This window comes from Shewanella sp. 10N.286.54.B9, assembly GCF_041468565.1.
Classification (GTDB): Bacteria; Pseudomonadota; Gammaproteobacteria; order Enterobacterales; family Shewanellaceae; genus Shewanella.
The window spans coordinates 32073-89743 of sequence record NZ_JBFRIY010000005.1 but is presented as its reverse complement, the minus strand read 5'-3'; the positions used below and the strand labels follow the sequence as shown (position 1 = coordinate 89743).

At 44.9% G+C, this 57671-nt stretch carries 42 protein-coding genes (1 of these 42 only partly in view); 18 read left to right on the top strand and 24 right to left on the bottom strand.

Going from position 1 to position 57671, the window contains the following annotated elements; genetic code table 11:
- The 8 genes from AB4135_RS01930 to AB4135_RS01895 all read right to left on the bottom strand — a co-directional run.
- Positions 1-991, bottom strand: the 5' portion of a protein-coding gene (locus AB4135_RS01930; protein ID WP_371989848.1) for a DUF342 domain-containing protein. 680 nt of this gene lie to the left of the window's left edge; the window shows 991 of its 1671 coding nt (coding positions 1-991); the start codon lies at positions 989-991; the stop codon falls past the left edge of the window.
- Positions 992-1175: 184 nt separating this feature from the next.
- A complete protein-coding gene (locus AB4135_RS01925; protein WP_371989846.1) occupies positions 1176-2204 on the bottom strand; it encodes a methyltransferase in 1029 nt (342 codons plus the stop codon).
- A gap of 137 nt (positions 2205-2341) precedes the next feature.
- A complete protein-coding gene (locus AB4135_RS01920; RefSeq protein ID WP_371989844.1) occupies positions 2342-3646 on the bottom strand; it encodes an alkaline phosphatase in 1305 nt (434 codons plus the stop codon).
- Between the two features lie 18 nt (positions 3647-3664).
- Complete coding sequence (gene gshB / locus AB4135_RS01915) at positions 3665-4612, bottom strand: glutathione synthase (RefSeq protein ID WP_371989842.1); 948 nt, start codon at positions 4610-4612, stop codon at positions 3665-3667.
- 120 nt (positions 4613-4732) lie between these two features.
- Positions 4733-5464 carry a 16S rRNA (uracil(1498)-N(3))-methyltransferase gene (gene rsmE, locus AB4135_RS01910; RefSeq protein ID WP_371989840.1) on the bottom strand — a complete coding sequence of 244 codons (732 nt, stop codon included), beginning with the start codon at positions 5462-5464 and terminating at the stop codon, positions 4733-4735.
- Positions 5465-5478: 14 nt separating this feature from the next.
- On the bottom strand, positions 5479-6186 hold the full coding sequence (locus AB4135_RS01905) for an endonuclease (protein WP_371989885.1): 708 nt from the start codon (positions 6184-6186) through the stop codon (positions 5479-5481).
- Positions 6187-6320: 134 nt separating this feature from the next.
- Entirely contained in the window at positions 6321-6887 is a 567-nt protein-coding gene (locus tag AB4135_RS01900; protein ID WP_371989839.1) for a SprT family zinc-dependent metalloprotease, read from the bottom strand.
- 79 nt (positions 6888-6966) lie between these two features.
- A complete protein-coding gene (locus tag AB4135_RS01895; RefSeq protein WP_371989837.1) occupies positions 6967-8127 on the bottom strand; it encodes a hypothetical protein in 1161 nt (386 codons plus the stop codon).
- A gap of 251 nt (positions 8128-8378) precedes the next feature.
- Between AB4135_RS01895 and blaOXA the strand changes: the two genes are divergently transcribed.
- On the top strand, positions 8379-9203 hold the full coding sequence (gene blaOXA / locus AB4135_RS01890; RefSeq protein WP_371989835.1) for a class D beta-lactamase: 825 nt from the start codon (positions 8379-8381) through the stop codon (positions 9201-9203).
- Positions 9204-9213: 10 nt separating this feature from the next.
- On the opposite strand, the gene AB4135_RS01885 is transcribed toward blaOXA, so the two are convergent.
- Entirely contained in the window at positions 9214-10125 is a 912-nt protein-coding gene (locus AB4135_RS01885; RefSeq protein WP_020914446.1) for a LysR family transcriptional regulator, read from the bottom strand.
- A 122-nt stretch (positions 10126-10247) separates the two neighbouring features.
- Between AB4135_RS01885 and AB4135_RS01880 the strand changes: the two genes are divergently transcribed.
- Both AB4135_RS01880 and AB4135_RS01875 read left to right on the top strand, forming a co-directional pair.
- Positions 10248-14801, top strand: coding sequence for a biotin carboxylase N-terminal domain-containing protein (locus AB4135_RS01880; RefSeq protein WP_371989833.1), 4554 nt, complete (start codon positions 10248-10250; stop codon positions 14799-14801).
- A 235-nt stretch (positions 14802-15036) separates the two neighbouring features.
- Positions 15037-16020, top strand: a complete 984-nt coding sequence (locus AB4135_RS01875; RefSeq protein ID WP_371989831.1) for a diguanylate cyclase domain-containing protein — start codon at positions 15037-15039, stop codon at positions 16018-16020.
- Between the two features lie 18 nt (positions 16021-16038).
- Here AB4135_RS01875 and AB4135_RS01870 read toward each other — a convergent pair whose 3' ends face one another.
- On the bottom strand, positions 16039-16563 hold the full coding sequence (locus AB4135_RS01870) for a hypothetical protein (protein WP_371989829.1): 525 nt from the start codon (positions 16561-16563) through the stop codon (positions 16039-16041).
- A 203-nt stretch (positions 16564-16766) separates the two neighbouring features.
- The gene (locus AB4135_RS01865; protein ID WP_371989828.1) at positions 16767-17654 is read right to left on the bottom strand and encodes a LysR family transcriptional regulator; all 888 of its coding nucleotides are present in this window, start codon (positions 17652-17654) and stop codon (positions 16767-16769) included.
- A 114-nt stretch (positions 17655-17768) separates the two neighbouring features.
- On the opposite strand from AB4135_RS01865, the gene AB4135_RS01860 reads away from it, so the two are divergent.
- Entirely contained in the window at positions 17769-17903 is a 135-nt protein-coding gene (locus tag AB4135_RS01860) for a hypothetical protein (protein WP_371989826.1), read from the top strand.
- Between the two features lie 55 nt (positions 17904-17958).
- Here the strand turns inward: AB4135_RS01860 and AB4135_RS01855 are convergent, their stop codons facing one another.
- From AB4135_RS01855 to AB4135_RS01845, 3 genes are all read right to left on the bottom strand, one after another.
- On the bottom strand, positions 17959-18174 hold the full coding sequence (locus AB4135_RS01855) for a TIGR02450 family Trp-rich protein (protein ID WP_371989824.1): 216 nt from the start codon (positions 18172-18174) through the stop codon (positions 17959-17961).
- A gap of 127 nt (positions 18175-18301) precedes the next feature.
- Positions 18302-18562 (bottom strand): DUF5062 family protein, encoded by a 261-nt coding sequence (locus AB4135_RS01850; protein ID WP_220735713.1) that lies wholly within the window; start codon positions 18560-18562, stop codon positions 18302-18304.
- A gap of 113 nt (positions 18563-18675) precedes the next feature.
- Positions 18676-19872, bottom strand: a complete 1197-nt coding sequence (locus tag AB4135_RS01845; RefSeq protein WP_371989822.1) for a cation:proton antiporter — start codon at positions 19870-19872, stop codon at positions 18676-18678.
- Positions 19873-19994: 122 nt separating this feature from the next.
- Here AB4135_RS01845 and AB4135_RS01840 point away from each other — a divergent pair, with 122 nt between their 5' ends.
- The gene (locus AB4135_RS01840; protein WP_371989820.1) at positions 19995-20861 is read left to right on the top strand and encodes a universal stress protein; all 867 of its coding nucleotides are present in this window, start codon (positions 19995-19997) and stop codon (positions 20859-20861) included.
- Positions 20862-21156: 295 nt separating this feature from the next.
- Here the strand turns inward: AB4135_RS01840 and AB4135_RS01835 are convergent, their stop codons facing one another.
- The 8 genes from AB4135_RS01835 to AB4135_RS01800 form a co-directional block, all read right to left on the bottom strand.
- Entirely contained in the window at positions 21157-21579 is a 423-nt protein-coding gene (locus AB4135_RS01835; RefSeq protein ID WP_371989818.1) for a nitrate reductase cytochrome c-type subunit, read from the bottom strand.
- Complete coding sequence (napH, locus tag AB4135_RS01830; RefSeq protein ID WP_371989816.1) at positions 21576-22457, bottom strand: quinol dehydrogenase ferredoxin subunit NapH; 882 nt, start codon at positions 22455-22457, stop codon at positions 21576-21578. The genes AB4135_RS01835 and napH overlap by 4 nt, the downstream gene beginning before the upstream one ends.
- The gene (gene napG, locus AB4135_RS01825) at positions 22454-23188 is read right to left on the bottom strand and encodes a ferredoxin-type protein NapG (protein WP_248972780.1); all 735 of its coding nucleotides are present in this window, start codon (positions 23186-23188) and stop codon (positions 22454-22456) included. The genes napH and napG overlap by 4 nt, the downstream gene beginning before the upstream one ends.
- Before the next feature lie 61 nt (positions 23189-23249).
- On the bottom strand, positions 23250-25733 hold the full coding sequence (gene napA, locus AB4135_RS01820; protein WP_371989814.1) for a nitrate reductase catalytic subunit NapA: 2484 nt from the start codon (positions 25731-25733) through the stop codon (positions 23250-23252).
- Positions 25723-25998, bottom strand: a complete 276-nt coding sequence (locus AB4135_RS01815; protein ID WP_220735722.1) for a chaperone NapD — start codon at positions 25996-25998, stop codon at positions 25723-25725. Before AB4135_RS01815 ends, napA begins: the two co-directional genes overlap by 11 nt.
- 346 nt (positions 25999-26344) lie before the next feature.
- Positions 26345-27451, bottom strand: coding sequence for a lipocalin-like domain-containing protein (locus AB4135_RS01810; protein WP_371989811.1), 1107 nt, complete (start codon positions 27449-27451; stop codon positions 26345-26347).
- Positions 27448-29970 carry an FtsX-like permease family protein gene (locus AB4135_RS01805; protein WP_371989809.1) on the bottom strand — a complete coding sequence of 841 codons (2523 nt, stop codon included), beginning with the start codon at positions 29968-29970 and terminating at the stop codon, positions 27448-27450. Before AB4135_RS01805 ends, AB4135_RS01810 begins: the two co-directional genes overlap by 4 nt.
- Positions 29963-30631, bottom strand: a complete 669-nt coding sequence (locus tag AB4135_RS01800; RefSeq protein WP_371989808.1) for an ABC transporter ATP-binding protein — start codon at positions 30629-30631, stop codon at positions 29963-29965. Before AB4135_RS01800 ends, AB4135_RS01805 begins: the two co-directional genes overlap by 8 nt.
- A 556-nt stretch (positions 30632-31187) precedes the next feature.
- Between AB4135_RS01800 and AB4135_RS01795 the strand changes: the two genes are divergently transcribed.
- A complete protein-coding gene (locus AB4135_RS01795) occupies positions 31188-36476 on the top strand; it encodes a PAS domain S-box protein (protein ID WP_371989883.1) in 5289 nt (1762 codons plus the stop codon).
- Between the two features lie 142 nt (positions 36477-36618).
- On the top strand, positions 36619-37635 hold the full coding sequence (locus AB4135_RS01790) for an HD domain-containing phosphohydrolase (protein ID WP_371989806.1): 1017 nt from the start codon (positions 36619-36621) through the stop codon (positions 37633-37635).
- Between the two features lie 53 nt (positions 37636-37688).
- On the opposite strand, the gene ygfZ is transcribed toward AB4135_RS01790, so the two are convergent.
- Both ygfZ and serA read right to left on the bottom strand, forming a co-directional pair.
- Positions 37689-38660: a tRNA-modifying protein YgfZ gene (gene ygfZ / locus AB4135_RS01785; RefSeq protein WP_371989805.1), complete on the bottom strand. Its 972-nt coding sequence runs from the start codon at positions 38658-38660 to the stop codon at positions 37689-37691.
- 162 nt (positions 38661-38822) lie between these two features.
- Positions 38823-40052, bottom strand: coding sequence for a phosphoglycerate dehydrogenase (gene serA, locus AB4135_RS01780; protein ID WP_371989803.1), 1230 nt, complete (start codon positions 40050-40052; stop codon positions 38823-38825).
- Between the two features lie 463 nt (positions 40053-40515).
- Between serA and AB4135_RS01775 the strand changes: the two genes are divergently transcribed.
- The 11 genes from AB4135_RS01775 (at position 40516) to katB (ending at position 57536) form a co-directional block, all read left to right on the top strand.
- Positions 40516-41133 (top strand): DUF2238 domain-containing protein, encoded by a 618-nt coding sequence (locus tag AB4135_RS01775; RefSeq protein WP_371989801.1) that lies wholly within the window; start codon positions 40516-40518, stop codon positions 41131-41133.
- A 203-nt stretch (positions 41134-41336) separates the two neighbouring features.
- Complete coding sequence (locus AB4135_RS01770; RefSeq protein ID WP_371989799.1) at positions 41337-42005, top strand: response regulator transcription factor; 669 nt, start codon at positions 41337-41339, stop codon at positions 42003-42005.
- Between the two features lie 858 nt (positions 42006-42863).
- Complete coding sequence (locus AB4135_RS01765) at positions 42864-43916, top strand: porin (protein WP_371989798.1); 1053 nt, start codon at positions 42864-42866, stop codon at positions 43914-43916.
- A 34-nt stretch (positions 43917-43950) separates the two neighbouring features.
- The gene (locus AB4135_RS01760) at positions 43951-47214 is read left to right on the top strand and encodes an ExeM/NucH family extracellular endonuclease (protein WP_371989796.1); all 3264 of its coding nucleotides are present in this window, start codon (positions 43951-43953) and stop codon (positions 47212-47214) included.
- A gap of 75 nt (positions 47215-47289) precedes the next feature.
- Positions 47290-49878: an endonuclease gene (locus tag AB4135_RS01755; protein WP_371989794.1), complete on the top strand. Its 2589-nt coding sequence runs from the start codon at positions 47290-47292 to the stop codon at positions 49876-49878.
- 168 nt (positions 49879-50046) lie between these two features.
- On the top strand, positions 50047-51789 hold the full coding sequence (ushA, locus tag AB4135_RS01750) for a bifunctional UDP-sugar hydrolase/5'-nucleotidase UshA (protein ID WP_371989792.1): 1743 nt from the start codon (positions 50047-50049) through the stop codon (positions 51787-51789).
- A gap of 638 nt (positions 51790-52427) precedes the next feature.
- Positions 52428-53654 (top strand): NupC/NupG family nucleoside CNT transporter, encoded by a 1227-nt coding sequence (locus AB4135_RS01745; RefSeq protein ID WP_371989791.1) that lies wholly within the window; start codon positions 52428-52430, stop codon positions 53652-53654.
- An 88-nt stretch (positions 53655-53742) separates the two neighbouring features.
- Positions 53743-54453 carry a purine-nucleoside phosphorylase gene (deoD, locus tag AB4135_RS01740; protein WP_371989790.1) on the top strand — a complete coding sequence of 237 codons (711 nt, stop codon included), beginning with the start codon at positions 53743-53745 and terminating at the stop codon, positions 54451-54453.
- A gap of 279 nt (positions 54454-54732) precedes the next feature.
- Entirely contained in the window at positions 54733-55170 is a 438-nt protein-coding gene (locus AB4135_RS01735) for a PaaI family thioesterase (RefSeq protein WP_220735737.1), read from the top strand.
- 119 nt (positions 55171-55289) lie between these two features.
- Positions 55290-55544, top strand: a complete 255-nt coding sequence (locus tag AB4135_RS01730) for a hypothetical protein (protein WP_371989788.1) — start codon at positions 55290-55292, stop codon at positions 55542-55544.
- A gap of 528 nt (positions 55545-56072) precedes the next feature.
- A complete protein-coding gene (katB, locus tag AB4135_RS01725) occupies positions 56073-57536 on the top strand; it encodes a catalase KatB (protein WP_371989786.1) in 1464 nt (487 codons plus the stop codon).
- Positions 57537-57671: the final 135 nt, after the last annotated feature.

Here is a 57671-nt window from a genome sequence, read left to right as displayed (position 1 = left end):
TAACACCTTTGCTGACAGTGATATCGCCTTGAGCAATTAAGGTTGCTGAGTCGACAAAGCCCATAACAGTGATATCACCGCTGCTTTTAACTACCATGCCTTCGCCAACATCACCGGTAATTAATATGCTGCCTTTAAAGTCGACATGACCATAACCGACGTTGACATCTTTTATCTGTAGTACGTCATCAACTTGCATGCCGTTTTTGGTTTCTACCGGCTGGCCAGCAACACTGGCTATAAGCAGGTTAGGGTTGTCGGCGCAAAACTCAGTGCCCTCTCCAGCAAGTAGTTTTATATCTTTGCCTGGCTTAGCAAGCAGTTTATCGCCAAATACGTTGTAGCCATCAACTCCTGCTGTAGCAGGGTGCTTCATAATAAGTGCATTACCGACTTTTACCATGATAACCGAGCCGAGGTTACGCATATCGACGCTGCCGTCGCTATTCTCTTGAGGCTGCAATAGTCTTTCTCGCGCTAACATCACTTTGCGCTCAATAGTCGCGGCTTTGCCATGCACGGGCGAACGTCCACTGGCGATGATATTACAACATTCATCACCAGGTAACAGGTTGGCTAATTGGGTTAATGACAGCTCAATTTTGGGTTTACTTAAACCAAGTTTTATATGCTGAGATTTTAAGTGTTGCAGGATATCTTTTAAGGTAATCGTTTGACCGCCGTATGCCGCGGTTAATGTCATTGATGCTTGCATTTTATCATCGGAGAATTCAAAACTGATTGCGGCATCGCGACATTCAGCGATCTCAAAGCGTTGTTCAAACCGGCCGTCATCAGTACCTGATAATTGGTTTATTTGAATAACAGCTTTGCTAATCACCTCTTTAAGTGGATATAGGGCGCTAAAATCGGGGAACGCCAATAGCTCGACAATGTCCTTTTCAGTTAAAGGACCGTGAGTATTGGGAATGAGCGTTAATACGGCTTTTTTGCCGTCAACACCTAACTCTATAAGCTCCGGATGCAGCATGAAAATCCCTACGGTTTATTCGTTATTATTAGAGGTATTACCTTGGATTATAAGCACATAATATCCGTTTACGGAATTATAATGTATAAAATCTTTGACCAATATATCAGTTAAAATGTAACACTATATTGGTTGCAGAATAATCAACTAGTAGGGTTTTTATAGCATACTTTTATGCTTTGTTTCAGTTCTTTATATTGGAGTATATTTTGTAGCGATTATTTTCGGCACTCACGTTTACGTTGCCGAAATTTTCAGCGATACAATCCGAGTATGGCAGATGGCGATTGGCGACGATATGGAACAATCCCCCTCGCACTAAATTGGCTGCACTGGCTTTGACAAAATCTGTTGCAATATTGGTGGTACTGGCTAAACCGTCATGAAAAGGCGGGTTGGAGATAATGCCATTGTATTGGCGATTGGTTTGCGCCATGCCGTCAGATGCAAACACATTAGCGCTGAGTCCATTGGCTTGCATTGTTAGCTCGCAAGAAGCTAATGCCATTGCATTGATATCAACACAATCTAGCTTTAATGTGGGTTGTGCGGTGAGTAACGCTGCGGCTATCACTCCGGCACCACAGCCAAAGTCGAGCACATTTCCTTGCATTTTTGGTAGATTGTCGAGCAATAATTTAGTGCCTTCATCGAGTTTTTTCTCGCTAAACACACCAACCAAATTACAGATGGTGATTTCGCCCTGTGGGGTTTGCAGTTGATACTTGCTGTACCAATCTTGCAGTTTTACCGCAGGCGCCTGTCGATTCAGTTCGCTGGTAAATACAATACAGTGGCGAGCATTATCTGCTTTGAATGCCTTATCGAAGTAATCTGGTAGCTGTTTAGGTAGCGACTTAATACCACCTTTATTCTCACCTACCACAATCAATTGCCCTTGTGGTTTAAGATGTTTAGCTGCGAGATTAAACAGGTAAGGTGCGAGTGCTTTTGCTTTAGGGAAATAGACAATGACGCTGTCAAAGCACTCTTGGTTTGGCAGTTGATGACCAAAATACAGCTGCAGGTTTTTGGCTGCATAGGGCTGCATAATAAGGTGATGATGAAAATCCAGTGCTAGGGCACTTACGCTCGACGCACTCTCTAACAGCGTTTTAGGGAGTGTATCACCTTCATAGTTGAGTACTAATACAGTTTGGTCTTTGACTAAATCACTATTTCTAAGAAGGACTTGCGAAGCGTTGGTTAGCATGAGTTTTCAAGGTCGAATGTTAAGTGGCAGTAATTATACCCCATTGACCTAAATATGCACTTTTAACTGGTGACAAAAATGCCAGCTAATCATAGGTAATAGCTGGCATTTTATTCTTATAACTCGTTGGTATTTGATTAATCTATCTTTGGCAGCAGACTCATCATCTTTTCCGCTATCTGGGTGTTGTCTTGATTGCCTTTAAACAGATCGGCAGCTGGGCCAACGGCAAATACTTGCACGTCGCCACCTGTGTGGCCACTGGTCGTCCAGCCGGTATTACTGCGGATATCGATAAGCTTTTTCAGGGCTGTTTGCAGTGCTTCATTGCCCTGCATACGTGCATTGCTCAACTGTTGTAATTCTTCGGCTGTTAATTCAAAACCAAGACTTTTGCTTACTCCTGTTTGCCACTCATCACTGGCAATGGCTGCAACGCTAATGTTCGATGGGCTAGCACTAATTCCTTTTAAAAGTTTGGTGTCCCAAGCATATTCACCATTAGCACCAATAGAGAGTCCACCGGTATTATGATCTGCGGTGGCGACGAGTAAGGTATCCGGGTGTTGGCGCACATACTGCTCGACGACTTCCATTGCATTGGCAAAGCTGTGCATCTCCCCCATGGTGGTGGCGATGTCATTATTGTGTCCAGCCCAATCGATTAAGCTACCTTCGACTAATAGCACAAAACCTTTGTCGTTTTGCGATAGTAATTCTAAGGACTTTTGAGTCAAACGGCTTAAGGTATTCGCGTCTGTTTCGTTAATGACCCATGGCAGCTGCACCTCGGCAAACAGACCAATGACTTTGGGTTTGGTAATGGATTCAAGCTGTGCCAAGTCATCGATATGTTGGTAGCCTTTGGCCTTAAACTGGCTTAATAGAGCTTCAGAGAAGTATTTCTGCCCACCACCTAAAATCACATCAGCATCAGACTGCAACATATCGGTGGCAATCGCTTCATAGTTGCGGCGGCTTTCGTTATGCACCAAAAAGGCTGCAGGGGTTGCATGGTTTACTTGTGAGGTAACAGCCACACCCGTTGACATGCCACGGGATTTTGCCATCTGCATGATGGTGGTCAATGGGCGTTTATTAGTATCAACTGAGATTGCACCATTGTAACTTTTGAAGCCAGTGGCAAGCGCAGTAGCTGATGCCGCTGAATCTGTTACATAGCCGCTCTCTCTCGCAGGGTAAGTGGATGCCATACCCACTAACAAACGATCAAACACCGTTTGTTCAATCTCTTCAGTGTCGGGGTTGTCCTGAAAGTAACGATAGGCGCTGGTATAAGCGGGACCCATGCCGTCGCCGACCATGATTATCATATTCTTAGGTCGTGATGGTGCATCTGTAATATCGATATTGGCTGCAGCATACAGTGGCAATATGGCAAGGGCACTAAGGACCCAAGTAAAGGTGTTTCTAAAAGTCATACCGGGTCCTTGGACTGGTTATTTGTTGATTCTAGCTTCGATGGCATCCATTAACATACCGCTAATATCGACATCAAAAGCAGCTTCAATCTCTTTTATGCAAGTTGGGCTAGTAACGTTAATTTCAGTCAGCTTGTCGCCAATAACATCGAGTCCAACAAAGATTAGCCCGCGTTTTTTGAGTTCAGGGCCTATGGTGCGGGCGATATGCCAGTCAGATTCTGACAGAGGTTGAGCTACTCCGCGTCCACCGGCAGCTAAGTTGCCACGAGTCTCGCCTTTTTGCGGAATACGCGCCAAGGAGTAGGGGACGGGTTCACCGTCGACAACCAAAATACGTTTATCGCCAGAGGTGATATCCGGAATAAAGGCTTGTGCCATCGCATATTGCTGGCCTTCATTGGTTAAGGTCTCGATAATCACGCCAAGGTTTGGGTCGTCTTTTTTGACTCTGAAAATAGAGCTGCCACCCATACCATCTAATGGTTTAAGAATGATATCGCCTTTTGCTTTGTGGAAAGCACGAATGCGTTGCTCGTCACGAGTAACAACAGTCTCTGGAGTAAACTCAGAGAACCAAGCGGTAAACAGTTTCTCGTTAGCATCACGCAGGCTTTGCGGCTTATTGACGATTAACACACCTTGCTCTTCGGCTCGCTCAAGCATATATGTTGAGTACACGAATTCGGTGTCAAAAGGTGGGTCTTTGCGCATTAAAATAACATCGAGATCGGCCAGCGGAGTGTCGACAGCTTCTTCAAGCTGGTACCAATCAAGTGGATCTTGTTTGACTGTTAATGCGCGCATGGTAGCCATCGCTTGGCCATTCACCATGGCTAAATCATTCATCTCCATGTAAAACAGCTGGTAACCGCGAGCTTGTGCGGCCATTAACATGGCAAAGCTTGAATCTTTCTTAATATTAATGTCGCTGATGGGATCCATCACGATACCGAGTTTTATCATGGAGCGTATTCCTTATTTTATATTCATATCAAGGCTAAATATGGGGGCGACTAAGCCGGTTTTCTAGCATCGAACTGATATTATTATCACTGGCACAGCTAATTCACTGCGACGTTAAGTTTAACCAATATCACCAAATTTTAGCTGCAGAGCGCTAATGGTTGTCAGCGCGGCCGTTTCAGTGCGTAGTACTCTTGGGCCAAGCAGTACATCGGTAAATTTATGGGTTTCGGTCATGGTGATTTCAGTTGCTGATAAGCCCCCTTCAGGACCAATAACCAAGCGTACGCGGTTGTTAGGTAAACTGAGGCCATTAACGCCGTGAGAGGCTCTTGGGTGCAAGTTCAGCTTCAGCGAGTTTGTCTCTTCTGCGCACCAGTCACTCAGTTGCATGGCGGGACGTATTACGGGCACCACGCTACGGCCTGATTGTTCACAAGCACTTACCACTATCTTCTGCCATTGCTGGATCTTTTTCTCTAAGCGCTCACCGCTTAATTTGACCCCGCAGCGCTCAGAGAAAAGCGGTGTAATAGTGTTAACCCCCAGCTCGACAGACTTTTGAATGGTAAAGTCCATTCGGTCTCCACGGGAGATCACTTGGCCTAAATGCAGGTGCAGCGGTGACTCGCTGTCATTGCTCTCACAGGATAAGACCTTCACTGCGACATTTTTCTTACTGGCGCTGACAATTTCAGCGAGGTAATCATGACCATCTCCATTAAATAAACAGACTTGCTCACCAGCAGCCATTCTTAGTACGCGGCCTACATGACCTGCAGCTTCCTCATGTAGTGATACGGTTTCATCAATAGCCAACGAAGAGGCTTGGTATATTCTTGGGACTCTCATGGTACAGGTTTGCCTTATTCTGCGGTGTTCGATGCTGAGATTAGCTGCTGACATTGAGTCTGCACATAACGATTGTGGTTACCTTGCACTTTTGCAATCGCTTGATCTCGCTTGCACTCAATAGTATCAACTGGATAGCTTTTATCCCATGCTTTAAATAACTTTAATTGGCTACTGGATATTTGCAATGCATAGGCGCTTTGCATATAAAGATAAATTCGTGCGATTTGCCCCCGAGTATAGCTAGGTGGCTGGACTTTTCTTGCCTTAAAGTCAACGCTCATTGTGCATTGGCCATATTGTACTGGCTTAGCATTCCATTGGCTAAAGCGGTAGTTACTGCGATCGCCGTTCACTTCGCCAATAGCAGGCACTAGATTGTGTAGATCTGACTCCATCTTTTTAAATAACTTATCTGTTTTACCGCAGTTTTTACGACCACCTTGCTGCCAGCATTGGCGCTGGTGGCCAAACTCCCAAGCCGGGACGATATGTTCCCACTCTATTCTTGCTGCTCTTTTTGGCTGTTTGCGTACTTGATAACCACAGTGCTCAAAGTCTGTTCGCCATTTTTTGCCTTCTATTTTTATGTCACAGCCGCAATAGAAGCTATTGATGGGTAAGGACTGAATGTAGATCTCTTTGGCTAATCGTTTTGCTTGACTGAAACTGCTTGGGTGTTTTGCTTGAGCAAAGCTCTGCAGGGGTGTGATCCATATAATACTAAGCGCTAATAAAAGTGTTTTAAATCCAATGCTGTTCAATCTTAATCCCCATATTAACCAATCGTAGGCTCGTTTGCGGCGATTGTAAGGGAGCTGAGGGGGTGGGGCAATATATGAAGCGAATGAAAGCGTTAACTAGGCTTTGAATTTTGTAAATTGTGGCCGCACTTGCGGCAACGGTATTGGCTGTCGCCACGTACAACTTTATTGTGACGCCTAACGCTTAAATTGATTGAGCCGCAGTTGCAGAAATATTCAAAGGTTTTTCCCTCTACGGATTGAGTATTAAAGCTATGGGTAGTGCGTGGTTGACGTTGGTAAAGTTGGCGCATTAAACGTTGCCATTCCATACCGTGGGGCTTGACTCTGCCATAGAGTTGGAAAGCTAATAGGTGGCAGATCTCATGTGGTACGACATCATCGATAAAAGCTTGTGGATTATCTTTTAATAGCATTGGGTTAAAGCGCAGTTTATTGAGTTGCAAATGGGCTGTGCCGGCACTTTTTCCGCGTAATTTAAAGTTAACTTCTGGTCGTGGAAATGACTTGGACAGTGCTGATTCCGCCATTTGATAACAACGCTCAATTTGCTCGACAATCGACTGTTGCAACGGGTCGTTAAACGTCGCTTTGGGGTGGTTAACTAAAGAGGCGGTTGTTAATAACTTGGACTTGAAAGGGTTAAGCGCTTTAAACATTGGCTCTATGAACTCATGGTTGATGAACCCGCAAAAGGCGAGTTCATCAATGTTACCTGAGTCTAAACCATCACGCTAGTTAGAGAGTTGTTGCCGCCACCTCTACCATAGCTTTCACTTGTTCAACAATATCGTGTTCTACTTGAACGTCGTATGCTGCAATACGCGGTGTGTGAATATGGCCAACAGCAATACTGCTATTAAACTGCTTTTGTAGCAAAATTGCGCGGTAAGATATTTCATTGGAGAGATAGCCGCCGCCAGAACCTTCTACTGAGATTGCATTTTGCAGTTGCGCTAACGATTTTGCTTGAAACTCGCCTTGCGCTAGTGTCGACACCGTATGGTTGTCATTCACTTTCCAAGGGCCTTGCACGGTTTGCATTGCTGCGATGGGTAGAGAAAATTCAACAAACTCAGGTCCATTAAGTGTGCCACCATTAAACAAAGGTGCGATAGGGGCTTGTTTGTTAGCACCGGTTAGCACGTTTAGGTTATCTGGTGCTGCTGCGCTGCGGTTGCGTCCAGGGAAACGTTCAATATCAAATTCATCGCGCCCCATACTGACAGTGAAAATCATATCCACGCTGTTGTCGCGATAGATGGGTGTCAATATAGACTCAATGAGTCCGTCATCAAAATCGGCAAACCGTACTGGGATCATTGCGGTTTCAATTTGAGCTTGTTTGCCATCCACCTTGAAGCGATAGCCATCAAGCGCCAATGCGACTAAACCTGACGGATTACTCTGGTCGATATGTCTATCGAGGAAGAAAGGATCGAAGCCTGTGATGAGAATTTTAATCTCTGCATCATCTTTAAAATTAATGTCACTTAACCCGCGAGAAGACTTCTCAACTGCCTCAATAAGAATATCTCGTTGCCATGCGGCAATATTAAAATCAGGCTTTTGCGTCTTCAATAGTTCTCGCATCGCCAGGCGATTCCAGTATAAAGAGCGATCGTCCAAGTGGCCTGATTGGACATCTCTTACCGCTTGTTGCCATAGGCGCAAACCTTGGTGGGCAACCATTTGAGTGATTTTAAGTTCATCAGAGTGCTGAGCGTATTTGTCGGCAAGGTTAGTGACGAATGCTTGATATCGATTGACGACCTCAGGTATAGCCTCTGTTGCAGTTGGTAATCTAGCCTCTTCAACGTCGAGTTTTGCGAAAGCAGCGGTTGAGGTTGTGCCAGCAAAAAGTGCAGTGGCGATAAGTGCCATGCTAAATGATTTCATTACTACGTCCTTGGTTATTATTCTCAGTTTCACAACGTGCAGTGAACGTTAAAAACTGTTCTCTCAGGCTATTAGTTCATTTTCATCAGTATGCCTTAGCGATGAAAGCATTGAAAGCGACGAATAATTATTCAGCTTGGGGATCGACTATTGCCATTATTTCGCCACAATTGCTCCTCTTATTGCCACTTTTTAAAAGTTATTAAGCGTTATCATTAACGATAGAAAGTTCGGTGTAAAAGAGATGACAAATGACAAAATTGATATCGCTGATGCTGTTCAGCATTTTGGCCGCTGTGGCACTCATTGTTGACGCCAATGATTATGATGACCATAGCGTGCAGTTGGCAGAACTCAGATTGACTCCGCAATTAACAACCGACTGGGACTTAGTTTTCCAGCAGCATCAAGTTGAAGGAGTGCTAGTGCTTTTTGATCCCCAGCAACAGACCTTGACCACTAATGATCTGAATCGAGCCAATACAGGCTACATTCCAGCATCAACCTTTAAGATTGCTAACGGACTAATAGGCTTGGAATTAGAAGTAGTGGCAGGTACTGAACAAGCCTATCCGTGGGATAAGCAACAGCGTGCTTTTAAAGCTTGGAACCAAGATCACACCTTTAAAAGCGCATTCAAGTATTCAGTGGTACCAATATTTCAGCAAATTGCTGGAGATATAGGTAAACAACGGATGGCTAATATGTTGGCAAGTCTGGAGTACGGCAACCAGAAGGTGGGGCCAGAGCTGGATAGTTTTTGGCTTGATGGTGATATACGGATTAGCGCCATTGAGCAGCTACAGTTTTTGCAAAAGCTACATGATCAAAGCTTACCTGTGAGTCAACGTACACAAGAGATCATCCAACAGGTGATGTTGACTGAATCCACCGACGACTATGCCATCTACGCTAAAACAGGGTTTGGCCATCATGGCGATAAATACATTGGCTGGTGGGTTGGCTGGTTAGAAACCGATGAGCAAACCATTTATTTTGCGCTGAATCTTGATCTTGATGATATGCAACAAGCACACTTACGCCAAGAAATAGTGAAACAGATCCTGCCATTATGAGGTAAGGGTTTCACACCATCAAAGACTGCAGCGACTCCTGGCTGGTGAAGCGTTTATGGAAAAAGTCGAGGAACACACTAATGTTGGTCGCCAGTTGGCGGCGACTCGAATAGACGCCATAAACCTTAAAGGCTTCCATAGGCCACTCTTGTAAAATAGGTACGAGGGAGCCACTTGCCAGCTCATTTTTACAGACAGAGTTGGATAACATGGCAATACCAAAGTCATCCATCACCAGCTGTTTAACCATCACTGCGCTATTTACCCTCACTTTACGCTTGAAGTTAACCATGGTTTTTCTGGTGCCTTTACCTAATGGCCAGATAGGCGCTGAGCGAGATGTTCCTAATAATATACCACTATGAGTTGCCAGCTCTTGTGGGTTGGCTGGGGTGCCATGGGTTTTCAAATAACTAGGGCTTGCCACTAATATCGGTTGGCGCTCGAATAATAACCTTGCCACTAAATCACTTGATTGCAGTGGACCATACTTAATCGCGATGTCGTAACCTTCACCGACCAGTCCAACGTCATTGTCGGTAAATTGCACGTCGAGTTCTACATTTGGGTACAGTCGCATAAAGCCGCTGCAAAGGTTGGCGATAAGCTCTTGGCTAAAAGAGACCGGTATAGCAACTCGCAACGAGCCGGAGACATCATTGTGGGTGTTTTCGATAGTCGCTTTGGCAGCTTCTATTTCATCGCTTATACTGGTGCAATGCTGGAAAAAAAGCGCGCCAACCTGAGTTAAGCTCAGATTACGGGTATCTCGCTGTAAAAGCCGAACCCCTAGCTGCTCTTCAAGCTGGGCAACCTTGCGACTAATGGTTGATTTTGGCATGCCTGTTTCGCGGGCGGCTTGAGAGAAACCCTGGGCTCTAACAACCGCTGCAAACAGCATCATACCGTTTAAATCTGGCATGTTATCTTCACTGTCTCAAAAATGGAACAAAGCGTCTAGTGCAGTTTAATAGCAATTGACGGGATAACAAAGTTATATTTACGGGCTAAAAATTTCAGAGGCTAAAAGCAGAGGATCTTTCGATGACCAGCAAAAATCAGCCCGCTAACATGACTCAAGCGCAAACTGCCGATCCGCTTTTCTTAAAAGCAGAGCATTTGGCTAAAGACTTTTCGCTGTTTCCTGAGCACAGTAAACAGACACTATCTGAGGAGATCAAAGGTCTTCTTGGTGATGACGAAATCCAAGCAAATCTAAAAGACCTTGCTGGATTGGATGTTGATGGTTATGTCACTAAGGTGATCCAACCGACACAAGACAAGAACCGCCCCGGTGCAAAACGTATCATTGCGGATCTTAAAGGTAAGCTTGTTACCGAAACCCACATCGGCCCTTTTTATAGTGCAGAGATTGAACTGAATTTTGGATCTCGTACTCGCCGTATTGGTTTTGTTGCACAAGAGCGTACGACAGCTAACGGTGCGTGGATGCCTGAGCATCACTTAGCCTGCTGTAAAGCGATTCGTCACTTCGCCGAATTGTCTATGCCTATTATCTACCTTATCGACACCCCTGGTGCCGATGCAGGTGAAATTGCAAACAGCCAAAACCAAGCTCACACAATCTCTAAGGCGATTGCAGAGAGTGCCAACGTTGACGTACCAACAGTTGGTATTGTAATTGGTGCTGGTTACTCTGGTGGTGCTATTCCGCTGGCTGCAGCTAACATCTTATTGTCACTGCGTGATGGTATTTTCAACACTATTCAGCCACAAGGCTTGCAAAGTATTGCACGTAAGTACAACTTGTCTTGGCAAGAATGTGCTAAATCTGTTGGTGTTTCTCCTGAAGAGCTATACACCTCTGGCTGTATTGATGGCATTGTCGATTTCTCGCCGTCAGACAAAGATGAACGTCAACATAACTTACGTCGTGCCATTATTAGTAGTGTTGAAGCTGTTGAGAAAGCGGCGGTACAGTTTGTACGTGAATCATCGGATTTACGTGAGCATTATGACCGCAGTCTAGAACGCTTCTTAGCACCGTCTAAAAACTTAGCAGCACTAGAAGTGAATGCTGAGTTAGCAGTGGCTAATAACCCAACCATGCACTTAAACCTGTTTGGCAGCACCTACCGTTACTTGCGTTACCTCACGCTTCGTAGCCGTATCCACTCTATCTCGCAAGAGCAGTATGGTCGTCTATCTAAGGTCAGCGTACCTGAAGGTGATTTGCTAGCTCGTATTCAGCAAGAGCAAGATCGTGTGTTCCAGTCTTGGTTATCAAGCCCTGATAAATTGGTTTATGACGAAGAGTTGAACAAGCTATGGGGTAACTTCACCTCTAAGCGTGATGATGTTTCAACTGAGCGTAACATGCTGACACGTTTGATTTTGGGTGAACCAAAAGAGAACTATAAGAAAGCCCGTAAAGCGCTTATCTTTAATATCAGTTGGTCGCTATACCACCGCTGGAAAGGTAATGCAGAGAATAACTTCAAAGGGCTAATTAGCTACCTTGAAACATTGCCTTCAGAGGTGACTCAAGCTGACTGGCCTGAGCTGAACCAACTTACTGTACTCGATGTTATTGTGCATGATGAGCTACGTGAAGATTTCATCTGGCAGTGTCATAACATTTTGGTATTCAACGCGCTGTACGACAACGTAGTGGGTAACCTTGCTTCAATCGCTAAAGAAGCGATGATGTCTAAGAGCCTATCTCGTAGTTCAGTTGATAACCTATTACATGATTCAATCGACAGAGCACTATCGACTCAAGATGTTGCCAACGACAAGAACAAATTCTACAAATGGCTGAAGTACTTTATGTCTCAGTCAAACCGCGCAGAACTGCTGACTCGTACTGAGCAGTGGAAGAGTGTTGGTTTCCCACAGTTAAACGACAGTCTATTTGTTATTTTGACTTACTTCTTCGAACGTCTACTGCCTGAGTATTTTGACAGTGAAGAAGAGAGCAGCGAATACACTGGCGCGATTAACCCGGTACGTATCGGTCGTCGTAAAGACTTCTGGAACCGTTTGACCATGGGTTATCAAGATCTACTGATCCAGAAAGTCCTTCGCGACGAAAAGCGCGCAGGAAAAATGGGTTGGGATGCGATCGTTGGTAAATTCTTCTCTGATTTTGAAGAGATTAATGGCGATAAGATGTCAGCTAACCTGCTGAACTTCCCAGGCTTCCGTCTTTCTATTGAAGATGCTATCGATAAAGGTATCCGTCCTTGTGGTTTAATCACTGGTGTGGCTGACTTTGAAAGCGATGGTAAGCCAATGCGCGTTGGTGTTGCAGTTTCAAACACAGCATTCCAAGCGGGTGCATTTGATATGGCCGCGGCAGAGAAATTTAGTGCGCTATTGATTGAATGTGCTAAGCGTAAACTGCCGGTTATTTGCTTTATCAGCTCAGGTGGTATGCAGACCAAAGAGGGCGCTGCAGCACTATTCTCAATGGCTGTAGTGAATGACCGTATTACTCGCTTCATTCGTGATAACGAATTGCCAGTATTAATGTTCGGTTACGGTGACTGTACTGGTGGTGCTCAGGCGAGCTTCGTGACGCATCCTTTGGTACAAACTTACTATCTATCGGGTACAAACATGCCGTTTGCTGGTCAAATGGTTGTGCCTGCATACTTGCCATCAACGTCAACCTTATCTAACTACTTGTCTAAAGTGCCTGGCGCAATGAATGGTTTAGTCGAAAACCCATTCAGCACCACTTTGGATGACCAGTTAAGCAGCATTGATCCATTGATGCCAAAACCTACTGGCAAAATTGAAACTATCATCAGCAACGCGTTGTCGACGCTGGTTCCTGAAGCGGAAGCGGAAGAGGAAGAGATCGTTCAAGATGATCCTCGCACATTGATGAAGCCAATCAACAAAGTCTTGGTGCATGCTCGCGGTTGTACTGCGGTTAAGCTTATTCGTAAGGCACACGATAATAATATCGATGTGGTGCTAGTGGCTTCTGATCCAGATATGACATCAGTACCTGCTGACATGCTTAAAGCAAACGACAAGCTGGTTTGTATCGGTGGTAACACCTCTGATGAAAGTTACCTCAATGCATATTCAGTGTTGAAAGTTGCTGAATACGAAAACGTTGACGCACTGCATCCAGGTATTGGCTTCTTATCTGAAAGCCCACAATTTGCTGCACTTTGTGTGAATAATGGCGTTAACTTTGTTGGTCCAAGTGTCCACAGTATGACGACCATGGGTAACAAGTCGAATGCGATTAAAACTTCGCAAGACCAAAACGTACCTGTAGTGCCTGGTAGTCATGGTATTTTGACCAATGCAGAGCAAGCGGTAAACGTAGCAACTGAGATTGGTTACCCTGTACTGCTTAAAGCGGTACAAGGTGGTGGCGGTAAAGGTATTCAGGTTGTAGAACGTCCTGAAGATATGATTGAGCTGTTCCAAAAGACCTCGACAGAAGCCGCAGCAGCATTTGGTAACGGCGATCTTTACCTAGAGAAATATGTCACTTCATTACGTCATATCGAAGTACAGTTACTGCGTGACCAATTTGGTAATACTAAGGTACTGGGTTTACGTGACTGTTCAGTGCAACGTAACAACCAAAAAGTGGTTGAAGAGTCGGGTTCAACCATGTTGCCTGACGAGCTTAAGCAGCAAGTGATGGAATATACCCGTGCACTAGGTGATGCGACTGATTACATGGGCGCTGGTACCGTAGAATTTATCTATAACTTAGACGCTAACGAAGTCTACTTTATGGAGATGAATACCCGTCTACAGGTAGAGCATCCAGTAACTGAAGCGACATCTTGCATCGATATCGTAAGCGCAGGTTTTGACATTGCAGCAGGTCGTTCAATTGCAGACCTTGAGCCACAAGACAAAGGCTATGCGATGGAAGTACGTGTCACTGCTGAGAAAGCGGCACTTGATAGCAATGGTGTCTTACAGTTGTTACCAAATCCAGGTCTTATCACTGAATACAAGATGCCAGAGCGTGATGATATTGAAATCATCTCTATTGCTGGTGAAGGTAAAGAAGTATCGCCTTACTACGATAGCTTGATTGCGCAAATTATTTGTCGCGGTGAAAGTCGTGAAGATGTCATCAACAAGTTGCACGACTACTTAGCCAATGAAGTGGTTATTAAAGGTATCGCGTCTAACATTCCACTGTTAACACGCATCCTTAAAGATGGCACTTTCAATGAAGGCGTTTACGATACTAACTACCTACCACGCTTTATGGCTGAGCTTGATATTCCAGAGCTTATTGCTGAGATGGAAGCTGCAGCAGAAACTGTGGGCGTTGATACTGAGTCACTGCGTGTTGGCGAAAGTAATGAGCTTAAAGTGATGGCACAGGGCGCTGGTATTTTCTATACCTCTCCTGCACCAGGTGAAGCTGATTTCGTTAAAGAGGGTGATATTGTTACCGTGGATCAGACTTTGGCGCTAACTGAAGCGATGAAGATGTTCTCACAAGTGACACTAGCAGGCTTTAACCGTAAGAACGCTGTACTGTACCCTGAAGATCAGCAGTACCGCATAGAGCGTATTCTTAATAGTAATGGCCAGCAGGTTTCACAAGGTGAATTACTGTTTGTGGTATCGCCAGTAGCGTAATCATTGAGTGTAAAGCAGCGTTGAGTTTCGGGGCGCTGCTTTAGCCTTTATGGATATTTGAAGTACCCACCTATCGGTGGGTATTTTTTTGCCTAAAATTTTAGGCAAGTCAGTCGATAGTTTTATACCAATTGCATTTAACAACTGATGGCAGTAGTTTTAGCTCAATTGCTATAACAAGAACATAGAGGTTTATTGATGAGAGGCTGTGGTTAGCTCATCAGCATATTGATAAATGGATTCATTAAAGGTTGAAATTGCTCAATTGAAGTTAATGTTGAGTGCTGTAGAGCAAGAGAATCGCTTGCTCAAGACTGATAATACTGAACTGCGACAGCAAAAATTAGTGTTAGAAGAAAAGCTTAATGCCGCACTCGATGGCACGGGTTTATGCTTATGGGAGCAACATATCCCTTCAGGTAACCTCACTATGTTCAATATGGAGTGGGGCTCATTACTCGGCTACACCATTGATGAACTAGCTGCACATATTGATAGCTGGAAAGGCAATCTACACCCTGAAGATCGGAGCTGGGTGATCCAGAACTTTGACGATCATGTCAGCGGCAAAACAGATTCCTACCAAGTAACCCATAGAATGCTGCATAAAGATGGAAGTGTGAGTTGGGTTTCAGATCGCGGTCGAGTCATAGAGTTTGATGATAACGGTCAGCCACTGCGAATAATGGGCACCCATATCGATATAACGCAAGAGAAGCGCTATGAGCTTGGTTTAGCTGAACTTGCGAATAAAGACCCTCTAACAGGTTTATTGAACCGTAAGGCGCTCATAGAGGCCTTTGAGCTATCAAAACAGTTAACTTCCACTGGTGCACTGCTATTTATTGATCTTGATGACTTTAAAGCCAATAACGACCATTACGGGCACAAATTTGGCGATAGCGTACTCATCGCAATTGCTAACAAGTTAACCTTATATCTACAAGAAACAGCTGATATCGCGCGTTTAGGTGGTGATGAGTTTGTTGTGCTTTATCCTGCCGAAGATAGAGCGCTACTAACCGAAGTTGCCACTGAATTATTGCGACTGTTTGCAGCGCCGCTAGAGGTTGAAGGTCGCCGTATTAGCATTGGCTTGAGCATTGGTATCGCTGTCTATCAAACTGATGAGCAATTTAGCACTGTCTGTGAACATGCCGATACTGCAATGTATCAAGTAAAGCGACAAGGAAAGAACTGTTTCCAGTTTTTCCCTTAGTATATTTAGCGTTGCTCGTTAGCGATTATGTCTTGGTGTTAATGCTAAGGCGCCGTTCCCCCACTGACTTAATACCGCACTAACCTCTCCGATGCTGGCATCAATTAAGGTGACTCTCTCATTTGGCACTAATTTCAATGGTCCAGAAAAGCCTGTAGGTGCATGGGGGATAAGAACACTTGAATAGCTCGCACCTTGCTCGACTAGATAAACAAACTGTTGGCTACCATCTTGATTATTAAGCATCGCGGCGCGAAAACCACCCTTGTATTCACCCTTGTTATTAACTGAATTCTTATCGCAGAAAATACCGCTCGCGAGTTGCTTGATGGAGCGATAAAGTGCTAAACGGCCAATTGTATTACGTTCGATATGACGAAAGAACTCGGTCATGAATGCGGACTTTAAAAAAACGCCAAATAGTAGTGACGTTAACGCTAGAGTGAGTAGTGCTAGACTAAGCGGGTGTTCTTCTAACCCCATAAGTGAACCTGGGAGTAGCTGCACTATTGGACTCGATAGGCCGATAAGGAGCTCTATCATTTCATCGGCCATAAGATACAAAAAAGGAGTAAGGGTAATACCACTAGAAAGCCGCCAAATAGGCTGGCCTTTATCAAATCAACTGCATTTTTCATCTTATCCTCGCAAGGTTATCTGTTAGATAGGCTATTCAATGCGGCGATAATACAGAACAAATCGAATATGTCCGTGGTAGTAACTATGCGATAATTTTATACGTATAATTAACTTACACTTAACTCCCTGCTTAGGTTGATAAAAGTCGATGCCGCAGGTGTCAGTGGCAAGTTTTTACGCCAAATTAGCGCTAAATCCCAAGTCAGTTGCGGGTTGAGCGCTTTATAAATCAAGGTGTCGGAATTTACTTTTTGGCAGATAGGTTCAGGCAAAATAGCCACCCCCATTTTAGCTTCAACCATTGCGGCGATAAAATCCCACTGGCCACTTTGAGCGGCGACATTAAGCTCTACATTGGCTGCTCGACTTAAGCGATGAATTAATTTTGTCAGTGAGAAGTCATCGTTATATTGAATGAAAGGGAATGGCGCCAGATCTTGCCAACAGATATTGTCTTTTTCGGTTAGCGGGTGCTCTTTCGGTAGACAGGCCATGAGTGGATAGCCCTTAAGCTCCAAGCTATCAAATTCTTGAGTATGGGTCGTTGGTAAGGCTGTAAAAGTCAGATCTAGGCTGTCGTTAAGCAAAGCTTGCTCTGCACCGAAACCGCCTAACTCTTGAATACTCAGCTCAACCCCTGGGTATTGTTTCCTGAATTGGGCAACGAGCTCAATGATCATTTCGCCCATCATTGGACAAACTCCTAGGCGCAATTGCCCTGTCTGTAAGCCATTAAGGCTATTAAGATCTTCGCGGAGTCTATGCCACTGCCCGACAATTTGCTGTGAAGTGCAGATAAGTGCTCGACCAGCTTCTGTGGCGATCACTTTCTGATTATTACGGATCAGCAGTGGTTGACCAAGATTCTCCTCCAAGCGCTGGATCATCTTAGTTAGGGTTGGCTGAGTCAGGTGCAGCTTTTCTGCCGCACGGGTGTAATTGCCCATTTCAACCAAGGTCACGAAACAGTGTAGATTCTTAATTTGAATATTCATGCTTATATGGAATGTAGTCGATGGATATTATTCATTTTACTAATAGTGCAAACAAGATTACTTTGACCTCAACCACATATCCAACCATTTATTCCATTATCAGAGGTCACCGCTATGAAATCTTACCAAGGTCTGTTTGCTCAAGCGCTTTATCTTGCCGCAATGCCATTAAACTCAGAAGAATCGACTAAGGGCAAAGCGAATATCAACGAACAAGAATCTATTGTTGAAGAGTCTACCAATAAGTAGGCTTAAAATACTCAAAGCACAACGTTGACAATAATGCCGAATAATTCAGATCAAGCTATTGCCAGCCAAAGCACCATTTTTCTTCGTTTGTTAATTCGTGCCAATCTATTTGATATTGGGCACGAGTTAACACCGCTTCAAACAGACATAAACTGACCGCACCCTCTTCATCAAATTTTACTTTAGTGATTAAAAAGTGTTTCTGCTTTTTTCTAGGCTCAATGGCAGTCCACTTGCTATGAAGCAACTTTCTTGGATTTATTTTATTCATGGTTGTTTCTACGAAACGAAGCCACGAAAAGATCAGTTACGATCGATAACAACAAGTAGATAACAGCGGGAAAAGCAATCTGAACCCATCGATATTTTAATGATAGGTTCGATTAGGGGATAAGTCGTTAGTTTAGTAGTTCGTGATCTGCAGGTAATTGACGGCTGATCCATAGCACCAGTTTGTGCTTCATATTGGGGCCATCTTCTTTGTCTTTGGATAAGGCTTGAATGAGATTATCTTTAACTAATAAGCGGTAAATGCATTCCACTTTATCTTTCGGTGAAATACCTTGGCCGAAATCAGAGAACCCTCTTTTTTTTGCATAACCCACACCAATTTCCATTGCCAATTTGAGTAATTGTGCATCGTGCTTTCCAGACTTCATATAGACACTTCTTAAGTCGATTGATATAGCTGTAACGTTACCTGAATCTAACGGAATGGCAAGAGCCATTGCTTGGATAAAATGAGTTTAATTATTCGCACTAATATCGGTGTTTATGGCGTTTGTTGCTCTTTCAGTGACCACTTCAACATTAGTGGGCCAGTAATGGTGGTAATGGCGATAATCATCACTAATTCAGTGAATAGTTTTGGGGGAATGATACTCGCCTGACGTCCCATTTCAGCAAAGACTAGACCCACCTCACCGCGAGGCACCATAGCACAACCAATGGTGAGTTTTTTTCGCCATGACCCCTTAGCTGCTAACCCTGCAATGAGTTTGGTCAATACGGCAACCAGCGCCAGCCAAGCGAGCAGCATTAATCCCGTTCCACTCAGATCCAGCTGACTTAGATCAACGGTAATCCCCACATAAACAAAGAAGATAGGTGCGAAAACATCGATAAGAGGCTTAGTCGACTTTTCCAGCCTATGTGTAAATGCAAAGGGGTTTTGCAGGTAGCGGTTTATTGGAGAGACAAATTGCCGTGATAAAGCAATACCTACAGCAAAGCCCCCGAGCAGGGCAGGAGCGCCGAATAGGTGGGCTAACCAGGCAAATAGGCAGATGAGGGTGACGACAATGAAGACGTCATAACCGGGCTGTGTAAATCGTGATTGCAGTCCGCGCGCGATATAGATAAACGCACGAGCTAATGGCGGCGCAATAAGCAAAAAAATGATGACCTTGAGAGTTAACAGAGATATCGATAGTAAGTTTAATTGACCTGAATCGTTGAAATTTAACAAAATGCTCAGTAAAACCACCCCTGCCACATCATCGATGACAGCCGCCCCTAAAATAATTTGCCCTGCGTGGGTATGAGTCTGTTTCGCTTGTGACATGACTCTAATGGAAATCCCGATACTGGTTGCGGTTAGGGCACAGCCAAAAAAAAGTGCGGTAAATGTGGATAAGTTGAGCCAGTATGCAGCCGAAGCACTAGCTATAACAGCGGGGAACAGAATGCCACTCAAAGCGACCCATAAAGAGTGTCCCCTCGCGTGATAAAGTCGCTTGATTGAAGTGTCACAACCGATATCAAACAGCAGCAGAATCACCCCTAATTCAGCCAGAACTGAAAGTGTATTTTGAGGACTAACCCAGCCTAAAACAGAGGGGCCAATAAGTAATCCTGCAACAATCTCTCCTACTACTGCGGGTGAACCTAATTTAGCGGCAAATTCCCCTAGCAGTCGACCGCAAATCAGGATAAGAAAGATGGAAATTACAAAGCTGTCTATTGCCAATTTCCGCTCCTTAAATTATTTCCGCACCACTTTTGATCTTGATCATGAGTCTGCTGCAAAGCGCTGCAGATCTGAACAAGCTTGTCTAAGCTAAAGTAAGGTAATAATAGCTGGAGCAAACCATGGATAAGGTATTTATTATTTCGCAACGAGAAGAATCTCATGTAGATGCTATTGCTGCGGGAATTGATTTGGCAAATGCACTGCAAAAACGTGCGGAAATTTTTGCCTACAGCTTCGAGTACTTTGGTAGTGCTGAATATTATAATACCAGCTTCGCTGCGGTAGCTCATAAGCATATTATGAAGCAACGCGAGGCAAAGATTGAGGCGGCACTGGAACAGTTGCAGGCAGAAGAAACCCCTATCCATAGTATTTGGAGTAAAGACCTGTCTGAACATGCCTGTAATCATTCTATTCGTCATGGATTCGATCTCATGGTTAAAGCGGTGCACCATGCTGAGCACTACCTCCCTGTTGATTGGAACTTGATCCGCCATATTCAAATTCCCCTTATGCTATTGACCGATAACCCTCTGCATAAAGGTAATACTGTCATGATGGCTGTCGACCTTGGTAATGAAAAACCGATTAAAAAGCAGCTTAATGAGTCTGTCATTAAACATGCTAAGGCCTTAGCTAAAGCCACGGGTTGCCAACTGCACCTAGCTTTCATTATCAGAGTACCTAAAGTCCTTCGTGATATGGACTTGATCAATACCAGCACCTTGGTAAAAGATGCCTACAAAAAACATCAACAGCAACTCGCTCAGTTGGAGCTCGATCCGGACTGTATCCATATTACTATTGGTGAACCAGAGCTTTGTCTTTACGAACTTTCTTGTCGTTTTAAGGCGCGTTACTTAGTCATCGGTGCCTGTCAGCGTCGCGGCCTTTCTGGTTATATCGTTGGCAACACCGTTGAGTCGATAATCAGCAGGATCCGCAGCAATATCTTGGTTATACCTGCTGATGTTTGCTCATCGTAACCGTTATTGTCGAGTGTTTTTTGTTCTACCCTTTGATCTATAGTCAATAATTAATGAGTTAGGCTGTTAATCGGATACTTAGTTGACCAGCATCAAAGGTAAGCTGTGTGCTGCACAAATTAAATAGGGGAGGAAGCAAGCACAGTTTGGAATTACGCGGCTGACGTTTAGCTAAGCTGTATCAATGATGCGGTGATGAAATTTATCGTTTGCCTGAGAAAATTGGCTTGAGCCATAAAAAAACCACCCCAATAGAGGTGGTTTTAACGTACTTACTTAGCAGGCTTGAACAAGGTTACTTGTTTGAGAAATCGTTCTCTACAAGCTCTGTTTTGTTCTCTGCTTGCGGTGTATGACACTGGGTACAGTTGTAGTACTCATTGTTAAGCTTAGCGTCGGCTAGCAAGTGTGAAGGATCGATCTGAGTCGCCTTCATACGTTTTGCTTTAGCTGGGCTGTGACAGCTCATACAACCGTTTTTCTTAAGCGTGATTGGGTATTCCGCTTTATGTGGGATCATCGGTGGTTGATGTACAAAAGTACGCTCAATTGACTTACCACGTTTAGGGTAAACCGGTGCTGCATCGGCAGCACGAATATCGGTGATCTCTGACTTACCAAGTGAGCTAACGTTTACCGGCTCTGCTTGAGAAGTTGCTTGCTGACCAGAACAAGCGCTAAGCGCCAATAGCGCAGCTAAGGTGAGTGCTTTTTTCATTGGTTGTTCTCCGCCTTTAGGGCAATTCGATTTTGATACTGGAAAACGCGTTGGGCACAAACGTCGATACAACGGCCACATTGAGTGCAATCACTGTCGGTTATCATCGGTTGCTGTCCTCGCAAGGCAGGTTTTAATACCTGTCTTTCGGGGCAGACGTCAAAACAATCCATACAGTTATCACAATCTTTGGCATTCACTGCCGATACTTTAACTGGACTGGCTTTACCAAGCAGGGCAAATAATGCGCCTGTTGGGCAAAGGTGTCCGCACCATGCTCGCTCACTGATAAACAGATCCAGTAAGAAGGTAGCGGCCAATATCCATAAGCCACTGCCAGCGCTAAATAACACTGCTCGATACAGTACTGGAACAGGGTTTAGCCATTCCCACACTGTCATGCCTGTTAGCACGGGCAGAATAAGCACGAGTGCTAGTAAGTAGTAACGCAAATTTCTTGGCATCTCACTGGTGCGAGGCAAGTTCATTTTGCGGCGTAACCAACTAGCAAGATCTGTCACCATGTTAACGGGGCAGACCCAGCTGCAAAATACTCGACCACCCAGTAACGCATAAAACAGTGCGATAATGACGGCGCCAAGTATCAGGCTTAGCTCTGGAATATGACCTGTCAGTAGCACTTGCAAGCTGGCAAGTGGATCTGACAGAGGTACAACACTTAAAAGCTCACTGGCTGAGAGGTTACCTTTTAGCAACCACAGGCCAAACCAAGGGCCGATGGCGAACATTGCAAAAACGCTGATCTGGCTTAAGCGGCGTAAGAATAGGAACTTGTGGGCTCGCCACCATCCTAGTTCATCGATTGCCGCCTGGGCGAAGCCCGGCTTTTTCAGGCTATTATTTTTGCTGTGGCTCATAGCTCAAGCCCCTTGTTCAGCATCTCAAGTGTGGTTTCTTCAGTGTTGATATAAGTATCGTGTGCAGCAGTTTTACCGAGTGCAATATGAGCAGGCAGTACTCTAATTGCGGCTTCCTCTAACACGCAAACATGTTCACATTTACCACAGCCAGTGCAGCTATCGCTGTTGACCGTAGGTAGGAACATAGCGTGGTGGTCGCTACGATTATTGTGTTGCATTTCAAGCGTGATAGCGTCATCAATTAACGGGCAAACCCGGTAACAAACATCGCACCTTAAGCCTTTAAAGTTGAGGCAGTTCTTCTCATCGATAAGTACCGCTATTCCCATTTTTGATTGATCGATATCGGTAAGTTCATGATCCAGCGAGCCCGATGGGCAAGCCTTAACACAGGGGATATCTTCACACATCTCACAAGGAATAGTGCGGGCGGTGAAATAGGGCGTGCCCGTTGCTGCACCTTCAAACCAGCGCGCTAGTTTGAGGGTGTCATAAGGGCAAGCTTCTACACACAGACCGCAGCGTACACAGGCTGAGAGAAAATCATCTTCGCTTAATGCGCCTGGAGGTCGAATCGCGAGTGGATCTAACTGCGCAGACTGTTTAGCTACAGCAGTTATTCCCATCCCTAGCAAGCCCATTGCGCAACCTGCCTTAGCCGAAGTGGCTAAGAACTGGCGGCGATTGACGCCTTTGACGCTGAACTTACTTTGATTGACCTGACTCATTTGCTTTCGTTGTCTCCGCTTTTGCTCAAGCGATTAAAGTTAAGTGTGTTGGTGAAAAGTCTTAAGCTTTCATCACTTTGACTGGACACTTCTTGAAATCTGTCTCTTTTGACAGAGGATCAGTCGCGTCAAGTAACAACTTGTTGACCAGTTGGCGCGCATCGAAGAATGGCATAAATGCCACGCCTCTCGGCGGCTTGTTACGGCCTTTAGTTTCCACACGGGTTTTCACTTCACCGCGAGGTGAAGCAACAATCACTTCATCACCACGTTTAACGCCACGTGCTTTGGCATCTTCTGGGTGCATAAAGATCTGTGCATCTGGGTAAGCACGGTATAGTTCAGGTACACGCGCAGTCATTGAACCTGTGTGCCAATGCTCTAGCACACGACCGGTTGATAACCATAGGTCATACTCTTTGTTTGGCTCTTCGGCAGCAGGCTCAAACGGCAGTGCAAAAATAACAGCCTTACCATCTGGCTTACCGTAGAAGTTGAAGCCTTCACCAGCTTTAACATAAGGATCACTACCTTCAACAAAACGACGTAGTGTCTCTTTGCCGTTAACTACAGGCCAGCGTGCGCCGCGGTTTTCATGGTAAGTATCGAAGTCTGCTAAATCGTGAGCGTGGCCGCGACCAAACTGCGCGTACTCTTCGAACAGACCTTTTTGGACGTAGAAGCCGAATGCATCAGATTCATCATTAAGATCTGCTTTACACTCTTCAGCAGGGAACTTGTTGACAACACCATTGGCAAATAGCACGTCATAAAGTGTTTTATCTGCATATTCTGGCTGCTTAGCAATCAGCTCCGCAGGCCATACTTCAGAGACTTTAAAGCGCTTAGAGAATTCCATAAGCTGCCATAGATCAGACTTAGCACCTTCTGGTGGCTTAACTTGCTGATGCCACATGTGAGTACGACGCTCAGCGTTACCGTAAGCACCTTCTTTCTCAACCCACATAGCGGTTGGCAGGATCAAATCTGCAGCCATTGCTGTTACTGTTGGGTATGGATCTGATACCACAATGAAGTTTTCTGGGTTACGGAAACCTGGGTAAATCTCATCATTGATATTCGGACCCGCTTGCATGTTATTGGTACACATAGTCCAGTAACAATTCAGCTTGCCATCTTTAAGCATACGGCTTTGCAGTACAGCGTGGAAACCAGGCTTTGGTGGGATAGTCCCTTCAGGCACTTGCCATAGTTTTTCTGTTTTAGCGCGATGTTTAGGATTGGCGACTACCATATCTGCAGGTAGACGGTGTGCAAAGGTACCGACTTCACGTGCAGTACCACAAGCAGATGGTTGACCCGTTAGCGAGAACGGGCTGTTACCTGGGGTTGCGATTTTACCCGTCAATAGGTGGATGTTATAAAGCATGTTGTTTGCCCAAACACCACGAACGTGCTGGTTAATACCCATGGTCCATAAGCTCATCACTTTCACTTTTGGATCGGCATAGGCTTTAGCCATCAGTTCGAGTTTTTCTGGCTCAACGCCACTCATCTCTGCTGCATATTCTAGGGTATAAGTGCTAACGAATTTCGCGTACTCATCAAAGCTGATAGGCGCAGATTTACCATTACCTGGATTCTTTGCTTTTTGCTCTAATGGATGCTCTGGACGCAAGCCATAACCGATGTCAGTTGTCCCCAAGGCGAACTTAGTGTGCTTGGTGACAAACTCTTTGTTCACTGCATCATTCTGGATAATGTAGTTGGCAATATAGTTAAGGATCACTAAGTCAGACTGAGGACGGAAAACCATTGAGTTATCAGAAAGGTCGAAGCTGCGGTTTTCGTAAGTAGATAGTACATGTACACGGCTAGTAGGGCTGCTTAAGCGGCGATCAGATAGACGAGCCCAAAGGATTGGGTGCATCTCTGCCATGTTTGCGCCCCATAGGACGAACTCATCTGCTGCTTCAAGGTCATCGTAACAACCCATTGGCTCATCGATACCAAAGGTACGCATAAAGCCACCAACAGCTGATGCCATACAGTGACGCGCGTTAGGGTCGATATTGTTGGTAAGGAAACCTGCTTTGTGCAGTTTAGACGCTGCGTAGCCTTCCCATACTGTCCACTGACCGCTGCCGAACATGCCTACAGCTGTCGGGCCTTTAGTTTTAAGGGTGTTTTTCCACTTATCAGCCATGGTATCAAGTGCGATATCCCAGCTTACAGGAGTGAATTCACCTTCCTTATCGTACTGGCCGTCTTTCATACGTAATAAAGGCGTGGTTAAACGGTCCTTTCCGTACATGATCTTTGATAAGAAGTAACCTTTAATACAGTTAAGGCCTTTGTTGACAGGGCTTTCTGGATCGCCTTTAGTTGCAACAACTTTGCCATTATCTGTACCGACAAGAACACTACAGCCTACGCCACAAAAACGGCATGGTGCTTTGTCCCACTTAATACTATCTTTTTGCTCTGCAGCTTCTACTATCTTCACTGGCAGAGTCGCACCAACTGTAGTTGCGGCGGCAACTGCTGCGTTGGCTTTTAGAAACTCGCGACGGCTAATGCTCATGGTGTTCCTCACTCTTTTGTTCTACTGGATCGACTTGATGATAAATAAGGCTGCTATTAATAACCCCTTCAAAGGCGTTAATAGCTTCGACGTTATCGAGGATAGAGCGCTGGGTTTCACCTTCTAAGGTGACCACAAACTTTCCTTCATCGGTAACGGCATGGATTTCGGCGCCAACAAGGGCTGACAAGCGCTGCTTGATGTCTTCTACAGACTTGGATGCTGCATGTATGACTAAGCTGGTAATATGAAATTCTTGGCTCATTCTTCTACCTTCTTTGTTTTGGCAAATAACGGCGATGAAAAAATCTTGCGGCTACTTACCAAGGTTTAACTCGAGTCTAGACCTCATAGAAAATGTGGGTATACCTCACAAGGGGTATTGAGGTTTTTTATCGACCAAGATCAACTTTTAGAGGGTGATCTAGTTCTCAAATTTACTAATAAAGACTAGAAGCTTGTTTGAATTTTGTCCACTCGAAATGTTAGCTTGCGCTACATTAAATATTCAGGATATTCATAAGCTTAGTAAATGATAACTATTCTTATTTGTTGCTTTTTGAATGCAATTAAATCGTCCATTAAGCTTATGTTTGAGTGGCTATAACGGCTTAGTAGCCGGTGAGCTCCATGTAACCTTTGCCGTTATGGCTTCCCTCTATACTGATCGGTCCCTCCCAATAAGGGATAGAGAGCGGCATGCTAGAGTCATTGTTTAGCGGGGTGGTGTTAATATCGATATTTTCTGAAGGAATTTGAATGCGCCACTTTATTGGATAACGGCCTGACTGTGTCTGTTGCCATGCCGTGGCAGTCATGCTTATCTGCTCACTGGCAAGGTTGCGGCCACGACCATCGCGATACATCACTCGGGCGCTATAGAAGCGACTCTGGGTGTTGCTGTCATCCCTTAGTTGAAACAACATCAGTGCGGTGTCGTTATCGAGTCGAATAGCAAACCAATCCCAACCCTGCTGGGTTTTCGATAAAAACTGCGAACTCCATTCTCTATCGAGCCAAGCTTGTCCGTTGACCTTCTGCGGTTTGCCATCGATAACTACGCTGCCACTGACATTGATAAAAGGTTGGCTGTAGTAATAGGAGGCGACGCTGCCAGCTGCATTTTTCTCACTGTAACCGTTGTCACCTTGCAGTTGAAAGGGCGCAGTTGAATCAAGTTGTAATTGATAACTGAAATATTGACCATTAACACTGAGTGTGGCGGGAAACAGGTGCTTGCTTTGGCTTAGCCATTGCCAGTCATCTTGCCTAATGGATAGCGGCTCTGCTTGGGTGCCAGCAATACTTTGATGACCGCGAGACCACTTCTCTTCAGCTAAATGGTTGGATGTGGAGGTAACAGCGGTATGCGACATATAGAGTTGCTGGGTCTGCCAAGAAGCGCTGTTAATCGGTGCGTCTTGTTCGTTACTCATCGCTGAGGGTGGTGCTAACGCAATGCGAAACTGGGTCCACTGTAAGCCAATTCTTTGCTTTGATTCCGTCTCAAGGTTAGCGGTGAGATACCACCATTCCTGTCTGAAATCATCGTGTGCCATATGATCATCTGGAAAGCGTAATATGACGTTTGGCTCTACCGGACTATAGCCTTGTGTTTTACCATCGAGTAGTTGCCCCATGCCAGAGGTCGGTTGTTGGGCTGGTGAGCAGGCTGTTATGCAAAGCGCCAAGAGTGAAAAGACTATCACTTTGTTCATAATGCCTCCTGCTGCAAACTACTGACTAACGGTTTGCGGGTTTGCCAATAAAGCGGCAGTAATACAGCTAATGCACTGGCGGCTAGCGCAATCGCTACCACTCTAAAATAAGCTTGCCAGTCCCAAACCATGGCGATACTCCAACCAAATGCTTGCAGCGTGACCTTGTTAATTAACAGGTAGCCAAGTAGCGCACCACTTGGCAATGCGAGTAAACAAGTGAACAATACAATCAACAGCATTTGTAACGACACCAAACTTCGCAGCTGAGTGCGGCTCACGCCAAGTGCATATAAACGAGCTAATGGTGCTTGCCTCGCTTTGGTGAGCATCAAGCAGGCGCTAAACAGTCCGATAGCAGCCACCATTAACGTAAGGCTGTTAAGAACCAATGTAATCGAAAAGGTGCGTTTAAAGATCTCCAATGCGCGCTGTTTTATTTTGGCTTGGTTATACATCTGCGCAGCAGACAATGGAACTTGCTGCTGTAATATTTGTTCTAATTCAGCGATATCACCATCGTAACTGGCTGCAATACTGCTTGGTTTGCTGGGCAGGTTCAATTGCTGCCAAGTTTGCTGACTGACAATGACTTGACCTAAAGGGTTGCCGTAATCGTAAAAGATGGCTGCAATCGGTAATGGAGGTTGCTTGGCAGACTCAAACTCTGGCAATGAGATCGTGTCACCGACTTTGAGGCGATACTTGATAGCCATCGGTTCACTTATCATCAGCGCTTTGCCGCCAAAAAACTGTGGCCATAGGTTTTCGGTTTGCGCTTTCATTTGATTGCTATTTCTAAGCGAGTGTTCATCTCGAGTCATCAAGCTCACTGGGGTGTGTTGATATTGGCTGCGGTGTACCCACTGGCCGTATATGTCGGTCACTTTAGGCTGTTGAGCCAGCAGTGTTTCAGTGGCTACGATTTTGTCATTCGGTGGGCGAATATAAATATCTGCATACAAACGGGCATCGAGCCAGCTCTTCAAGGTTATCTCAAAACTACCAACCAGCGTGTTCATTGAAATATTCGCGGTGAGTGCCAGTAACATCGCCATCATAGCCAGTGTTAGTGGGGCGATAAGCTCTTTACTCTCAGCAACCGCATATTGCCATAAGCCATTGCTAGTCACACGGGTTGATAGGCTGAGGCAAAACTGCAGTGATAATGGCAACAGCAAGGGGATTGCCACGGTGACGACACCCAATAACACCAGGCTGTGTTGATACTCTTGGGTGAGTGGAAACAACACTGCAGCAAGGGTGAGCAGAGCAATAGCGACCATGAACATCACTCGCTGGTATTTTTTCGCATGGCGTTGCTGTTCAAAACGGCTAGCGCTGCGGGCTAAAGGTTGCTTGGCTAATGAATTAAATAGTGGGAAGCATGCACAGATAGCGGCAACAAATGTTAACCCAACAGCTTGATAAAGCCAGCTCCACTGCCACAGTCCAGGTAACAATCTAGCACCATATAGCTGTTCCAGTGTCAGCGCTATCATGGGTTGCAGCCAGTGACTGAGCTGTAAGCCTAGAATAAATCCAAGGATAGAGCCGACAACGACCAATACCAATAGCTCTAAGAGCAGGGCGGTTAATAGGGCTCGTTGTGGGATCCCTTGTTGCTGCAGTTGTACTAGCAGTTTTTGTCTTTTTAGTAAGCTGTAGCGTACGCCGTTGTAAGCGATAAATAACCCAACGACAAATGCTAGCAGACTCATGGCCGTTAAGTTAAGGTGAAAACTACGGGTTAGGCTTGTCAGTCCTTCGCCCTCATCTTGTTCAGCAATTTCAAATTGCCTCGTCGCTTGCTCGCTAAAAATTTGGCTCACTTGCTGCTGGAGCTGATTGGCGTCGCCGAATAAGGCGATGTAACTTAACTTGCCGTTGTTATCTAATAACTTTTGGCCTAAAGATATATCCATGAGAATGGCATTACCGAGCCCAAGTTCATCGTCTAAACTGATCACATTAAGCAATAGATCTTCAAGTTTAAGCTGCCCAGTTGGCGCTGCCTGTAGAGCAAAACTTTGACTCATGAGTATATAAGGTTGGCCGGAGAGTAATTTGGCCAGTGGGATCTGACTAGAAAGCAATGAAGTTTGAGCGGGCTCAGCTGATTTATCTGAATGTTGCTTAAATTGCTGCACTGACAGTGCGGCAATCAAATCACTGGCTTGAATATCCCACCGCTGATCATCGTCATCGGTCACCGTGCCTGTTAGTACCGCCAATGATTGACTCACCCCAGCTTGTCGAAGGCGAATATAAACTGATTCAGGTAGCATTTTTTGTCCTGCAATCGGTGCGAGAACAACTTGAGCACGCTGACTGAGAAGCTCTGTTGCTTGAGAATAACTGCGCACTGCATTTTCGTTGGTTGCGCGCACGCCTACCAGTAACATGACGGCTAAAATGAAACCCAGCAGGATGGCGCCAGCTTGCAAAGGGGCGTTTAAGTAGTGACGAGCAAATACCTGCAAGCTGAGGCGGACAGATAACCCAAGCTGGCTATTCATTTATCTTGCCTTGCTCTAAATGCCAGCGTCTTTTCATAAACTGCGCGCATTCATTGCTGTGGGTCACCATCAATATGCTGGTATTGGACTCTCTGGCCAGTTCGGTCAGTAGCTGCATCACCTCAAAACCTGCTTTCTCATCGAGGTTGCCGGTAGGCTCATCGGCCAGTAGTAATCTAGGTTGGTGTGCTAATGCTCGTGCTATGGCCACCCGCTGCTGTTGGCCGCCTGAAAGTGCTTCTATGTGACGTTTTTTAACATCGTTTAAACCGAGCTGTTTGATTAGGTGATCAACCCAAGGCGACCATGACTGTTGGTTGAGTCGCAATGAGAAAGCGATATTGTCTTGTACATTTAACGGCGTCAGCAAGTTGAATTGCTGAAATACGACACCGAGATCGCGACGCCTAAATTGACTCCACTGTTTGTCTTGCCATTGACTGGCATCTTCACCAAATAGGCTTAGCTTACCGCTATCAATAAACTCAAAACCGCCAATGATGTTAAGCAGAGTACTTTTACCGCAGCCACTGGGGCCAGTTAGGGCGATGGTATCTGCACCTTCAAGCTGTAAGTCAACTTTATCGAGTACTTGGTGATACTTGTCACCGTCATTAAATCCTTTTGATACTCCAGTTAAAGCTACGATGCTTTTGCCCATTACCACTCCTTTGTCGGTGACTCAAAGCGTGTTGCAAAGAGATCCGATTGGCTTCGTTCAATATTTATATTTGCTCGAGCATGCGAGTAATACCAATCAGTATAAGTAGTTGATCTACTCAGAGCGTTTTTGGCACGCTAATTCAAGGCGGATAAATGACATAATGGTTGTTCCCTTATGAGTTTATTCAACACAGAAGTAGCAAGCCAAAAACACTCCTAGCAGGCGAGTTTTAGCGGCTTTGATGCAGCGTTAATGAAATTGAACGTAGAATAACTATGTCCTTCATTCATTGCCTTACCTTAAAGCCGCTAAACTCTCGCTGAGCGATCAAATCTTTATACTGATTGGTATAACAGTGTATACGCTTAGTGAGAGCAATTGGATCCTTTATCAATAAATCTTATTTGATTGATTTTAGGTATTAACTGCCAGCCTTGCCTACACTAGATAATATTCCAAGTAACTGTATTAACCCCCATTAGCAGAATAGTCAAAACAACGAACATGGGTTTTGACTTTGCTGCACTGCTTATCGGCGATGGCCCACTGGATGATGGAAATGAGTAGACTTCGCACCTTTCGTAGCAGAATTTTATCGCAAATTGCCTTGCCGCTAATTGGGATTATGGCAATAGTATTTAGCATTAATGCTTGGTTTAACTATCAAGCAGAAGAGCAGTACATCTATGATGACTTAACGCTACAAGCTGACAATATAGCCCGTAGAATTGAGTTTTTTCTTAAATCTGCCGAGACTGATACTCGGTCAATTGCCGATATTCTTGGGGATAGTCGTCACAATGGCTTATACCGTGATGACGCAAAACTCAAGCTACTGTTGACGCGCAGACTCGATAGATACCCTGATTTTTACGGTAGTGCCATCGCTTTTCAAAAAAACGCGGCTAATGAACTGTTCGCTCCCTATGTATACCGCGATGGCAATAAGATTAACGTTATTGATATCGGCTCTGATGGCTACGATTACACCGATGGAAATTGGGATTGGTGGACTAATGCGATAGATAATAGCAACGGCTATTGGTCGAGCCCCTATTTTGATGAAGGCGCCGGTAATGCATTGATGATCAGTTACTCACAACCCTTTGGTGAGTCATTGCCCTATGATGGTGTGATAACGGTTGATCTGGCGCTAAATACCATCCCTAAAATGGTGAATGTCGCCGCAGGAAGGATTGTGGTGATTGATAATCAAGGTCAACTTGTTTATCACCAAAATGACTCACTACTATTGGCAGAAAGTACTGATAAATGGCTGGCTAAAGTCGACAGTAATCAGGCTTTTATTAACTTAGTAGGCAGCAGTCAACCTGGTTACAGCCATATTGAAGATAGTCAGGGGAAGCGCTACTTAGCGAGTGTTGGCGTAGTACCATCACTTAACTGGCGGGTCATTATTATGACCTCTGAACAGCAGCTACATAATAATTTTTTGCTCGGGTTTTCATCACTGGCATTAAACCTACTGCTGATCTCAACCATCCTATTATTCACCGGTTATCTCACTGCTAGACGGCTAACACGTCCTATAGAAGAGCTGGAATCGGGGATTGCAGCTTTTGGTGCAGGCGAAACTAAACGCATTGAAAAGCCAAAAGGCGCGGCAAGTGAACTTATCACCCTGACTGATAAATTTAATGATATGGCGCAGGTGCTAGAGGAGCGAGAACAAGCCTTACTCGACTCCCGCGGCAACCGCTTTGCAAAGTTGATTGATGGTATGAGTGATAAGTCTTTTTACTGCTCTCTAGAGCCCGATGGGCATATCGCGCAGGCAAGTGAAGGTGTTGAAAAGGTGTTAGGTGTAAGTGCTGAATTATTAAAACGTAAGTATCAGAGGATGTTTTCTGATAATCCCATTAATGAGCAAAACTGGCATTATATGGATGAAGCCTTACAAGGCAAAAATGTACCGCCTCACCAGGTAGAGATGCAAGATGCAGAGGGTAACTTACGTCGTCTAGATGTGTTTATGCAGCCTTTACTGTCTGATAATCAAGAGTTGCTCTCGGTTGAAATGCTGTTTAATGATGTGACGGAACAGTTTTCGGCGGCAGCGTGGTCAAATGCCGTGTTGGAGTCTGCACCTGAGGCGATGTTGATTGTTGACGAGGCGGGGCTGTTGGTCTTTACCAATAGCCGTTGTCAGTTGCTGTTTGGATACGATGAAGCGCAGATGCTAGCGATGTCCGTTGATCAGCTGGTCCCTGATTCAGTTAGGCCTAAGCATGCGGGTCTGCGTGAAAAGTTTGTCGCTGAAGGGCGAGATCGTAAGATGGGATTGGGGATGACTTCTGATCTGATGGCGCTCAAAGCGGATGGTAGTGAGTTCCCAGTCGAGATAAGTCTTGGGTTATTGCCTGTCGATGTCGATGGTCAGCGCCAAGTGGCTGCCACGGTGCGCGATATGACTGAAGAGCTTGAGATTGCACAACGTATTATAGACAGTGAAAACCGTTTTCGTGGCCTGGTGACTAACATTCCAGGTGCCGTTTATCGTACCCGTATTGCAGATATCTGGGTGATGGAATATGTCAGTGACAATATCGGTGATATTACTGGCTACCCCGCAGCAGACTTTATTGAAAATAGTAAGCGTAGCTTTGCTAGCCTGATAATTGAAGAGGACTTAGCCATTGCTACTGCTGCCATTGAAACTGCATTGGTCGAACAAAAAAGCTTTGAAGTCCAGTATCGAATTAAGCATCGTGATACCAGTATTCATTGGGTGCATGAGAAGGGTAAAGCTATTTACGATGGCCAGGGAGTTGCACTGTGGTTTGATGGCAGTATTAATGACATAACTGTCAGTAAGGCAGCGCAACAGAAAATTGCCCAGTCTCAGCAGCAGCTTGAAACCATTACCGAGTCGATTCCGAGTACCGTTTACCAGCTACATTGGCGATCGAATCGCGATCGCAACTTTACCTTTCTCTCTAGTGCTTGTATTACCACGTTAGGTTTTCACCGAGACCAGGTGATTGATAATTTCGACCTCGTTGCCGAATGTATTATCAACGATGAGCGTTCCCATATCATAGAGGCTTTATCCGGGGTGAGTTCGTCGGGCTTGAATTGGACTGAAGAGTTTCGCTATCAGCACCCTATGGGTGATATCCGCTGGTTGCAGGCGGGGGCACATGGCAACCAACTTGCCGATGGCAGTATTATCTGGAATGGCTATCTGATGGATATTACTGAGCGTAAACATATTGATAAAGAGTTGGCTAAGCGTGAGGCACACTTTAGAGCCCTGTTTGATAACGCTGGAATAGGTATCGTTAATGTTGATGAGCGGGGGGCAATTCTAGATTGTAATGAGCAGTTTAGTCAGTATGTTCAACTGCCGGTCGATGAGCTCAATGGCAGGCTATTCTTTGACTATCAACATCAAGACGACAGAGAGTCTGCCAAGCAATTGTTCAGCGAGTTGATGGATAATGGTGGCAGCAGTATGACGACCGAGATCCGCTTACTACGCCGTTCAGGTGATGTGATGTGGATGGATCTGACCTTAACAGGCCTTCAAGACAAACACGGCACACTCAACTCTGCAGTGCTATCGATGGCAAATATTACCTCATTAAAGCAGATCTCTAATGAGCTAAAGCAAGCCAAAGATTCAGCCGATGCCGCCAGTAAAGCAAAGAGTGATTTCTTAGCCAATATGTCCCATGAAATCCGTACACCAATGAACGCCATTATCGGCATGTCGCAGTTATGTTTGCAGACCGAGTTAGATAGCAAGCAGCAAAATTATGTGCAGAAAATTGATCGAGCTTCAAAGTCATTACTAGGGATTATTAATGACATCTTAGATTTTTCTAAGATAGAAGCGGGTAAGCTTGATATTGAATCAGTCTCTTTTCAGTTGGACACCATGCTGGAAGATCTCAGCGATATGTTTTCGGTTAAGGCAGCCGACAAACAGCTGGAGTTGCTGTTTGCGGTGGCCCCTAATATTCCCAGACAACTTGAAGGTGACCCGCTGCGTTTGTCCCAAGTACTTATTAACCTCATGAACAATGCCGTTAAGTTTACCGACCAAGGAGAAGTGTTGCTGTCTATCAGTCAGCTTGAACGTGTAGAAGATGCAATCACTCTGCGTTTTAGTGTACGAGATAACGGTATTGGTCTGACCGAAGAGCAATGCAATAAGCTATTTAAATCATTCAGTCAGGCGGATACTTCTACGACCCGTAAGTATGGTGGTACAGGGCTAGGTCTTGCTATCTGTAAACAGTTGGTGGAGTTGATGGGCGGTGAGATTGGCGTTGAGAGTCAATTTGGTAACGGCAGTACCTTCTTCTTTACCGTCAAGTTCAAAGTCGCCGATAATAAACTGATTAAGGCGGGGCAAGAGCTTGAGGGAATGCGAATTCTAGTCGCTGATGATAATGCCACCGCGCGGGATATTTTGCGCACAACGCTTGAAAGCATGGGCTTTGAGGTTGATACCGTTAAAAGCGGTGCTCAAGCAGTAGAGCGCTGTAAAACAACACAATACCCTGTTGCGCTAATTGATTGGCTAATGCCTGAAATGAATGGTTTAGAAACCTCATCGGCAATTATTACTAATAGTGAAACGCCGCCCAAAATATTAATTGTCTCGGCACATGCTAACACTGAACTGACCGATCATATCGAGGGTAGCGGTATCGCAGGTTATATCACTAAGCCGATTAGTGCTTCGCGTCTACTGGATGGCATCATGTCATCACTAGGGAAAAATGGCGCCATACCTGTACGTCGTAAAGGCACTGAGGTGAACCAGAAACTGCTGGCGCAGCTTAAAGACAAGCGGATTTTGCTGGTGGAAGACAATGAGATGAATCAAGAGGTTGCCACTGAGTTCCTTGAGCAAGTTGGCATTACCTTGTCTATTGCAGATAACGGCCAAATAGCGCTTGAAAAACTAGCAACACAGACATTTGATCTGGTGCTCATGGATTGCCAAATGCCGGTGATGGATGGCTATCAAGCCACCCAAGCGCTGCGTAAAATCCCCGAGTTAGTCGACCTGCCAGTTATTGCTATGACGGCAAACGCAATGGCAGGTGATAAGGATATGTGCCTGCGTGTCGGCATGAATGACCATATTGCCAAGCCAATAGAAGTATCGCTGCTATACACCACCTTGTTGGAGTATCTTGGTGATGGAAAGCAGCAGATATTGGCCAGTGATCTAGATAATAGCAACACCGATGCTGCTGTATTATTTTGGCCACAACATGCTGAGCTAGATGTAGATAAAGGCTTGCAGTTAGTGCAGAACTCAGTGCGCCTTTATCGAAGAATATTTGAGCGCTTCTATACTGGGCAGATGCACACGGCCGAGCAGATAGAATTGGCGATAAGCCAAGGTAAAGTCGAGGACGCAATCCGCTATGCACATACCTTAAAGGGGGTCTCTGGCAACCTATGTGCACCAAGGTTAGTTGAAGTGGCTAAAGTGATTGAAGCTCAATTAATAGCAGACAGTGAAGTTGATATTTCTGCAGAAATTAATGAGTTAAAGCAGCTGATTGAAGTGATCTGTCAGGCTATTTCTGATTGGATGACGCAATTGAGTTTACCAGAGTCAACAGTGGCTAAACCTGAGGATATTAAGGTACTGCCAGCTGCAGAGTTAAAGGTAGTGGTTGCAGAGTTGGTGACCATGTTAGAGGAGGCTGACTCGGATGCTGTTGATAAAATGGATGAAATTAGGGGGCAGGTTGTCGCTGATATGTGGCACAAAATGAGTCCAGCATTGACGATGATTAACAGCTATCAATTTGATGATGCAGCAGAGCTTATTAAGTCGCTATTTGAGATTTAATACTGCTATTTAAGATTGCTTATTTGAGATGGTTAACCGTGAAAAAATCGGCATATCCAAATACGCGCTAGCTTTAAAGCTGACTATACTTAAAAGCGATTAATATCAAAATAGATCCTGAATGGAAAGGAGAGCTGGTTTAATGGATAAGGCCACCATTTTAGTTGTGGATGATACCCCAGAAAACATCGATATTTTAGTGGGGATTTTAAGTAGCGATTACAAAATCAGAGTGGCTATCGATGGTCCAAAAGCGTTAGCATTGGCGCAAAAAAGCACGCCCGATATCATTTTACTTGATGTGATGATGCCGGGTATGAATGGCTATGAAGTGTGTGAACGCCTAAAACAAGATCCGTTAACCTGCCATATTCCAGTGATTTTTGTGACTGCTCTGGCTGAAACTGCCGATGAAACTCAAGGATTTGCGCTTGGGGCGGTTGATTACATCACCAAACCCGTAAGTGCTCCGGTGGTACAAGCTCGGGTTAAAACGCATCTGGCGCTTTACGATCAAAAACGGTTACTCGAACAGCAGGTCAAAGAGCGTACCAAAGAGCTAGAGGAAACTCGATTTGAGATCATCAGACGCTTAGGGCGAGCAGCCGAATATAAAGATAATGAAACGGGGCTGCATGTTGTAAGAATGAGCCACTATGCCCGCTTATTGGCGATACAATCTGGCTTGCCCGACAAGTATTGTGAACTGATCTACAACGCCGCTCCTATGCATGATATTGGTAAAATAGGTACGCCTGACTCTATTTTAAAGAAACCAGCAAAGTTGGATGAGTTTGAGTGGGATGAGATGCAGCGTCATGCTGAAATTGGTGCCGAAATTATTGGTGAACATCAAGATCCATTGCTGGAGATGGCAAGAAGGATTGCTTTGAGCCATCATGAGAAATGGGATGGCAGTGGTTATCCATTTGGTAAATCTGGTCAAGAGATCCCTATCGAAGGGCGGATTGTGGCAATTGCAGATGTATTTGATGCGCTTACATCAATTCGTCCCTATAAGAAGGCTTGGACTGTGGCCGATACCATGGAGCTCATTGAGAGTGAATCTGGTAAGCATTTTGATCCAGAGCTAGTAAAACATTTTAAGCAAATAGTGGATGAGGTCACCGAAATCCGCGATAAGCATCATGAGACTTAATAGCATCCATAAAAAAGCGCCCAATGAGCGCCTTTTTTAATTTATTTATAATACTACTCACTGTCTTCTAAAGAGTATGGCAGCTCAATTATGCGTAATTGTGATGCTTTATCGTCGGCAATTCTTAAGCTTGCGTCTAGCGGGGTGTCATTGGCTAGCACTGCGGTAAGTAGTACTTGTTGATCACGCTGTACGCTTTCAATAATAGTACCAGCACGACGGAAGCCTGCTCCCTCTTCTAGGGCAATTTCTAACACGCTTTGGTCTGTCAATGCAGCAGAGGTATTGCCGCTGACAATATAGAGGGCACGTTTATTGCCACCTCGGTACTTCATGCGAGCAATGGTCTCTTGTCCCATGTAGCAACCCTTATTGAAGCTGATGCCATCGATCGCTTGTAAGTTACACATCTGTGGCACGAACTGCGCACTATGGGCTGCACCAATGTTAGGGTAGCCAGCAAGGATCTCCAATGCTTGCCAAGCGGTCGCATCAAAAACGCTAACATCGGCAAGAAGGCTTGTGGTATCAACTTTACTTTGCTCTAAAGCTACAATGAAACGGCCATTATCTTGTAGAACCATGCCATTATCGATAAGTGTTAGCTCTGCATTGAGTTCACCAAACTTTGCCGTTAACCAGCTTGCAGCTTGTTCGCCGGCAACACCTAGGATTAACCATTGCTCACTCACATCTGTAAGCTCAGCCTTACTAAACACTGCATATTTTTGTAGTTGCGGTAGATCTAATGCCAAGGTCTGCTTTGGCATCATCATAAATAGAGTGTCGTCTTTGGCAAAGGTTCTAAACGTTGCCAACATCTTTCCTTTAGGATCGCAGTGTGCACCCCATCGCCATTGCTCTGCTTCGAGCGAGCTAATATCGGTAGTGACTTGGCCATGAATAAAGCTACGCCCCTGTTCACCGGTTACCGACATTAAACCAAGATGAGACAGGTGAGAAACCATTAAGGCAGGTAGCTGTCCGTTTAAAGGCCAGTTTGGCTGAGATGTTGACAAGGTCATGAGCGAGTCCAAGAGTTTAACCAGAAGAGCAATGATTGTACCGCTAATCAATGGCGGCGAAAAGTTGCATCTATCGTGTTTATAGTAATTCGGTTAAATATATTTAGGGCTGCTCAACGTAATTGAGCAGCCCTAAAGGTTATAGCTATATTCTCTTCTTAGCTAGTGCAGCAGTCGAGTTCTAATCGTGCCTTCAATCGCTTGCATTTCGATTAGCGCTTCATCGGCTTTATCGGAATCAACTTCCATCACCACATAGCCAATTTCGGCCGTTGTTTGCAGGTATTGTGCGGCGATGTTGATGCCTTTCTCTGCAAATGCCAAGTTAATCTGAATTAGAATACCTGGTCTGTTACGGTGAATATGCAGCAAGCGTGAGGTTCCAGAATGTTGTGCTAAAGACACTTCAGGGAAGTTAACGGCAGTCATCGTTGAACCATTATCTGAGTACTTAGCAAGCTTGCCAGCAACCTCAATACCGATATTCTCTTGGGCTTCAGCAGTACTACCACCAACATGTGGAGTCAGTAGCACGTTATCCAGTCCACGTAGCGGGCTAATAAACTCATCGTTGTTTGACTTAGGTTCAACTGGGAATACATCTATAGCAGCGCCTGCTAAATGCTGTTCTTTTAGCGAGGCTGCTAGGGCATCAATGTCGACCACAGTGCCGCGAGATGCATTAATCAATATGCTACCTTTGCGCATGCAAGCCAGTTCAGCGTGAGCTATCATCTCTTTTGTTTGCGGTGTTTCTGGTACATGCAAACTAACGACATCAGCAAGAGACATTAACTGTTCCATGGAGTGCACCTGTTGTGCGTTACCCAGTGGCAGCTTATCTTCAATATCGAAAAAGATAACACGCATACCTAATGTTTCAGCCAAAATACCTAGCTGGGTGCCAATATGGCCGTAGCCAATCACCCCAAGGGTTTTGCCACGGGCTTCATAGCTACCAGCGGCACTTTTCAGCCAACCACCACGGTGCGCCATCGCATTACGCTGGGGGATCCCACGCAGTAACATGATGATCTCGCCTAGCACTAATTCAGCTACACTTCGTGTATTAGAAAAAGGAGCGTTGAAAACTGGAACCCCTAGCTTTTCTGCTGCAGCCAGACTCACTTGATTGGTGCCAATACAGAAACAACCTATCCCGACAAGTCTCTCTGCTTGGGTTAATACGGATTCAGTCAGTTGGGTACGGGAGCGAATACCAACAAAATGGGCATCCTTAACCGAAGAGAGTAGTGCCTCTTCGCTCAAAGCAGCCTTATGGTACTCAATATTGGTATAACCAGCTCGTTCGAATACATCTACCGCAGATTGGTGGACGCCTTCCAACAGCAGGATTTTAATCTTATCCTTGTCCAGCGAGTGTTTCGCCATGATTTATGTACCCTTTTGGTTTATTTGTATTTTTTTATACCGCGCTTCACAGTTGAGACGACTAAATTCAAGCGTTAGCATGGTTTCGGTATAGACTGTCAATTGATATACCTAAACCACCGGAAGATACTTTTTGCCGAGCACTAGCATTAACTTAATGCTTAAGGCATTACCGTGGAGTTGCTGCTCCTTGCTGAGATAATGCAACAGTGAAGTTAAGTAATGCAAGGCGTTCATTGCGAGGTTTTAACCTACTTCATAGTTTGTATTTGATTTTGGTAAGGGGTTAGCCATTACCAGTAATCAATGACTTGGCTAAAGTTTGTTAAACTTCCACACAATTTTAGAACTTCAGGTAGTCTGGGTTAGAACAAAGTAGCACTTTTTTTGCTCGCTGTAGAGGGCTAGATGGCTAAAGTGTTTATTCTAAATTTAGAACAATATCTTATATGGGGGAGATATTTTGAATAAAAGCGTTTTATGGCTAGTTATCTTTTTTGTGGTGTTAGCTTGGTCTGCTGTTGAGCCTAAAGATCAGTTCACGTGGTTTTTAGAGGTTCTACCTGCATTAATCGCATTACCTTTACTTGCTTTCACTCGTAAAAGTTTTCCGCTTACGAGTTTAGCTTATGTGTTAATTTTAATTCACTGTGTAATCTTAATGGTTGGCGGTCATTACACTTACGCCGAAGTACCTTTGTTTGATTGGATAGCCGAATGGACTGGGGGCAGCCGTAATAACTATGACAAAGTGGGCCACTTAGCCCAAGGATTTGTACCTGTCTTATTGGCACGCGAGGTGTTTATTCGTCTCAATGTTGTCAAAGTGGGAGCGTGGTGTAACTTTCTGGCGGTTTGCTTTACCTTAGCCTTTTCTGCTTTTTATGAGCTTATAGAGTGGTGGGTAGCAGAGCTTACAGGTGAAGATGCTGAGGCATTTTTAGGGACTCAAGGGTATGTCTGGGATACGCAATCGGATATGGCAATGGCATTAGTTGGGGCGATATCTGCAATCGTGTTATTGAGCCGCTATCAAGATAAATTAATTGCATTGAAGATGAACGTGCAAGCTAAAGGGTAAAAATTAGTGATTAACGCTATAAATAGCAATAAAGTTAATGATTGTACTGCTGTTACCAAGTTAATTTCATTAAGCATACTTTATTACTAGAGCAACTCTATGTAGACTGGTCTTGTCTGCTTTATAGCTATATTACGCTTTAAACTGTGTTTAGGCTGTTTTGCATTGAATGGATTAAGCGAAACTTTTCAGGGAGAGAAGTGATGAACGATATTGATGAAGTAGTATTCCTTCACCAGGTGGCAGCCCCTTGCCACTTAGCCATGCTTGCAGAGTCAATTGGACTGAAAACGCGAGTTATTTCAGATATTGAACTGTTGGAACCTAGTGGTAGCCGCAGTTTTTACCTCATTTCTCAACAGGGTGCTGCGATTGATTGCAACGGTATTCCTTTGGTTGCTGCACAATTGGTTAAGCATGTTCCTGTGGCGCTTTATGACGTAACAAAAGATTCGTTAGATGAAGAGTCTGCGCTGCTATTGGGTGTTAGAGGATTGCTTTTCTCAGATCAACGGATGGACTTGCAGCTTACGGGTTTACGAAAAATACTGGCAGACGAGCTTTGGTATGACAGAACTTTGATAAGCCGAGTTTTCCGTCAATTAGTTAACCAAATTGATACACCTTTGCAGTTATCAACCGAAGGTTCAGAATCATTTCAACAGTTAACCCGCCGTGAGAAAACAATCATTCAACTGGTATCAAGTGGCGCACGTAATAAAGAGATTGCTGAAGGCCTGTGCATTAGTGAGCACACTGTCAAAGCGCACATTTCATCGATTTTCAGAAAAACCCATGCCCGTAATCGCGTTGAATTATTACGTTGGGCAGAACCGTTTCAGAATCAGCTAAACCTCCACGCAGCAGTTTAGATACAACCAAGTCGCTAAACGAAATGAAACGACCTACGGGTCGTTTTTAAGTTATGGGATCTAACACTATTTACATGAAGTATTCACTCGGTTGGAAAAAGTGCTGAAAGCAAAGCCTCAGGGGCTCACGTAGTGCGACTGAGGTAAAAATTGGCAACACGCTGTATGCTTGGCTATGGGATTTGGATATACGACTAAATGCTCTATGTTGTTCCATACCAAATAAGACTTCTGTTCTTAGCAAGCAACGTTTTGCTGTTCTCTATTAACATTATCCTACAGTAGGAAGCACTCAAGCTTTTTAATTCCATTTTCCATTTTCCATTGTTTCAAATAGGCATAGTTGATGTGATCTTTTTTTGCTAAAAATGACAAGAGCTAGTCATTTAAAAGGCAAGTTACCACTTCGCTAGATCAAATAACTAAAAAAGCAATTTATTTTAGTCAAAAAAATGCACGTTTCCGCTTTAATATGCCTCACCACTGTTCTCTGTTAACCTCTTGATTTAAGCGTTTGTTTGGCGCTCCTTCTTAATGCTTGTTTTCTACAGCGGTCATTTTGTCCTTGTATTACAGTTGGTTACTGTAATCAAATGTGACGTAACCTCCTTTTTTTTGTTGCAGAACTCTGCAACAATCGCTACGCACGTTAATAGAAAATAGCGGCATTATTATAAAAATGGGGTTGAATGTATGAAGTATGTAATAAGAAAATCGGCGATTTTGCCTTCGATTTCACCATCGAATCCTCCAACTACCTGAGCAGCTAGCAGCTTAAGGTACGACTAATAAACATTTCTAATTTTGAGTTTGGCCTTCAATAAAAGGCTGACAAATTACTAATCGGAAGTAACAGCAATGTTAAACAAATCAACAATTGCAATCGCTATCGTCGCTATGCTTAGCGCCGGTTCAGTGAACGCTGTAATACTAGATGGTGACAGTCAAGGCGACCATGTTCGCTTATATGGCGAAGTGGGTGTAGGTGGGCATTTTGATACCCATGCAGATTATAACCACGATGAATTCTACGATACCAAAGGCTATGTAGATGATAGCTTTGCGACTATGGGCGTATCGGGTCAACGTGAAAAATTCACTTATCGTCTTGAACTTGACTACCAACGCCGTAACTGGCTAGGCGGAGACGGTGAATTTGAATTGGCTATCGACAAATTATACGTCGGTTACCGCTTAACTGATCAGCAGTGGGTAGAGCTTGGCTTGACCGATACCGCCTTTGACGATTACGACCACTTTGGTGACTTTACATTCAATAAGTCCATCGAAACCGGTGAAGCCGGTGACCAAGAAAATACGGTTAAGTACCAAGCCAAGTTCGAGCACCTTGTTACCGGCGTTTCATACTCATACAACGGTGAGCACAAAAGTGGTGCACTACAAGGTGACATCATTAACGGCTATGTAGGCTGGATGACTGATCTGCTGTCTGTTGTAGTTGGCCTAGAAACTCGCGGCGGCTCTAATGGCGTCAGCAAATATGGTGAGCAGGAACAGATCGGTTTAGGCGTGCGTCTTAAACTGATGCCTGAATTCTCTATTGGTCTAAATGGCTTTATAGAAGATGAAGACTTATCTACACGTAAGAGCGGTGACATACACCTAGATTATCAGACCTTCCGCAACCAGGGGTTAACGGTAAGTGCCAAGTATGACCTAAATGAACATTGGGAAATCATCGGCTCCGTTAACCACGAAGAATACGAAGGTTGGGATCTTATCAGCCCTAACTATGACTACTCTGAGCTACCACCTGAGTACGGAAAAGAGCGTCAATGGGCCAGCCTAGGCTTCAACTATCGCCCAGCTCGCGACATCGTGCTGTCACTAGAAGGCCGAGTAGGGGAAGCCCCTGAAGCTGGCTACGCATACGTGCGTATGTACTTTTAGTCCTAATTGAATTCAACTTTCTATAGAGCTTACTATGAAGAAAAGTTTCCTATCGCTGGCCATTGCCAGCACTATCAGCATGGGCGCCTTTGCTGGCGTTGAAGACCTGCTGATCACTGAAATGACCCAAAGTACCGATGCCAATGTGGGCGCGGTTGAGATCACGAATACTGGCGCTGATGCCTTTACCTTTACTGCAGATATTACTGCTTACCAACGCTCTAGCGGCAAGTACGACAACGAGTTGCTTAATGCTGATGCTAAGCCGTTGTTGACAGGCGAGACACTTGCGCCTGGCGCGTCAATGGTGATTGTTAACAGTCGATCTAGCGAAGAGTTTCGTAATGCCATTGAGACTCAAGGTGGCACTGTTGTCGTTTCTACCTATGACAGCAGTAATAAGTACAACAACTTGTTCATGACCAGTGATGATGGTTTCTTCCTGAAAAATGGTGATACCGTTATCGATCGTGTTGGAGCCGTGAACGATAATAGCAAGTGGGCACCGAACACTACTTTACGTCGTAAAAAAGCCGCTGACGGCAGTAATCCTGCTCAATCAGGCACTTTCGATGCGACTAAATGGCAGAACATCTTGCCAATGAGATTTGATGATTTAGGTAAATCAGAGCTACCTGCTGCTGATGCTGAAGACATCATGGATATCTTCACTTGTCCAACTGATCAGAGTGAAATTAGGTCGCCTAGCGAAGTTCAAGGTACAGGCTTTACTTCGCCTCTAATTGCAGCTGGTGAAACTGAATCCGCTGACAAAATTGCTGTAGAAGGGATTATTTCAGTTAAGGTATCTATCCCTAATGAAGGTTTCTATCTTAACAATATAGCTTCAGACAACAACCCTGAAACCTCCGATGGCATCTTCGTTAGTTCAAGTGCAGCAGCTGATCTTAAAGTCGGTCAAACTGTTTGTATTGGCAGCAAAGTGGCTGAGTTTGAAGGTCAGACACAGCTGTCAGCAGATACCGCATTTAGCTGGAACGTTACTGATACTAACATTGTAATTGCCCCAACCGATATTCAGGTATTAAGCTCTGATAATGGTTCTTTCGATAAGACCCTAGAGCGTTACGAAGGTATGTTGGTTAATCTGCCTGAAGATTTGGATCCAAGTACGCCTAGCGATGAAGCCAAAGAGGATATGCGTATTACTCGCAGCTTCAGCTACAACTACCTGTTAAGTAGCAAAGGGCATAACCGTAACAACATGGTTGCCGCTTATAAGCGTCCGAATTTACAGCCTAACCACTTGCATGTTGCAGGTAGTCCAGAGTCTAAAGGGGCTTATGAGCAAAACAATGACTATCGTTTAGTGATTGAAAGCTCGCCTAAGTCAAACGGCACCGAGCTGCCTTATTACGCTGGTTTTAACAGTGACCCACATACTAACTACATCCGTATCGATGATAGTCTGGTTAACGCGCAGGGTGTGATCAGCCAATACGAAACTGAGTTGATCCCTGGGACTGATAAATATGATCAGGACTACAGCCTGACTATAACTAACGCGTTGACTAGCGATAACTTTATCCACAACTTACCGCGTACAGATAAACCTGATCTAGATGACACTGTGGCAGAAAATGATTTTGCTATCCGTGTTGCCAGTCAGAACTTGTTTAACTTTTTTAACTCTCCTTTCGGTGGCGACAATAACAACTTTGGTCAGAGCCGAGGTGCAGATAGCTACGATGAATACATTAACCAGAGAACCAAGCTGGTAGAGATTATTCGTGCTCAGGATGCCGATGTTATGGCCCTGATGGAGATTGAAAACAATGGTTTTGGCGATGCCAGTGCCATTGCTGAGATTGTCAACCAGGTTAATATTCAGTATGTCGATGAGCGAGCTCAGGATTATAATGGTCCTAACTCCACTGAGAACCGTTATGTGTTTGTTGGTTTCGACAACAACGGCAATCAAATGTTGGATAACCTAGACGCTATTGGTTCTGACGCTATTGCAACTGGTATCATATACCGCCCAAGCAAAATGAGCGTTGAACGCACTCGCGTTATCCCAATGCCTCAGCAGAAAGCACCTACCATAGTGAACGACTTAGGTGAGGTGATCAAAGATCAGAACCAGGAAATTCTAGAGAACGGCCAGAACTACCACCGTGACGCTCTAGTTGTAACCTTTATCGTTAACCAAACAGGCAAGCGCTTGACGCTAGCGGTAAATCACCTTAAGTCAAAAGGCTCTACTTGCTGGGAAGAGTGGCAAGGTGTTGAGTTTGGCAATGCCACGACATGGAACAACCGTACTGCACCAGATTTGGACTACCAAGGTTCTTGTGCTGAGTTCCGCGTAGCCGGTGCTGTGCACTTAGGTGAAGAGATGGAAGACGTTCTTGGGGATAAGATTATCCTTGGTGATTTGAACGCTTATGGTAAAGAAGATCCTGTACTCGTTCTTACTGAGAACCCACGCAACAAGACGATCGTTACCGCTAGCCACACTTTCCTTGGACCTAAGCCTCAGTTTAATGAAGATGGCTCTGCAGCCGTAATCACTAAGACTTATGGTTACATCGATATCGTCGGTGACGTCTATAAAGAGAAGGGCAAGACGCCTTGGAGTTACTCTTTCAGTGACGAAATAGGCTCGCTTGATCACATCTTGATCTCACCATCGCTAAAAGATCGCGTGATTGATGCCACAGACTGGCATGTTAATGCAGCAGAAACTGGTCTGTATGACTACCAGAACCGCTTCAAAGGTACCATCGACGGTACTGGAACGCATAAGTTCTATAAAGAGGACATCTATCGCGCGTCGGATCACGATCCTGCGCTAATCACTCTTAGCTATAAGCCTGGCGATGCGGATGCAAACGTGCCTCTGAACCTGCCAAAACTGAGAAAGTTAATCAAGGTTCCTTATCAAATCCCAGCGGGTGTTACTGCTCAAGTTGGCGATGTAGCGACTGTCAATATGACTCCTACAAATGATGAAGAGCGCTTAGATTTGAGCCAAATGGTGTTGCCTAATGTGGTTGTTTCTAATGACGCAACAGCTTTAGTTAATTTCGAAGTCTTCGGTGCGCCATCAGCTATCTACAACGTTAGCGTAAGCCTGCAGCGTGATGGCCAAATTGTGGAAGGGTCTAAGCAAACTTTCAAAGCGAAGGTATCTAGCCGTGACTCTTTGATTGCTGACATTGTTGAAGAAGAAACCGACAACACTGGCGGTGACGGTAGTGCGGGTAGTGCCGGCTTCATCAGCTTGTTATCCCTGTTCGGACTAGCAGCTATACGCCGTCGTCTTCGCAAGTAAGCGTTGATCTCGATAATGAAGCACACAGCCTGCGGGCAGTGTGCTTCCCATCAAGGATTCAAAAGAGATACGATTATGACAATTAAAATGAATGCAGTTGCTGCGGCTACTGCTATGGTTTTGGGCGCTTTTTCTACTACGGCAAGTGCTGATTTACTGATTACAGAATACATTGAAGGCGGCGGATTCAATAAAGCTATTGAGCTTTATAACTCTGGTGATGCTGCACAGTCTTTAAATGGCTATAAGCTAGTTCGTTACAAAGATGGCGCAACGACTACGACAGATATGGTCGCATTTACAGATCAAGAAATACCAGCAAAAGGTATCTTAGTTGTTAGACATACTGATGCTGTATTGAATCTCGACGCTAGCGTAACGGAGATGATTGGCGGGCTTCAACAGAATGGAACTGATGCCGTTGCGCTGCTCAATGGCGACACGGTAATTGATATTGTTGGCGCGGTACCTACCCCCAAAGATTGGGGTAAAGATGTCACGCTGCGACGTAGCGATACTACTAGCTCCATGCTAGCTAAAGATACTTTCGACGAGAGCGATTGGACTTCTCAACCCAAGGATACTGTCGACGGATTTGGCTGTATTGGTGAGAATGCCTGTAGTTTCGTTGCTGAGCCTGGTGTGTTGTTGATTACTGAGTACATTGAAGGTGGTAGCAACAATAAAGCCATTGAGATCTCCAATGTCGGTGGTAGTGCTATCGATCTTGACGCTAATGTTTACCAGTTAGCCAAGCATTCCAATGGTGCTGTAGATGCTGGTGATACTGAAATTTTGTCTGGAACTATAGAGCCAGGCAATAGTATTGTCTTCCATAATTCTGGTGCAACCGATGAGTTTAAAGTCGGAACTGAGTCCAAAGTAACTTGGTTTAATGGCGACGATGCTATGGTGCTTACCAAAGATGGTGCTGTCATTGATAGCATTGGTAAGGTTGGAGAGCAGCTAAAATGGAGCGATGGAGAGTTTTCCACTGTAGATAAAACACTACGTCGTAAAGATTCTGTCAAGGTCGGTGACACTGATACCTCGGATACCTACCCTGGAACTTCTAAGGAGCAATGGCTTGTTTTGGCTAAGGATACCGCTGATGGCCTTGGTTGTGCTGGCGAGAGTGCCTGTGATGGTTCTGTGACGCCGCCTGAACCAGAGCCTGAAACTGGCCCTTGCACTGGTTGCGAAACGCTGACTCCGGTTGCCGATCCGACTACGTTCAATGCTGAGATCTATTACTCAGATGTACTGAGTGGTGATTTTGCTAATGCCGAAGAGCTTAAAAATGCTCTATCGGTAATCATTGCCAAAGATCATAAGCAACTGAGCTATAAGCAGGTTTGGAGCACGCTGACCTACGCTGATCAAGATCCTGCTGACGATAAGAAAGTTATCGAGATCTACACTGGTGAATCTATTTCAAAGTACGACAACCAGACTAGTGGTAGTGGTGCGGGCAAGTGGAATCGTGAGCACGTCTGGGCCAAGAGTCATGGTTTCCCAAGCGACTCACAGTGGGGCTACACCGATGCTCACCACCTGCGTCCTTCAGATCCTGGCATCAACACAGCACGAAGCAACAATGACTTTGGTGCATGTAGCGACACGGGTGAAGAAGTACTATTCAACGGTGTTGGTACAGGTAATTACCTCAACAAAACTACTGACTGCTGGGAACCTCGTGATGAGGTTAAAGGCGATGTAGCTCGTATGATCATGTATATGGATACGCGTTATCAAGGTACCGATACAGCGACAACGAATATGCCTGATCTCATCGTTGTTGATCGTCTAACTACTACTGCTGAAGATAGTGAGCCGCTCATCGGTACGCTTTGTACTTTGTACGCATGGAACAAGTTAGATGCTGTTGATACTTATGAGCAGAATCGTAACAATCAAGTATACAAGTACCAGGGCAACCGTAACCCATTCATTGACCGTCCAGAGTTAGTACAAGAAGTGTATGGTGCAGTCTGTGGTGACGATCCAAACCCTGCTCTGGTAGTTGATGGTGATATTGTTACTCCTGAGAGTGTAACTGAAGGTACTGCATACACTATCGATGCTTCTGCAATCACGGCTGGTGAAGGTGTTACTCTTACTTACAAGTGGGAGCAGATTGTTGCTGAAGAGAAGACGGTTGTGGGCGACCAAGCTGTATTATCTCTGACTGCACCAGAAGTTAAAGCCGATGAGACTTTGAACTTTACCTTGACCATCAGTGACGGTAGCTTGGCCACAACCAAAGACGTTAGCCTGAGCGTAGTTAACGTGCCTTTGACTCTGAGTGTAGAGTTTGCAGGTGCAACCAAAGTTACTGAAGGAGATAAAACTACCATTACAGCCACTGTTGCTGACGCTCCAGAAGGTACTAGCTACAGCTGGAAGCAGCTTTCAGGAACCACGGCAGAGTTTACCGCTACAGGCCTGACACTTGATGTGACTTCACCTAGCGTAAATATCGATCAAGTGCTTGTGTTTGAGCTCACGGCAACTGTTGGTGAAGAAAGCTTCAGTAAGTCTGTTAGCCTTGAAGTGGAAAACACTGAAGAAGCGGGTTGGACTAAGCCTGATGGTGCCGGTAGTTTAGGTGGCCTTATGACTTTGCTGCTACCGCTAATGTGGTGGCGTCGCCGCCAAGGCTAGTCATTCGCTAAGCCTATAAAAAGCAGCACCGGGATCGCTCTTGGTGCTGCTTTTTTTAACTGTACAGACGTTGCCTTATATTCCATCTTGGCGCTTTGGTATCACGATGAGAAAGCTAATCAATAAAGCGAATGGCAATGTTTATCTGTTTAATACTGAAGGGTTATTATGAATACTTCACTCCGTCCTTCTCGCCTGCTTCTAACTAGTTCAGCTATCGCCTTTGCGTTGGCATTGACTGGCTGTGGTAAGAAAAAGGTGGAAGAAGCGCCTAAAGTGCCGAAAGTGACTGCATCTGCCGCCTGTATAGCTGCAGGCGATGACTGCAAGCGCTTTACCTTGCTTCACACCAATGATCACCATGGCCGTTTTTGGCACAGTAAAAATGGTGGCTATGGCATGGCAGCGCGGAAAACCATCCTTGATGAGATCCGCAAAGAGGTTACTGAGCAGGGAGGGCAGGTGTTACTGCTCTCCGGTGGTGACATCAATACTGGCGTTCCAGAATCTGATCTGCAAGACGCCGAGCCAGACTTTATCGGCATGAACCACCTTGGCTATGATGCAATGGCCGTGGGCAACCATGAGTTTGATAATCCATCAACGGTGATGGATAAGCAAAGAGCTTGGTCAGAGTTTCCATGGTTATCGGCCAATATCTATCGCCAAGTTGATGGTGAATGGCAACGATACTTTGAACCCTACAAGGTGTTTGAGGTACAAGGCTTGAAGCTCGCCGTCGTCGGCCTAACTACCGAGCATACCGCTGAAATCGGTAATCCAGAGTATGTTGCAGATTTCAAATTCACTTCAGCTCAAGCTGAGGCAAAAGGTGTTTTGGCAGAACTTGAGCAGAAGCATCATCCTGATCTGGTGTTTGGCCTCACCCATATGGGCCACTATGAAAACGGTAACCATGGCAGTAATGCTCCGGGTGATGTTGCTCTGGCTCGCAGCTTAGAGCCGGGTCAGATCCAGGCTATCATTGGCGGTCACTCACAACTGCCTGTATGTATGGAAGGCGACACTGGTGAATACGTCGAAAAGTATGCTCGAGATGAGCCTTGTAAGCCTGATCGTCAAAATGGTACTTGGATTATGCAAGCCTACGAGTGGGGCAAATTCATAGGCCGTGCTGACTTTGAGTATTACGCTGGAGAGTTGCATCTAGCAAGCTATGAGCTGGTGCCCGTAAACACTGAAAGCAAGTATGGTTTTATGCTGCATTCTTCGATGCTAACCCCCAAGGATCCAGAAACTGTTGAGCTGCTGCGTCCTTATCAGCGCAAGGGGCAGGTACAGCTGAGGGAAGAGATTGGTGTTGCAAAGGCAGATTTCATTGGTAAGCGTAAGGTGGTGCGTTACCAAGCGATGCCTCTAGGAATAATGATAGCCCATGCTCAAACTCAGCTGCCTGTACCTGCGGATTTCGGCATCATGAACTCCGGCGGTATTCGTGCCAGCATAAAAAAAGGGCCTATTCGCTATCGTGATGTACTCAAGGTGCAGCCTTTTTCTAACAGTGTGACTGTGACTGAGATGAATGGCGATGAACTGAAACAGTATCTGTCTAAGGTGGCACTTAAGACGCGAGGCTCTGGAGGCTTTGCTCATTTTAGTGGCATCAAGATGACGGTTGACTGTAAAGCGAAAGATGTCGACATCAAAGCTATTGGCGACAAACCTTTCAAGCTAACGGATAACTATCGTTTTACTCTCCCTAGCTACAACGCTGCGGGCGGTAACAAATATCCCAAGCTAAAGGAAAAAGCTCGAGATACAGGCTTTATTGATGCTGACATGCTCTATCAATTCATCAAAAAGCATGACTCGCTCGATCCTGCCGACTATAACACCGCGAAAGATGTGCGTTATATCAACTCCAGAAATTCTGATGGTTGCGGTGGTTAAGCTGATTATTAGTGAAGGTCGTTAGCTGAAGCTTGAGGCCTAGAGCCAGTGATCATAGCATTGAGTGATTTGGCCGCTAATAACGTCAATATTATCGGTTTGATTAATAGATAAAAGCAAAACGGTATAAAACCTAAAAGCCATTTCCAGACTAGGAGATGGCTTTTCATTTCCGCTTAATAAATGGCTGTTAAGCTAATCGAGTGGTCATAGGTGAGTTGATTTCTAGACTGACTAACCCAACCGTCAATGATGACATGGACTAAATTGTCTTTTACTCGCTTTTTAGCGCTCAATATTATATCAGTGACTAAATATGTGTGTTAATTAGTTACATTTCCGTAGTATTTGGATCTTAAATTGGCTCGGTTAATGCTATTCCCCTACCAAATCTATAACGTTACTTCCTATAAAATCTGTTGCCAAGTCGTAGTTGGTTGTTGACTTTGCTGGGTTTGGTGTGAAATTTTTGTCTGCATGTTTTTATGAAAAGTTTAACTTTTACCCTGCTCAGTATAGTTAGCTACTCAAAGCTTTGAAACCTTAAGTTTATTCTGTAAATTCACGCTAGATCTCTTGCGGCTAAGTGCATCCTGTATACACTGCACCCATATCAATATTTATGTGGTTCTAAATGTATGGAAGTTTTCATCAGTTTATTGGGCATGCTCTGTTTGATGGGTATTGCGGTAGCATTATCTGAAAATCGCAAAGCTATCAACCTACGTACCGTGCTCGGTGCATTGGCATTTCAAGTCGCCTTTGGTGCATTTGTGATGTACCTCCCTATGGGACAATCCATGCTCGACGGCGCTTCAAGCGGAGTGATGCATGTAATCAACTACGCTAATGAAGGTTTAAAGTTCCTATTTGGTGGGCTCGCCACGTTTAGCTTAGGATTTATCTTCGTCATTAACGTGTTATGCGTGGTGGTGTTTATCAGCTCTCTAATTGCAGTGCTCTACTACTTGGGCATTATGCAGCTGATTATTGGTGTGATTGGTGGTGGTTTATCAAAGTTACTTGGTACTAGCCGCGCCGAGTCACTCTCCGCGACCGCGAACATCTTTGTTGGGCCCATCGAAGCGCCATCAATGGTGCGACCGTTCGTTAAACACATGACACGCTCAGAGCTATTTGCGGTGATGACCGGCGGGTTGGCATCTGTTGCTGGCGGCACCATGATTGGCTACATTCAGATGGGGGTGGACGTTAAATATGTTCTAACAGCAGCCTTCATGACAGCGCCAGCGGGACTTCTGTTTGCCAAGTTAATGTGGCCAGAAACAGAAAAGCCAGTAAATGACATTAAAAAAGTTCTCGATGAGCAAACTGACAAGCCAGCCAATGTGATTGATGCTGCTGCTGGTGGCGCGGCTATGGGCTTGCAGCAAGTGCTTAGCGTATCAGCGCTATTACTCGCTTTTGTCGGTCTTATCGCCCTTGTGAATGGTTTTATTGGCGGTATTGGTGGCTGGTTCGGCTTCGAGGAGCTAACCATGCAAGCGATATTAGGCTACATTCTTGCGCCTCTTGCGTGGGTGATGGGAGTGCCTTGGAGTGAAGCGGTTCAGGCTGCATCATTTATCGGTCAAAAGATGGTCATTAACGAATTCGTCGCCTATATCGATTTCCTAAAAGTGTCTGATCAACTGTCTGAGAAAACGCAGATAATTATTAGTTTTGCCCTGTGTGGCTTTGCCAACATAGGCTCTTTGGCAATGGTAATGGGCGGCTTAGCGGCGCTCTGTCCTGAACGCAGACATGATTTAAGTGAACTTGGCATGAAAGCACTAATTGGCGCGGCACTGGCTAACTTAATGAGCGGCACAATCGCAGGTTTGCTATTTAGCATCGCGGGATAATTTAAAACAGAGATTGTAAATCTAACTAGGGTTTTGGTGTGCTTGCTGAGGGGTCAACAAGCACCTAATTGATACAAAAGGAAAGACTATGACACCACATATTAATGCCGAAGCAGGCGCATTTGCTAAAACTGTGCTTATGCCTGGCGATCCACTGCGTGCTAAGTACATTGCTGACAATTTTCTAGATAATGCGGTGTTAGTGACAGATGTACGTAACATGTTGGGTTATACCGGTGAGTACAAAGGCAAACGCATCTCAGTGATGGGATCAGGCATGGGGATCCCTTCGATCTCTATCTACGCCAAAGAGTTGATTACCGAATATGGCGTCGAGAATATTGTTCGAATTGGTTCATGTGGCGCAGTCAGTGACAAAATCAAGTTGATGGATGTGGTGATGGCAATGGGAGCTAGCACCGACTCTGCCGTTAATAAAACGCGCTTCGCTAATACTGATTTTGCCATGATTGCCGATTTTAACCTGTTAAAACGTGCCACTGACTCAGCAGAAAAGCTAGGGGTTAACTACCACGTTGGTAACCTTTATTCATCAGATCTATTCTATAGCAGTGATGAACAGCGTTACGACTTGATGGAGAAGTACGGCATTTTAGGCGTCGAGATGGAGGCTGCTGGCCTTTATGGTGTTGCAACAGAATTTGGCGCTAAGGCATTGGCAATGATGACTGTGACAGACCACTTGCGCCAGGGGTTGCATTTGACGGCAGAAGAGCGCCAGCAAACATTGAATGAGATGATTAAGCTGACACTTGATGCCGTTGAAGACTTAATTTAATACTCGACCTTTTGGCCTTAATAGAGAGTTAAGCCACTACTGATATTGTTCAGTGATATAACTCTTTACCCTATGGCGCGCGATTAGGCACACAAGTTGAACGTGAAAACGTGACAGCACCTAATATTAAGCTTAACCGCGCGCCAACTCTTCCTATTTAGCTACTTTTTGTCTCGACTGCCACTCGTTAAAAACACAACCTGTACTCATCTTACCTGTTTAAACAATCTTGCTTACACAGTAGACTGTCGACAATAACTACAACAATGGATGTAACAGATGTCGATTTGGTTTAGACCGGTAAGCTTAGAAACATGTGCCAAGATGGATTCAGGGATGCATGGCAAAGGTACGCTAATGCAAACAATGGGGATCACCATCTCAGAGATTGGTGATGACTATATGAAGGCAACGATGCCGGCATCTCCTGCTGTGCATAACCCTCTCGGCATTGTGCATGGTGGCGCAAACGTCGCTCTGGCAGAAACCGTAGCCAGTTATGCCGCGAATTTCGCAGTCGATTTTGAGCAGTATTATTGCGTCGGACAAGAGATCAATGCTAATCATCTAAAAGCATCACGGAATGGCACATTAACGGCGACTGCAAAGCCTATACACTTAGGCAAGCGCAGCTCTGTGTGGGAAGTATTAATCCACAATAGTGCTGGTGAGTTATGTTGCATATCGAGAATGACTGCAGCGGTAGTAAAACGCTGATAAGCAATAGCTGAAGGTAAGCGCACTATAGAGTATTTAATTACGCAATAAGCTGTTGCATTGGCAATCTATTGCCCATACTCAGTATATGATTTTTTAGGATAAAGGTTGGAGCGAAAATGGATAGCGCAACAATATGGGAATGGGTGGGGTATTTAGCTTCTGTAGTGGTTGCCATATCGCTGATGATGTCAAATATCAAAAAGCTACGCTGGTGGAACCTGATTGGTGCAGCACTGTTTGTGGCTTATGGCTTAGCAATTGATGCTATTCCAGTCGCATTAGTTAACTTTTTCATTGTACTGATTGATGCATACTATTTAGTTAAACTCTATAAAGCCACGCCTCAGGAGCAGGGCAATCCAGATTCTTGAAGAGGTTTTATTATCGTTTATTAGGCATGAGTGAATACTCTGCTAGCTAGGGAGGCAATATCAATTGACCTCCTTTTACTTTACATCATCTGTAACGTTCAATTACTCACCCCTGTAAATTTACACGCCCCAACTGATGTCTTATATCACTCTACTTCGTAGCAGTCTAAACGTTCCTCTAAGTGATACTTCACCTATTATCCAATTGATTAATTTAGATATTAAGACAGTTGCAGTTAATGCTATCTGCTTAAACGTTTATTGTATTTTCGGCGAACACTGGTCTTAGTCAGAAAGTTAGCCTACTACTCAGATAGAATTTTTAAATAACCAATCTATATTTGCGTTTAGCGTTATCGTTTTTAATCGCTTTATTGTTTTGCGTGTGACGACTAATATTAATCCATCGACAAGAGGTCAATATCACCGCAGCGCGTTATCGTGTTGCACAGAGGAGATAAACCATGGCCACCATTTTTGATTTAATCGAAACTTGGCTTGAACCTAGCCAAGATTGAGGAGTAATTTATGAGTCAGCAAAACCGAGTTCTTACTGCACAAAATGGCGCACCAATTAGCGACGACCAAAACTCACTGTCGGCCGGTGAACGTGGACCGTTATTACTTCAAGATTGGCATTTAATTGAAAAGCTGGCGCACTTTAACCGCGAGCGCATCCCTGAGCGTATTGTGCACGCGAAAGGTACAGGGGTTTACGGTACATTTACCCTCACTAAAGACTTAAGTGACTTCACACTGGCAGACCATTTCAACGGCGTGGGCAAGCAAACAGAAACTTTTGTACGCTTCTCTACCGTTGGTGGCGAGATGGGCAGCGCGGACGCTGAGCGAGATCCTCGTGGTTTTGGCCTACGCTTTTACACAGAGCGCGGTAATCACGATATTGTCGGTAATAATACTCCGACCTTTTTCCTGCGTGATGGGATTAAGTTTCCAGACTTTATTCATACCCAAAAGCGCAATCCGCAAACGAATTTAAAAGATCCACATGCAATGTGGGACTTCTGGGCGTTGAATCCTGAGGCGCTGCACCAGGTAACTATATTAATGTCAGACCGAGGCATTCCAGCAAATTACCGTCAAATGCATGGATTTGGTTCGCACACTTTCTCTTTTTGGAATGCCAAAGGCGAGCGCTTCTGGGTTAAGTTTCATTTCAAAACCCAGCAAGGTATTGCTAACTTGACGGCTGAGCAGGCAGATATATTAAAAGGTATCGATCCTGATTCATCGCAGCGTGACATGGTGGCAGCGATTAATGATGGCAACTTCCCTAAGTGGAGCGTTAAAGTTCAGATCATGCCGGAAGTTGAAGCGAATACTTATAAGATCAATCCGTTCGATCTGACTAAAGTATGGCCTCATGCTGACTACCCATTGATAGAGATTGGCGAATTAGAGCTTAATCGTATGCCGCAGAACTACTTTGCAGAGGTCGAGCAAGTTGCATTGGCGCCAAGTAATCTAGTACCTGGTGTGGGCGCATCACCAGATAAGATGCTGCAAGCGCGTTTATTTGCTTACGCTGATGCACAGCGCTACCGTATTGGCGCTAACTACAACCAATTACCCGTGAATTGCCCTCATGCAACGACGGCAAACCATCATCAACGTGGCGGCGCAATGGCCGGAACTCAGTGCCCATTCTCTGGCAGTCAAACCGGTGGTGATGCGAGTCGTAACTATGGCCCTAACAGCCATGATGGTTTGCAAGATCAGACGCAGTTTGCTGAGCCACCACTGCGCTTAGATGGTGAAGCTGACCGTTACAGTCGTTATAACCAAGATGACTTTAGCCAAGCCGGAGACTTGTACCGCTTACTACCAGAAGATGAGAAGGCAAGATTGATTACAAACATTGTCGGTACATTAAGTGTGGTCAGTGAAGCGACCCAAACCAAGATGATTGAACACTTTACTGCAGCTGATAGCGACTATGGCCAACGCATTAAACAAGCATTGGGGTTGTAAAAGGTTAGAAGGTTCTAGTTGCTAGAAACAACAGGTTCTAGCAATAAAGAAATAAGTGCAAACAAGCACAGAAAAGGGCAAAACAGTTGATTCTGTTTTGCCCTTTTTTTGAATAAGCACCTAGCACCTAGCACC

Excerpts from the sequence above, each read along its gene's own strand:
- AB4135_RS01925 (WP_371989846.1), bottom strand. The coding sequence starts at position 2,204 with ATGCTAACCAACGCTTCGCAAGTCCTTCTTAGAAATAGTGATTTAGTC.
- AB4135_RS01920 (WP_371989844.1), bottom strand. The coding sequence starts at position 3,646 with ATGACTTTTAGAAACACCTTTACTTGGGTCCTTAGTGCCCTTGCCATA.
- gshB (WP_371989842.1), bottom strand. The coding sequence starts at position 4,612 with ATGATAAAACTCGGTATCGTGATGGATCCCATCAGCGACATTAATATT.
- rsmE (WP_371989840.1), bottom strand. The coding sequence starts at position 5,464 with ATGAGAGTCCCAAGAATATACCAAGCCTCTTCGTTGGCTATTGATGAA.
- AB4135_RS01900 (WP_371989839.1), bottom strand. The coding sequence starts at position 6,887 with ATGTTTAAAGCGCTTAACCCTTTCAAGTCCAAGTTATTAACAACCGCC.
- AB4135_RS01895 (WP_371989837.1), bottom strand. The coding sequence starts at position 8,127 with ATGAAATCATTTAGCATGGCACTTATCGCCACTGCACTTTTTGCTGGC.
- blaOXA (WP_371989835.1), top strand. The coding sequence starts at position 8,379 with ATGACAAAATTGATATCGCTGATGCTGTTCAGCATTTTGGCCGCTGTG.
- AB4135_RS01885 (WP_020914446.1), bottom strand. The coding sequence starts at position 10,125 with ATGCCAGATTTAAACGGTATGATGCTGTTTGCAGCGGTTGTTAGAGCC.
- AB4135_RS01880 (WP_371989833.1), top strand. The coding sequence starts at position 10,248 with ATGACCAGCAAAAATCAGCCCGCTAACATGACTCAAGCGCAAACTGCC.
- AB4135_RS01875 (WP_371989831.1), top strand. The coding sequence starts at position 15,037 with ATGGATTCATTAAAGGTTGAAATTGCTCAATTGAAGTTAATGTTGAGT.
- AB4135_RS01870 (WP_371989829.1), bottom strand. The coding sequence starts at position 16,563 with ATGATAGAGCTCCTTATCGGCCTATCGAGTCCAATAGTGCAGCTACTC.
- AB4135_RS01865 (WP_371989828.1), bottom strand. The coding sequence starts at position 17,654 with ATGAATATTCAAATTAAGAATCTACACTGTTTCGTGACCTTGGTTGAA.
- AB4135_RS01860 (WP_371989826.1), top strand. The coding sequence starts at position 17,769 with ATGAAATCTTACCAAGGTCTGTTTGCTCAAGCGCTTTATCTTGCCGCA.
- AB4135_RS01855 (WP_371989824.1), bottom strand. The coding sequence starts at position 18,174 with ATGAATAAAATAAATCCAAGAAAGTTGCTTCATAGCAAGTGGACTGCC.
- AB4135_RS01850 (WP_220735713.1), bottom strand. The coding sequence starts at position 18,562 with ATGAAGTCTGGAAAGCACGATGCACAATTACTCAAATTGGCAATGGAA.
- AB4135_RS01840 (WP_371989820.1), top strand. The coding sequence starts at position 19,995 with ATGGATAAGGTATTTATTATTTCGCAACGAGAAGAATCTCATGTAGAT.
- AB4135_RS01835 (WP_371989818.1), bottom strand. The coding sequence starts at position 21,579 with ATGAAAAAAGCACTCACCTTAGCTGCGCTATTGGCGCTTAGCGCTTGT.
- napH (WP_371989816.1), bottom strand. The coding sequence starts at position 22,457 with ATGAGCCACAGCAAAAATAATAGCCTGAAAAAGCCGGGCTTCGCCCAG.
- napG (WP_248972780.1), bottom strand. The coding sequence starts at position 23,188 with ATGAGTCAGGTCAATCAAAGTAAGTTCAGCGTCAAAGGCGTCAATCGC.
- napA (WP_371989814.1), bottom strand. The coding sequence starts at position 25,733 with ATGAGCATTAGCCGTCGCGAGTTTCTAAAAGCCAACGCAGCAGTTGCC.
- AB4135_RS01815 (WP_220735722.1), bottom strand. The coding sequence starts at position 25,998 with ATGAGCCAAGAATTTCATATTACCAGCTTAGTCATACATGCAGCATCC.
- AB4135_RS01810 (WP_371989811.1), bottom strand. The coding sequence starts at position 27,451 with ATGAACAAAGTGATAGTCTTTTCACTCTTGGCGCTTTGCATAACAGCC.
- AB4135_RS01805 (WP_371989809.1), bottom strand. The coding sequence starts at position 29,970 with ATGAATAGCCAGCTTGGGTTATCTGTCCGCCTCAGCTTGCAGGTATTT.
- AB4135_RS01800 (WP_371989808.1), bottom strand. The coding sequence starts at position 30,631 with ATGGGCAAAAGCATCGTAGCTTTAACTGGAGTATCAAAAGGATTTAAT.
- AB4135_RS01795 (WP_371989883.1), top strand. The coding sequence starts at position 31,188 with ATGGAAATGAGTAGACTTCGCACCTTTCGTAGCAGAATTTTATCGCAA.
- AB4135_RS01790 (WP_371989806.1), top strand. The coding sequence starts at position 36,619 with ATGGATAAGGCCACCATTTTAGTTGTGGATGATACCCCAGAAAACATC.
- ygfZ (WP_371989805.1), bottom strand. The coding sequence starts at position 38,660 with ATGACCTTGTCAACATCTCAGCCAAACTGGCCTTTAAACGGACAGCTA.
- serA (WP_371989803.1), bottom strand. The coding sequence starts at position 40,052 with ATGGCGAAACACTCGCTGGACAAGGATAAGATTAAAATCCTGCTGTTG.
- AB4135_RS01770 (WP_371989799.1), top strand. The coding sequence starts at position 41,337 with ATGAACGATATTGATGAAGTAGTATTCCTTCACCAGGTGGCAGCCCCT.
- AB4135_RS01765 (WP_371989798.1), top strand. The coding sequence starts at position 42,864 with ATGTTAAACAAATCAACAATTGCAATCGCTATCGTCGCTATGCTTAGC.
- AB4135_RS01760 (WP_371989796.1), top strand. The coding sequence starts at position 43,951 with ATGAAGAAAAGTTTCCTATCGCTGGCCATTGCCAGCACTATCAGCATG.
- AB4135_RS01755 (WP_371989794.1), top strand. The coding sequence starts at position 47,290 with ATGACAATTAAAATGAATGCAGTTGCTGCGGCTACTGCTATGGTTTTG.
- ushA (WP_371989792.1), top strand. The coding sequence starts at position 50,047 with ATGAATACTTCACTCCGTCCTTCTCGCCTGCTTCTAACTAGTTCAGCT.
- AB4135_RS01745 (WP_371989791.1), top strand. The coding sequence starts at position 52,428 with ATGGAAGTTTTCATCAGTTTATTGGGCATGCTCTGTTTGATGGGTATT.
- deoD (WP_371989790.1), top strand. The coding sequence starts at position 53,743 with ATGACACCACATATTAATGCCGAAGCAGGCGCATTTGCTAAAACTGTG.
- AB4135_RS01735 (WP_220735737.1), top strand. The coding sequence starts at position 54,733 with ATGTCGATTTGGTTTAGACCGGTAAGCTTAGAAACATGTGCCAAGATG.
- AB4135_RS01730 (WP_371989788.1), top strand. The coding sequence starts at position 55,290 with ATGGATAGCGCAACAATATGGGAATGGGTGGGGTATTTAGCTTCTGTA.
- katB (WP_371989786.1), top strand. The coding sequence starts at position 56,073 with ATGAGTCAGCAAAACCGAGTTCTTACTGCACAAAATGGCGCACCAATT.